The organism is Litoreibacter albidus (genome assembly GCF_900107015.1).
Taxonomy (GTDB): domain Bacteria; phylum Pseudomonadota; class Alphaproteobacteria; order Rhodobacterales; family Rhodobacteraceae; genus Litoreibacter; species Litoreibacter albidus.
Genome location: NZ_FNOI01000009.1, coordinates 114166 through 155743, shown reverse-complemented (window position 1 = coordinate 155743; position 41578 = coordinate 114166). Strand labels below are relative to the sequence as shown.

Below are 41578 nucleotides of genomic sequence, written 5' to 3'. Positions count from 1 at the left end.
CGCGCACCTGCAAAAGGCTGCATCCATCATACCGACCGTGGCAGCCAATATTGCTCACACGATTACCAAAAAATCCTGCGCCAGCATGGCTTCAAAGTATCCATGTCTGGCAAAGGCAATTGCTATGATAATGCCGCCGTCGAAACCTTCTTCAAAACCATCAAGGCAGAATTGATCTGGCGCGATAACTGGGGAACCCGCAGGAAGGCTGAGATGGTGATCTTCGAATACATCAACGGCTTCTACAATCCACGACGACGCCATTCAACATTAGGTTGGAAAAGCCCTGTCGCATTCGAACGAAAGGTGGCCTAAACGAGCACCAGGGGCGGCACGAAAGCGCGACAGGTCCATGCAGATCATGAGTGAAGGTCCCAAACGCGCGCAATGGCGCGTCTGTCACATCGGGATCAACTGCCGCCATGTGTTCGCGTGAGCCGATATCGACGGCGGCAGCGCCAATGTTCACAGTCTCAATCGTAGGGATCTTGCGGCCCTTTGCTTTGCCATTGTCTATCCTCCTATTGGCAACAGAAGGGAGTGGGCTATGCAAAACCGTCATGTTTCTAACCGGGATCACTGACAAAGCAGCGTCACCGCTCTCAAGTTCGCATCGACCCATGGACCACGTTTTTTAACGGGGTTTTGTCCTAAGACAGACCACCAATAAGCGAACGGCCGCTGCCCTTGATAGCGCAACATAGCTCAGGATGCTTCTGCTGCGCACAGGCAGGCCCCAACCCGGAACGGTTGTATAAGATATCGTGTTCCTCGGAAACGCGGGGCAGTTCCTTCTTCGACCGCCTAATCTCGGCGGTTTGTTCCGTAGTCTCGATTATCTGTTTGCGTGGCTGCGAGAACTGGGCCTTCCACGTGTAAAGTGACTTGGTGCTGACACCTGCTTTCGCCGAAACTTCCGCAACCAAATACCCACGATTCACAACCTGTGCGACCGTTTCACGCTTGAATTCATCGATATATCAGATCCCTGACATCACTGTCTCCTTGCTCCAAAGAAAACTAAGCATGGATCCTACAAATCTAGGGCAATTCAAGTCATTGAAAATTCGTGGAGGCAAGTACCGCAATCGAACCGGTGTACACGGGCTTTCAACTCGCAGTCGTCTGCAGGTGCACATAGGTCTCGTTGAACCGCGCTTGCAGGTGATCTGCGGCGCGCACGATTGGGGCGCCGTGTGGCGACACCACCGCGTCGTGATCGGGGTTAAAGAACAGGGGCACGGAGATACGTTCCGCCTTCGGTCCAAGCACGCGGTGTGGGGTCGCTTTGATGCGGCCCTCGGTCCAGATGTCGAGCATTTCGCCGAAGTTGATCACGAACTCCCCGATGGGCGCGGTTATCGGCGTCCAGCCGCCACCGCGATTGCGCACCTCCAGTCCTGGGGAGCCATCGGTGGCGAGCAAAGTCATGCAGCCGTAATCGGTGTGGGTGGCGATGCCGAAGTCTTTCTCCGTGGCCCATGCGGGGCGCTCCGGATAGAAATTACCGCGCAACAGCGCCATCGGGCGGGTGAATTTGTCGCGGAAATAATCACCATCCGCGTCGGCGGCGTCCGCGATGGCGCAGAGCAAATCCAGCGCGAACGCGGTGGTCTCGCGGTAGTAGGCACGCAGTGTGTCGGAGAAGTCCGCGGGCGTTTCGGGCCATTGATTGGGCGCATAGGCGGGCAAGCCCAAGGCGGCCACGGGGTCGCCCTTCGCCAGTTCCAACCCGCAATCGAACACCTGTTTGTAATCGGGGTTGGCGTTCGGGTCGACCTGCTCGGACCCTGCGGCGCCCCAGCCACGGTTGGAGCCAGTTTTGGCCATGTCGTAATCCGCCTTCTGCGCCGCGGGCAGGTGAAAGAAGGCACGGTACTGCGCGATCACATCCGCCACGGTCTGTGCGGTGATCGGGGTGTTGTAGACGGTCAGAAACCCCACTTCGGACGCGCCAATCCGCGTGGCATCACGCGCGGCGTGGTGGCCCGCGTGGGTCGGATCAATCAAGGCGGCGGCGTCAATGCGGGGGATCATGGGGCAGTCCTTATGGGGGCGCGGCCAAGGTCGCGTAATTTGCGCGCAGGGGCAAGCCTTGGCAGCGATGGCAGGGCTTGGCAGAACGCTGTTTCGACGCGCTTGGCTTCGGTGTAGAACACACGGACGGCTTGATTTTAAAATGCACTTTGACGGATGGATCACGATGCGGCTTCTTGTTTCGGCAGACACCCACCTTGGATCGCCAATCCGGTCCGTCGCGCTGCGCAATCCCGATTTGGGCGACCGTCTGAAGCAGGCCAGTCGCGACACGTTCGCAAAGATCATCGACCTCGCCATTGACGAGCAGGTCGACGCATTGATGCTGGCAGGCGACATTTTTGACAACCATTACCCTGATTTGAAATCGCGCGCGTTTTTGGTGACGCAACTGTCGCGGGCCGCGGATGCGGGCGTGCCCACTGTGCTTATTCGCGGGAACCACGATGCGTTGCTGGATCACCGCGCGCATGGAGCGTTGGGGGAGGGCATTCACCTTTTGCACAAGGGCGCACCGACGGTTGTGATTGGCGATACGGCGTTTCACGGGCTGTCTTTCGATGCGGCACATGTGGCGAAAAGTTTTCTGCCAGATTATCCGCAGCGCGTGCCGGACAAGCGTAACGTCGGGCTGATGCATACCTCGCTAGATGGGGCGGCGGGGCATGATCCCTACGCGCCCTGTGCGGAGCGGGACTTGATGGCCCACGGCTACGACCTGTGGTGTCTGGGGCATATCCATGCCCCGTTCGAGCGCGCGGACGGGCCGGTTCTGGCAGTCATGCCGGGCATCCCGCAACCGCGCCATTTTGGGGAACGTCGCGGCGGGTCCGTCACGATGGTGACGCTGGGCGAAGGCGCGCCTGAGTATGAGCGCCGCGCGATCGGGCAACTCGGCTTTGGCGAAGCGTCGGTTGATCTGAGCGATTGCGCCGACCAGCAGCAGGTTTTGCGCAGCCTCAGGGCGGTGTTTCTTGAGGCGCAGGAGGCTGGCCGCGACACGGCGCTGCGTTTGCATGTCACCACGGAGCACCACACGGCGGAGTTGATTACGGAGCTTGCGGCGGAGGTGCTGGAGGGGGTTGAAGGCGTCTTTCTTGATAAGGTCAAGTCAAGCCCGCCGCCGGACCAGCAAAGCGCCGAGTCAGATGATCTGTTGCGATTGATGCGGGAGGAGCTTCACGAGGCCGGGTTCCGGCAGGCGGCCTTGGATGAGTTGGAGGCGTTGCGCCTCGCACTTCCCGCTGACATCGCGGGCGCGTTGGCGGAGGAGGAGTTGGATGCACTGTTGGAGGAGGCCGTTGCCGAAGTCGCATTGACGCTGCACGCGGGGGACACGGCATGAGGCTGAACCGTCTGGACCTGATCCGCTATGGCCGCTTTAGCGACGCGGAGATTATCTTCCCGAAGCCTGCGCAGGGCGCGCCCGATGTGACGGTCGTTTTCGGCCCGAACGAGGCGGGGAAATCCACCACCTTCCACGCGTTTCTGGAACTCTTGTTCGGCTTCAAAAGTGGCCAACACCCCTATGCCTTCCGGTTTGAGCGCAGTGACCTGTTGGTCGGCGCGGAGTTGGAACTGCCGGAGCGTGGCCCTGTGGTTTTGCGCCGCAACAGTAAGCGGACGCAATCGCTGCTGGATGCAAGTGACCGTCCCGTGAGTGAGGGGATGTTGACCAGCGCCCTACACGGTCTGACCCGCGATGCGTTTGAGGAGCGGTTTTCGCTTAACGAAAAGGGATTGCGTGAAGGCGGGGAGCGGATCGCGGGTGCGCAGGGTGACCTTGGGCAGCTTTTGCATGCGGGGCTGTCTGGCCTCACGGGGATGTCGCAAACGCTGGATGCGCTGTCTGCGCGGGCCGACAGGTTTCACAAAAAACGTGGACGAGGCACCGTTCTGAAGGTGGGCAGCGACCGGCTGAAGGTTATCGGGCAAGAGCTGCGTGCGGACCGCCTGACCACTGAGAAAGAGCGCAGGTTGCGCGAGGACCGCGACCAGCGCACGGTGGCATTTGACGCGGCTGACACCGCGTTGCGGCAGGCACATCAGCGACAGGCCGCAGGCCGTGCGGCGCAGGTTTGGTATGATCGCGCAGCCACGATTGAGGAACTTTCACAGGCGCTATCTGACCTACCGGACGGGCCTGATTTGCCTGCGGGAGCCGCCGCGCATGTGGCTGGGTTGATTGAAAAAATCACCGCGCTATCAGTGCGGATCACGGAGAGCGATGCGGAGATCGCCAAGCTTGATGTGGTTATTACCGAGCACCCTGAGGACGTTGCGGTGGTGCCGCTGCGGGCGGAGCTTGACCGTCTTGATCAACTTACGATTGCGGGTGCGCCACTGATGGGACGGGCCAGTACCGCGCAGGCTGATCTGGCGCGACGCGTGGACGAGAAGGCGGAGTTGGCGGCGCAAATCAAAGACGCGCTTTCCCGATTGCGCGTGCCGGACGCTGCCCCCTCCGCGTTGGCGCTGGAGCCGGACGCCTTGGAAGCGCTGGCGGGTGCGGTGCAGCAGTGTTTGACGGCACACCAGTCGTTGGGGGCAGCAGAATCTGCCGCCGATGCTGCGCGTGCGCAGTTGGGCGACGCGCCAGTTGAACCGCAAGACCTGACCGCATTGCGCGCGGCGTTTGATGCATGGCGCGGCGTGGCGGATTTGTCCGCGGCGGAGCAGGCGCAGGAGCGGGCACTGGCTACGCGAACCAAGGCCGTGGCGGGCCTGCCGAGCCATTGGAGCGCCTTGATCGACGCGGGTTTGCCAGCGCGTGAAACTTTGGACGACGTGGCGCGCGAGTGGACAACCTTAACGGCAGACCTTGCCTCCGCGCGCAGTGATCTGGACGTGCGCGCGGCGGAACTGGCTGCAGCGACCGCAGACCACCGTGCGCAGGAGGCCGCACCGGATGTGGTTGATTTGGCGATGACAGAACAAACGCGGCGCAAGCGCGACATGGTGTGGCAGCGTCACCGCGATGGCCTGACCCCTGCGAGCGCCGACGAATTTGAAGACGCGATGACGGCGGACGATGGTGCGCGCGCGCATTACCTGAGTGGTGCGGAGGCGCGGCAACGCCTGCGTGCGGCGCAAAGCCAGTTGCAAACTGCGAAAGCCCGTCATGACACGGCGCAATCGCTGTATGATGGGTTGGCTACACGCCGCGAAGAAGCGCAGATGCGCTGCGGCAAGCTGGCACTGGCATTGGGGCTTGCGGAGGACGCCAGCCCCTCGGCTTTTGTGGGGCGGTTGCAGGCGCTGGAGCATGCCGCTGATGCGGCGGCGGATGTGGTAAATGCGCAAACGGCGTTGAAGGCGCGTGAGGTTGATCAGAACTCAGCGCGCGATGGGCTTGCGCAGGCCGCGGGCTCGCTTGGTTTGGATACGGGCGGGGATATCTCGACTGTCGTTCACCGCGCGCTGACCTTGGAGGACAGCAACCGCAAGGCGTGGGACAAGTGGCAGGATGGCGCGCAAGCCTTGGCCGATTTGGACGACAGGGCTGCGCAATGCGCTGAGAATTATGATTTGGCGCAAGCCCAGCTGGACCGCATGACAGCGGCGCTTCCCTTGGCGGACCGCACGGTTGAGGGGGTTCAGGCGGCGCTTCCAGATCTGCGGCAGCTTCATCAAGTGTATGCGGAGCACGGCAAGTTGAGCACCCGTGTGGAGGCATTGGAGCACGCCATCGATGCGTTGAAGACAGGCGCGCGCCGTCTGGCGCGGATCATGGGCGACGCTGGCGACGGGGATCCTGTTCAGGTGATTGATGATGCCCGCGCACGCTTGATCGCGTCGGAACGCTCGGGTGAGAAACGCGAGGACGCGCTGCGTCGGCGCGAGGATACGGTTGCGGCCAAGCAGCGTGCAGACACGGATTTGGCAAATGCGGAAGCTGAGCTGGCCGCGTGCTTCAAGCGGCAGGCGACGTCTGACCTGCCACCGCGTGAGCGTGTGGCGCTCTTGGAGAAACGCGACGGGCTTCGTGCAGAGAAGCGCGTGGCGGAAAATGAGAGAGACGCGGCACGCGCAGGCGTGGATGCTGATTTGTTCGACGAGGAGTTGACGCGCCTTCCCGATGCCACGCGGATGGCGGAGTTGGCGCAAGCGGTGACAGACGCGCAGGATCTTCGCGATACGGCCCGCGACGCAGAGCGCGAGGCGGCGCGGGTGCACCGCGCGACGTTGGAGGCTGCGGACCGAAGCGATCTGGCGACGGAGCAAGCGACGCTTCAAGAGGAACTGCGCGAGGGCGCGCGTCAGGCGGCGGTGGCGCGGCTGGGCGTCTTGGCGGCGCGGGGTGCCCTTAGGCGGCTGGCGGCCGAGCGGCGCAGTACCATGTTGCGCGACGTTGAGGCTGCGTTCGTTGCCATGACTGCGCCCGCGTGGACTGGCGTAGATGTCTGGAGCCAGTCTGACGGGGAAAAGCTTGTCGGTATTCAACCCAGCGGCAACACAGTTCCGGTGGAGCAGATGTCGACGGGCACGATGGGGCAGCTCTACTTTGCGCTGCGCCTTGCGGGATACCGAAGTTTTGCCCGCGATATGGGGCCGTTGCCGATGGTGTTGGATGATATCATGGAAACCTTCGACGACACCCGTGCGCGGGCGGCGCTGAAGCTATGTGCCGATATCGGTGCGGAGGGTCAGGCGATTTTGTTCACGCACCATGCGCATCTTGTCGACCTTGCCCGCGACACCATTGAAGGTGTCGCGGTCGTTGATATGCCGGATCGCGCGTAGGCGCCGCGCTGGTTAGGCGTAAGCGCGGGTACCGCGGATTGGATAGTTGTTGTCGGGGTTGCGCACAAAGCCGATGCCGCTGAGTACGGACTTGAAGTCAGGGCGCAGGAACGGCGCGTTGGCGATGTTGATGAACTGGGCGTTTCCCTCCGCGTTTACCACAAACAGGGCCGGTTCCGCGAAGGGGTGATCGGTTTCCTGCGGGGAGCGCGGGTCGGAGATGTAGAGCCCCAGCGACTGCATTTGCTCAATGCTCAAGTCGTAGGCAACGTCGTAGTTTGGCTCAATATCGGCAAGTTGGGCTGTGGCTTTTTCCTTGTCGTCGCCCGATACCGCGATGACATCCACGCCTGCCTCTTTGAAGTCGGCGATGTAGTCTTTCAACTCTTTAAGTTGCTTCGTGCAGAGTGGGCAATGCTTGCCACGGTAGACCAGGATGAGCTTCCAGTTGCTGTCGTTCGTGGTTGCGGTGAGGTTGGCGGTGCCGCCGCCCAGAGTTGGCAGGGTGATGTCTGGGAACTTGCCGCCAGCGGTCAGTTTCGGGTTTGTCATGGGTGGGCCTTTCTGTGTTTCGGTGTCGTTTTGAACGTCTTGCAGGGGCAACGTCTGGGCGTAGGCGTGGGTTCCGGCGGGTGGCCGGATTGGCTGATGCCTTGATTTTTTGCCGGTGTTGTACACTGCAATTGGGCGGCTTCGGGGGAAACTACAAGCCGTCCACAGGGCTATTCACTGTTTGTTTACTGGGGGTTACCTCAGGCGAGGACAAGGGCGCAGTGTTTGGCGCATATTCGGTGCTTCCAACGGGCCTTGGTTTGTGTAACCTCTGTCAGCCATGACAACACTCAAAGATATCAGCAAGCACCTTGGCCTGTCGGTGACGCAGGTTAGTCGGGCGCTGAACGGGTATTCCGACGTTAACGAAAAGACCAAAAAGCGGGTGCAGGACGCTGCGGCAGAGCTGGGGTATTCGGCGAACCTATCGGCGCGTTCTTTGGTTACGGGCAAAAGCGGGCTGGTCACGCTGATCCGTGCCGGTGATCTGACGGGGCCTGCGGATGCCTCCAATCTGGAGACCATTTCCGGCCTGTCGAAGGAGTTCTATCAACGCGGCAAGCAATTCGTGCTGCACATGCTGCCGCCTGGGGTGGACCCGTTACCGGCGTACCGCCAAGCGGCGGCAAGCGGCTCTTTCGATGGTTTTGTGCTGATTGATACGCGCCAGAATGACGAACGGGTGGCGTTGCTGTCGAAGTATGACGTGCCTTTTGTGGTCCACGGGCGGGCGGAGGTCGACCCTAGCCACGCCTTCTTCGACATCGACAATATGGCGGTGATCAAGCAGCACGTCGCGCATCTGGCGAAGCTGGGGCACAAGCGGTTTGCGATGCTGAACGGTCCGACCGGATTCGCGTATTCCGAATACCGGATGATGGGGTATCGCGCGGCGTTGGAGGAGGCGGGGCTGGCGTTTAATGCGGCGGCCGTCATTCACGGCCCGATGACGGAGCCGCATGGTATGATTGCCACCGCGCGGTTGTTTGAGGACCACGCCAAGCGCCCGACCGCGCTGATCTGCGGAAACGTGCATCTGGCGAAGGGGGCCTATACTGCGCTGGATGCGATGAACCTGTCGATTCCCGAAGATGTCTCGGTGTCGGCGCATGACGACGTTTTGCACAATCTTCGTGCCTCCGCGTTTTATCCGTCGCTGACCGTGACGCGCTCGGCGTTCAGTGACAGCTGGGTGAAGTTGGCGGAAACCCTGTGTGATATGATCGACGGCAAGCAAGATGTGCCGCATCAAGTCGTTGAGAATTCTGAATTTATCGCACGGGCGTCGACTGCCGCGCCGAAGCTGTAACCCTTTAAAATAAGTTTATTCTTGACAGGGTGGGGCCTTCTCGCCGTATAAATCCGAAACGTTTCGGAAAATGCTTTGACCACGTTCCGAAACGTTTAGGGAGGTGCGGGATAGCCGCACATAAGGAGGAAATGATGAACACCAAAACGAAGACGTTTCTACGCTCGTTGGGCGCTGCGGCTGCAACGGTTGCGGGCACGATGGCGACTGCGGATGATATCACGCTTGCGTCCGGCATCACCGGCGATGCCGCTGAAAACTTCAAACAGATTGTAGCCCCTTGGGAGGAAGCGACGGGTCACACGGTCTCGCTCGTGCCGATGCCGTCGTCCTCCACCGACCAGTTCGGGCAGTACCGCCTGTGGTTGGCCGCGGGTAACGCCGACATCGACCTTTACCAGACAGACGTTATCTGGGCGCCACAACTGGCGGACCAATTCGTTGACCTGTCCGACGTCGCGGGGGAGCTGATGGAAAGCCACTTCCCGTCCATCGTCGAAAGCCAAACAGTTGAGGGGAAGCTGGTTGCTTTGCCGCTCTACACCGATGCGCCGGCCTTGTATTACCGCCGCGACCTGCTGGAAAAGCATGGCGCTGAAGTGCCCAGCACTTGGGAAGAGCTGACCGCGACGGCCAAGTTGGTTCAAGACGCAGAGCGCGCTGAGGGCAATGCCGACATGTGGGGCTTTGTGTGGCAGGGCAACGCGTATGAGGGCCTGACATGCAACGCGCTGGAATGGGTGAAATCCTTTGGCGGTGGCCAGATCGTGGAGCCTGACGGCAGCATCTCCATCAATAACGACGCGGCTATCGCCGCTTTGGAACTGGCGGCGTCCTGGCCTGGCAACATCTCTCCCGAAGGCGTGCTGGCCTATAAAGAGGAAGAAGCGCGCGGCGTTTGGCAGACGGGCAACGCTGTCTTCATGCGCAACTGGCCCTACGCCCATCGCTTGGGTAGCGGCGACGATAGCCCTGTGAAGGGTTTGTTCGATGTGGTGCCATTGCCGACAGGCGGCGACCATGACGAAAGCGCTGCGACGCTTGGCGGATGGAACATCGCGGTGTCCAAATACTCCGAACGTCAAGACGCCGCGATTTCGCTGGCGCTGTATCTGGCAGGACCGGAAGGGCAGAAAACCCGCGCTTTGGTTGGCGGCAGATTGCCAACGATCGTCTCACTCTATGACGACCCAGAGATCGCGGAAGCCGCACCCATTGTACCGCAGTGGAAAGAGGTTTTCTTGCAAGCCGTGCCACGTCCATCGGCACCCACGCAAAGCTCCTACAACGAAGTGTCTTCCAAGTTCTGGTCGGCCGTTCACAACACCTTGTCGGGTGACGGCACAGCCGCCGACAACCTTGAGTTGCTGGAGTTGGACCTGACCGACTTGCGCGGCAACGGCTGGTAACCCCACACCTCCCTGCTGGCCGGGCCTCAGGTCCGGCTGGCATCTATGACTTTTCCCAAAACACCGAGTGTCCGCGATGACTGCTACCCCCACCGTTCCGAAAGGGCGGAGCCTGTCGGCGCAGCGCAAACGCGCCGCCTTTTGGTTCCTTGTGCCGATGCTGGCCGCGCTGTTGTTTGTCGCAGCTTGGCCGCTGTTCAGGACGATCTATTTCTCGTTCACCGATACGTCGCTCACCAGCCTTTACGACGGCAAATGGATCGGGTTCGACAACTATCTAAGCTACCGCCAGCTATCTTCCGGCAAGGTCATCTGGCGCGGGACTTTGGTTGATCCGGCGTGGTGGAATGCTGTGTGGAACACCGTGCGCTTCGCGTTCGTGTCCGTGGCGCTAGAGACGGTTTTAGGGCTGATGGTGGCGTTGGTTCTGCACCGCAACTTTGTTGGCCGTGGCTGGGTGCGTGCGGCGATTTTGATCCCGTGGGCGATCCCCACGATTGTGTCCGCCAAGATGTGGGCCTGGATGCTGAATGACCAGTTCGGCATCATCAATGATATGCTGCTTCGGGTCGGCTTGATTGATGCGAAGATCGCGTGGACGGCCAATATTGAAACCGCGATGATCGCGGTGCTGATTGTCGATGTTTGGAAGACCACGCCCTTTATGGCGCTGCTGTGCCTCGCGGGGTTGCAGATGATCCCCAAGGATATCTATGAGGCCGCGAAGGTCGACGGCATCTCCGCGTTGCGGGTGTTCTGGCGGGTCACGCTGCCGCTCTTGAAGCCTGCGTTGATGGTCGCGGTGATCTTCCGGTCGCTGGATGCGCTGCGGGTGTTTGATCTGGTTTATGTGCTGACTCCGAATTCCAAGGCCACCAAAACCATGTCGGTGATCGCCCGTGAAAACCTGATTGAGTTTGACCGCTTCGCTTATGGTTCCGCGCAGTCCACCTTGCTGTTCGCGCTGATCGCCATTTTCGTATCTCTCTATATCTGGCTCGGAAAAATGGATCTGGGCGGGAAGGCGGACCAATGATGCGCTATCTGAAATCCGTCGCGTTCTATGCGGTCGTCGTTGTCATCGTGGTGGTGTCGGTCTTCCCGTTCTACTACGCGATTATCACCAGTTTCAAAACTGGCACGGCGCTGTTCTCCATTGATTACCTGCCGACGTCGTTTGATCTGTCGAACTACCGCGGCGTGCTGGACAGCCCGAACTTCATCCGGAGCGTCCTGAATTCGGTGCTGATCGCGGGTGCTACGGTCGGCTTTGCCATGTTCCTTGCTGTCACCGCGTCCTACGCTCTGGCGCGGGTGCGGTTTCGCGGCAGGGCGCTGTTGTTGATGTCGATCCTTGCAGTGTCGATGTTTCCGCAGATCGCCGTGCTGGCGGGATTGTTCGAGTTGGTCCGCTTCTTGGGTATCTACAACACCCCTTGGGCGATGATCATGTCCTACACCATTTTCACGCTGCCTTTCACAGTTTGGGTGCTGACGACCTTCATGCGTGACCTGCCGCTGGAGATTGAAGAGGCCGCAATCATAGACGGCGCGACCCCGTGGGACATCGTGTCCAAGGTGTTTTTGCCGCTGATGTGGCCCGCATTGGTCACCACAGGGTTGCTGGCTTTCATTGGTGCGTGGAACGAGTTCCTGTTCGCCCTGACCTTCACCGCATCCGAGAGCCAGCGCACCGTGCCCGTGGCGATCGCTATGTTGTCTGGCAGCAGTGAGTTTGAAATGCCGTGGGGCACACTCATGGCGGCATCGGTATTGGTGACCGTCCCGCTGATTATCTTGGTCCTGATCTTTCAACGCAAAATCGTGGCTGGCTTAACCGCTGGCGGCGTCAAAGGCTAAACTTCGGAGTTACAGACGTGACACAAATTCAACTGAAGAACGTGCGCAAAAAATACGGCGCGCATGACGTGATCAAAGGCGTTGATCTGGATATCCGCGCAGGCGAGTTCATGGTCTTTGTCGGGCCATCAGGCTGTGGAAAGTCCACTTTGCTGCGGTTGATTTCCGGCCTTGAGGAAATAACCGACGGCACGCTGGAGTTCGACGGCGCGCGGGTGAACGAGGTGATCCCCTCGCAGCGCGGCGTGGCGATGGTGTTCCAGTCCTACGCGCTCTACCCGCATATGTCAGTGTTCGACAATATGGCGTTCGGGTTGAAGCTGGCGAAGTCGTCGAAGGACGAAATGCACGCCCGCGTCAGAGCAGCGGCAGAGATGCTGCAAATTGATCACCTGCTCGACCGAAAGCCCAAGCAACTGTCAGGGGGCCAGCGTCAACGCGTGGCCATTGGCCGTGCGATCGTGCGCGACCCCAAGGTGTTTTTGTTCGACGAGCCATTATCCAACCTCGACGCCGCGTTGCGCGTGGCGACGCGTCTGGAAATTGCCAAGCTGCATCACGAGATGACCGACGTGACAATGGTTTACGTCACCCACGATCAGGTTGAGGCCATGACCCTTGCGGACCGGATTTGCGTTCTGCGCGATGGCATGGTGGAGCAAGTGGGCACGCCGGAGGAGCTATACGATGCGCCCAATTCCACCTTCGTTGCGGGGTTTATCGGCTCGCCAAAAATGAACCTCTTGGCGGGTGACATCGCCGCGGCCCATGACTGCGCCACGCTAGGCATCCGCGCGGAACATATCGACATCACAAAGGCTGATGGCCTTTGGGCGGGCAAGGTCATTCACACCGAAAACCTAGGCTCCGATCACTACCTGTTTGTGGAGATCGGAACGGCCGAGCCATTGGTCGTGCGCCAACCCGGAAAGCAGCAAATTGCACTGGGTCAGACCATCAACCTCACACCACAAGCCGCGATGATTCACCGTTTCGACACCGGCGGACGCGCAATTCTTTAACCCAAACCACCACCAGCGCATGACGCGCAACATAGGATACATGAGATGACAAAGATTGTTCTTGTCGGAGCAGGAAGCCTGCAATTTGGCACCGGAATGCTGGGCGACATTTTCCAAAGCGACACGCTTAAAGGCGCGGACATCGTGCTGCATGACATCAACGAAGTGACAGCTAACAAAACGCTGCAAGTGGCACAGGATTTCGTGGACACGAACGGCTTGCAGTTCGCCTTGTCGGCCACAACGGACCTGAAAGCAGCGCTGTCGGGCGCGAAGTTTGTGATCATCTCGATTGAGGTCGGGGACCGCTTCGCGCTGTGGGATCTTGACTGGAAAGTGCCGCAGCAATACGGCATCCCGCAGGTCTACGGCGAAAACGGCGGACCGGGTGGCTTGTTCCACTCTTTGCGGATCATCCCGCCGATTTTGGACATCTGCCAGCAAGTTATGGACGTTGCACCTGACGCGACTGTGTTCAACTTCTCCAATCCGATGAGCCGGATTTGCACGACGGTGAACCGCAAGTTCCCTGATCTGAAGTTTATCGGTATGTGCCACGAGGTTGCATCGCTGGAGCGCCACTTGGCGCCATTGCTGGGTGTTGAGCGGTCCGAGATTTCTTACCGCGCGGGTGGCCTGAACCACTTCTCCGTCATGACGGATGTGACTTACACGAAAGACGGCTCCAGCGCCTACGACGACGTGCGCGCCAAAGCGGAGACCTATTTCGGTAGCAAGCCGGGGTATTCCGAAATTTTGCAAGCGTCCCGCGCCACAGGCACGTCTATCGAGACAGAGGGCTGGATGGACGTGGACCTGAGCAACATCAAAACCATCCGCCCGTGGTCCGACCGCTGGCTGTTTGCCTTTGTGCTGGAAAAGTTTGGCGCGTTGCCGATTACCTACGACAGCCACTTCGGTGAATACATCCAGTGGGCGCATGATCAATCCGACCACCAAGGCATCTTGGATTTCTACACCTACTACCGCAACTTCCTTGGCAAGTCCGAGCCAAAAATCGACACTGCACTAAAGGAACGCGTGGTGCCGATCATGGACGCGTTGATGGGGGCAGGCGCCTATGAGGAAGCCGCGGTGAACATCCCGAATGCGGGCTTTATCAAGAACCTGCCGGACTGGCTGTGTGTGGAAGTGCCAGCCATCATTGATGCGGACGGCATTCACGGGATCTCTGTTGATGTACCCGCAGGGATCAACGGTTTGCTGTGCAACCAGATCGGCGTGCACGACCTGACATCGGAGGCCATCTTGACCAAGAGCCGTGACCTTGTGGTGCAGGCTTTGCTGGTTGATCCGGTGGTCACGACCTCCACGCGGGTTAGTGCACTGGTGGACCACATGATCGAAGAGCAGAGCCCGTGGCTCGACTATCTTACCTAAGGGCGCTCTGCCGTCAGGCGTGAAACCTGTAGCGAAGGCCGTGCGACAGCGGCCTTCGCTTTTCGTTTGCGAGGGGCGCTCTTGCATCGGCCCCACCGGCAGGCGTAATGCTTGGGGTAGAGGCCAGATACAGGTAGTCCAATGATTGTTCGTGAGCACCCAACGTCGCTGCATCTGTTTTTCGTGATGCGCGGGTCAGTCGTGCCGAAGATCATCGGCAAGATTATCAGCATCGCGTTGCTGGCCGTGATTGTGCTGCTGGTCGATCAATACCTGTTTACGCTGCCACATATCTCTATCACCGCGATGGGCGTATTTGGCGTTGCGCTGTCACTGTTCTTGGGCTTTCGGAACAACGCGGCCTACGACCGCTGGTGGGAGGCGCGCAAACTCTGGGGGGCAATGATCGCCGATGTGCGCAATCTTGGGCGGCACATGTGCGTGTTTGTGGGCAAAGGCTCCGACCGCGAACATATCCTGTCTTACGCTATCGCTTTCGCGCATTTGCACCGTGGCTTTTTGCGCGGCGTTGACGTGCGCACGGATATCTCCGGCTGGATCGGGGAAGAGGAGGCCACCGCCTTGATCGCCCGCAAAAACCCCGCCGACGCCGCTTTGCGCTCTATGGCGGATCATCTGGGGCAGCTAGCGGATGCGGGCACGATTAACGGTTTCGGGCAGATGACTATCTCACAAACGCTCTCTTCCCTGGCGGTGGCGCAGGCGGGGTGCGAACGCATCGTGACCACGCCGTTGCCGTTCGTCTATTCATTGTTGGTGCGCCGCACGACGTATCTTTATTGCTGGCTGCTGCCCTTTGCATTGATAGAGTCTACCGGCTGGTTCGCGCCGGTCTTTGCGGCGGTCGTGGCCTATGTGTTCTTTGGCCTGCAAACCGTCACCAATGAAATGGAGCTTCCGTTCCACAACGTACAAAACGGCCTGCCGCTGGATGCCATGTGCCGCACGATGGAGATATCGGTGGCCGAAGCGCTGGACCGCCCCGCGCCGGATAACCTTACGGCTAAAAATCACGTGCTCAGTTAGCGGTTTATGCTGCCTTGGAAGGCCCGCCCGTAAATGCCCCGATTGGACCCAAAATGACTTATGACGTATCTGCGATCATCGCGTCTGACGCCTTCCACAAAGCACAAAATACCCTGCGCGACACCCACGATCTGTTCGTCGATCAGATTATCGAGCTGACGGAAATCCCAGCCCCGCCATTCAAGGAAGACCGGAAGGCCAAGGCCTATGCGCAGATGTTCTCTGATCTTGGGTTGGAAGATCTGCATCTGGATGAGATCGGCAATGTTCTTGGCGTGCGCCGTGGCCGCGGCAACGGCCAGATGATTGCTGTCGCGGCGCATCTGGACACGGTTTTTCCCGAGGGCACAGATTGCACCGTGCGCAGGGAAGGGACGAAGCTGTTCGCCCCTGGCGTTGGTGATGACACGCGCGGGCTGGCAGCGGTACTTGCCTTCATCCGCGCGCTTGACGCGGCGGGTATCGAGACGGAGCAGGATTTTCTGTTCATCGGTGACGTTGGCGAGGAGGGGCTGGGCGATCTGCGCGGCATCCGACATGTGTTTACTGAAGGCAAATACCGCGACCAGATCGCGGGCTTCATTACCATCGACGGGTTGGAGCCGCAGGAGGTAACGACCGTTGCTATTGGCTCACTCAGATACCGCGTCACGTTTACGGGGCCGGGTGGGCATTCGCTTAGCAATTTCGGGCGGGTAAATCCGGCCTACGCATTGGGGACGTTGCTGACGGGAATGGCGTCGTTCGATGTGCCAGACACTCCGCGCACGGCGTTCTGCGCGTCCACCTTTGGTGGCGGCACCTCGGTGAATGCGATCCCAGAGCAGGTTTGGGCCGAGATCGACTTGCGCTCCGAAGATCAGGGCGAGTTGGAGAAGCTTGACGCAGCGCTGCACGCGCTGGCCGAGCAAGCGACGGTTAGGGAAAACGGCCGCGCGGACACATCGGATGGGGCCATCACGGCGAAGATCACCCAGATCGGCAACCGCCCCGCCGGATCAACTGCGTCTGATAGCAAGATCGTTCAAGCGTCCCTCGCTGCATTGGCGCATTTTGGATTTGCACAGACGACTGGGGCCAGCTCCACCGATGCGAACATCCCGATGAGCCTTGGTATTCCGGCGATTTGTCTGGGGTCCGGTGGAACCGGTGGTGGGGCGCATACTTTGGACGAATGGATCGACGTCGAGGCGGAGCAATCCTTGCGCGGGCTCTACGTTGGCTTGGCGACATTGCTGGGCACCGCTGGTGCGGCGAACGTGTAGAGGAGGTATCCACCGCAACAGATGTTGCGGTGGATAAGGCGAGGTTGGTGTTTTAGGTGATGGTGAAGCCGCGCCCGACAGGGTCGGTTTCGTCGATCAGCCATTTGGCGTAGCCGACGACTTTTGCCGTACCTTTAACTGTTGGGATTACCGCGCGCTGGTCGCCCAGCATGGTTTCGCCCAAAAGCTGGCCTTCAAAACGGCCATGGCCCAGAAGGCCTTCGGATTTGATGACTTCGCCGATTTTCAGCAGGCCACGGGCCTCGAACATCGCCATCATCATCGACGTGCCAGTCCCACCGGGGGAGCGGTCCAATTTGCCGTCGCTGAATACGTGCACGTTGCGGTACAGGCTGTCGGCGTGGTCTGGTTCTTGCCAGAAGGTGGTGAAGTTCAGGCCTTGGATGTGCTTTTCGGTCGGGTGCTGGATCTTCATTTTGGCGTTGATCTGGTCTTTGACCAACACACCCATTTCGGACAGCAGCTTGCCGTTTTGTGGGCCGATCGGGCGCTCGCCATCGGGCCATTTGACCACTGCAAAGAAGTTGCCGCCGAATGTGATGTCCGCTGTCAGATCACCGTAGCCGGGCAGGGTGATTGGCACGTCTTGCTCCAGCACGAACGCAGGCACGTTTTGGAATTTGGTCCACGCCACTTGGCCGTTTTCGCGACCGACTTCGGACACAACGTCGCCCGCAGGGGTCTCAAACCGGATACGCGTTACATCGCCGCCCGCGTCGTGGACTAGCCCGTGAGAGACCAACGCCATCGACATCGCAATTGTGCCGTGGCCGCACATTTCCATAAAGTCGTCGCCGTCGCACCACAGCATGCCAGCGTCATAGTCAGGGCTGGAAGGTGGGGTCACGAAGACGCCAACCATGTCGTGGTGGCCGCGCGGTTCGCGCAGCAAAGAGGTGCGGACGAAGTCGTAGTTGTCGCGGATAAACTGGCGCTTCTCGGTGATGCTCAGCCCGTGCGGATAGGGAATGCCACCGTGAATGATGCAGGTGGGTTCGCCGTCGGTGTGGGTGTAGATCACATCGACAAATCTGTTGGTGTTCATCATTGGACAGAGTCCTCCTGTAGGTTTTCTGCAAAAGTTAAAAAAGTGTTAGGTTGTCAAAGGCCTAGCGCTCTGGGGATCAGCAAGACCAATTGGTTGGGGAAGGCGATCACCGCGCCCAGCACCAAGAACATCACCGCGATGAACGGCAGGTTGGCGCGGGTCAGCGACAAGATATCGACCTTGGCAATCACGCTGGTGATGAACAGCGCGGCGCCAACGGGCGGGGTTTGCTGCCCGATACCCCAGCACAAGACCACGACCATGCCAAAGTGGATCGGGTCGATACCCAGCATGTTGATCGCCGGAATGAACAGCGGCACGATGATGAAGATCATGGCGATACCGTCCAGGAAGGTGCCCGCGACAATCATGATTGCACTCAACATGATCAGGAACATCGTCGGGGACATTTCCATTTCAGCCAGTGGCGCAAGGATGCTGTCGGCCAGTTGCTCGAAGGTGAAGGCAAACCCCATCACATGCGCTGTGGCGGTGACCAGCATGACCGCGCCGGACAACACGGCAGCCTCGCAGAATGTCTGATAGAGCACGCGCAGTTTTAGGGTGCGGTAGTAGAACATGCCCACAAGGATGCCGTAGACCACCGCGACGGCGGAAGCTTCTGTTGGGGTAAACACGCCGCCCAAGATGCCGCCCAGAATGATTGCGGGCATCAGCAGCGCGGGCATGGCCTTCGCCAGCGCGCGGAGCATGCGTTTAGTGCTGTAAGGGGCCTCCACCGGATAACCCTCGCGGATGGAAATGATCCACGCCACGACGATCAAGGCGACGCCAAGGATCAGGCCAGCCATGAGGCCAGCGGCGAACAAGGCGCCCGTGGAAATACCGAGGTAGGCGCCCAGAATAACCATGGGCACGCTGGGTGGAATGATGATGCCGATGGTCGACGACGCGGCGGTGACAGCAGCGGTGAACGGACGGCTGTAGCCGCGCTTGATCATCGGATCGATAATCATGCCGCCCACAGCGGCAGTATCGGACATGGATGTCCCGCTCATGCCAGCGAAGAACATGGACGTCACCACATTCACAGCAGCAAGCCCGCCGCGCATTTGGCCCACGATGGTTTTTGCGAATTCGATCAAGTGACCGGAAATACCGCTGCGGCTCATGATCTGACCTGCAAGGATGAACAGCGGCACGGCGAGCAGCGGGAAGCTTTGTACCCCACGGTACAGGCGTTGTGCGACGATCAATTGGTCAACGTCGCCCATCCAGAAAATACCGATAGCAATGCACACCAGTGCGAAGGCGATTGGCAGGCCAATCCCGATCAGCCCCAGAAGAATACAAAGAATGAAAAGCAGTTCCATAAGAGGTCTATCCCGGGGTCAAAGGTCAAATGCGGAGGTTTCCGCGTCGCTGCGGCTGTCGGCGTCTTGCCCGTGCAGGATGCGGGGGATGGCCAGGCCGAACTGCACCACTGCGTCAAGCAGGATCAACGCGCCTGCTATCGGGATCGCGGCGTAAAGCCAGCTGCTGGATATCTCCAACACATTGGTGGTCTGGTCCGCAAAGCGCAGCACTTGCCGCGTGCCGAACCACGCCATGATCGCGCCGACCCCGCCGATAAGGACTTGGTTGGTCAAGAACAGCACGCTTTGTGCCCAAACCGGTAGCATCCTCACAAGTACGTCCACCTTCAGGTGCGCGCCGCGGCGCAGCGCCAGATAGCTGCCAAGGAAGGTGATGTAGGTCAGCAAGGCCAGCGATACTTCAAAGCTCCAGCTTAAGGCGTCATCGAGGAGATAGCGGTAGATCACTGCCAGAAACGCAACGCCCACAGCGCCAAGCAGCATGGCGGCGATGATGGCTTCTAGGATGCGGTTGATCATGGCTATCTCCTCTGGGTCGGGCTTACTTGTCGGCGTCGCGGATCAGGTCGATCAGCTTTTGCGCCTCTGGTCCTTGGTCGACAGCCCAGTCTTCCCAGATTTGCCCTGAGACGGCGGTGAAGGCGGCCACGTCGGCCTCATTCACTTCCATGCCTTCATTCGCAAGAAAGTCGACGATTTCGGAATCGGCCTTGATCCCCAGCTCGACAGAGCGGAGTTCTGCGGCTTCACCCGCTTCCAACACAGCTTCTTGCTGGGCAGGTGTCAGCGCTTGGAACTTGTCCTCCGCCATCAGCAGGTAGGTGACCGTGTAAAGGTGGTTGGTCAGCGACAGGTACTTTTGCACTTCGTAGAACTTGGTGCTTTTCGCCCAGATGACAGGGTTTTCCTGCCCGTCGAACACGCCGGTTTGCAGGGCTGAATACAGCTCGCTAAATGGCAGCGGGGATGCGTTCGCGCCGAAGTGGTTGAAGATGGCGATGCGCAGCGCGCTGCCCGGTGTGCGAATTTTCACGCCGTCCAGATCTTCAGGCGTGCTGATCGGGCGTATATTGTTGGTGATCTGGCGGAAGCCGCCTTCCAGGAAACCGACGACCCGCAGACCTTTGGCAGACAGCATGTCTTCGATCATTTTGCCCGCGTCGCCGTCCATCGCGGCTTTCACGTGCTCGCGGCTGGAGAAGATATAGGGCAGGGCAGTTGCGCCCAACTCGGGGGCGACGGCGGTAATGGGGGTTTCGATCGTTGCCATGTCAAGAATGCCGGATTGCATCGCCTCGATGGAGCTTTCCTGATCGCCGAGGGCGCTGGAGTGAAACAGCTTGATACCCAATGCGCCGTCCGTTTTGTCGGCTAATACGTCGGAGAAATGTTCAGCGGATCGGTAGGCGATGCCGTCTTGATTGCCCGGAACATTGACGCGGAAATTGATGTCTTGCGCTGCCAGCGGCAGTGCGGTTAGTGCGCTAACGGATGTCGCGAGAGCAAGCGCGGCCAGAGTTCTGCGGTTCATGGTAGTTCTCCCTGTTTGTACCCCGTCGTATACGCGGGACTACTAGCAAGGTTAGACAGCTCCTCAATAGCTTGATAGAATATCGCAGACAGATAAATGTATATTTCAGACATATCTGGCGAAAATCGACGCAGTTGGGGAGCGTGGGGAGAAATGCAGCGTAAAGATCAAAAGCTTCGGGTTGGATTCGTCTTGCTCGACAGCTTTACCTTGAATGCATTCTCGGGCTTTGTTGAAGCGATCCGCCTTGCGGCGGACCATGGCGGACGCAGCCGGCAGGTCGCCTGCGGCTGGGAGGTCATGGGCGAGGGCAAAGTGACGGCAAGTTGCGGCTTGGTGGTGACGCCCACGTCTGCGTTGCTGGACCCGTCGGAGATGGATTACATCGCGGTGTGTGGCGGCAATGGCTACGATACCCGCACACAACCCGCTTGGCTGGATGCCTATTTGACCCGCGCAGCGGGGGCGGGGGTGCCATTGATCGGGCTGTGCACAGGCACCTTTAACATCGCGCGCACAGGCTTGATGCAAGGTTTCCCTGCCTGCGTGCATTGGAATGTCGTTGACGAATTCCGCGACCAGTTCCCGACAGTCGACGCCTTAACCGACCGGATTTTTCTAGACGCGGGCGACCGCATCACCTGCGCGGGATCGACCGGCGCGTCGGACTTGGCGCTGCATCTTATTGCGCGCCATTGCGGCAGTGAACTCGCGCAGCAGGCGATCCGGCACATGATGTTGCAGGGTCAAAGGGCGGATACATTTCCGCAAGCGCACTTCACCCAGAACATGCAACAAGTCAGCGATGAGGTGGTGCGGCGTTGCATTCATCTGATGGAGCAAAAGCTGAACACCCCGCCGCAGATTGAAACGTTGGCCACACAGGTCGGGCTAAGCGCGCGGCAGTTGGACCGCCGGTTTATCCGTGCGGTTGGCCAGTCACCGGGGCGGTACTTTCGCGCCATGCGCTTGGAATACGCGGCTTGGCAGCTGACACATACTACCGGGACTGTGGCGCAGATCGCGTCGGACGCGGGGTTCTCTGACGCGTCACATCTGCACCGCGAGTTCCGCAAGGTCTACGACGTGGCCCCGCACCAGTACCGTAGTGCCCATGGAACGGCAGGGGATGCTGCCCATTTGGGCGAACCACGGCCCTGATTTTCTCGCTGTGCAGTAGGAATTCCTGTCGCGTGACTCCCGAAAAAAGAAATATTTATCTCTATAAAATAATTTAAATCAAATACTTAAGAGCTTTTTTGTATTTAGTGCCGGAACTTTCCTCACATCTTGTTGTTATCCCATCAGACGGCTGGAGTGACCCAGCCAGAAACACTTAGGAGACATCATGAAACGCTTTTTGACCTCTACCGCTGCCGCACTTATTCTTAGCACATCTGCCTATGCAGACGGGCACAGCAGTGCTTTTTCCGAGCTGACATTCGACGAGAGCGTTAACCTGAACGCGTCCGAATTGATCGGCGCTCGTGTCTACATCACCGAGACTGAGATTCAGAATGACACCATGATCGAAGCTGACGGCGAAAAAGAATGGGAAGATATCGGCGAGATCAACGAAATCATCCTGAAACGTGACGGTTCCGTACAATCCGTGATTGTTGGCGTTGGTGGTTTCGCTGGCATCGGCGAGAAAGACGTCGCAATCGACATGTCGCAACTTAAGTTCGTGAGCGACGGCGAAGACGCTAACGACTACTTCCTCGTCGTGAACTCAAACGTAGCAGGCGTTGAAGAAGCACCAGCTTATGAATACGAGTATGACAATGACGAAGCCGGTGACATGGACAAGGCCGACACCATGGAAAAAGACGAATCCATGGAAAAAGCTGACAACATGGAAGCAGACGTAACGGCCGACCCGAAGACAGACCGCCCAATGCTGACAGCGCCTGAAATCGAGCGTGACGGCTACGCCGCCGCCGACCGCGACGAGCTGACCACAGAAGACCTGACCGGTGCACGTGTATACGGTCCGGACGACGAAGACGTGGGTGAAATCAGCGAGCTGATCGTGACGGAAGAAGGCAAAATTGATCGCGCAATCATCGACGTGGGTGGTTTCCTTGGTCTGGGCGAGCACTCCGTTGCTGTGACGCTGGACGAGCTGAATATCGTACGTGAAGCTGATGGCGACGACCTGCGCGTCTACATCGACAGCACACAAGAAGCACTGGAACAGCAGCCTGAATACGAAGGCTAACTGATCTGGCGGGGAAGGGTTCCCCTTCCCCGACCTCCTCTCCAATGAGAGAAGAACTGAGGGTCTGGCGCGTTAAGCGGCAGGCCCTTTCTCGTGCGGCTAGTCCAGCGCGATCTTGCGGACGCGTTCGCGCAGAAGCGCCTTTGAGACGGTCACAAGGTGCAGCTCCATCGCCTCTGCGGCCGCGATGCTGTCCTTGTTGGTGATGGCGTTCGCAAGGGTCAGGTGTTGTTGGCCTAAAATGGCCAGTGTTTCGCGCGAATAGTTTTCGCGGCGCTGGTGCGTCCAACTGGCTTCTTTGCGCAAGGAGCGGATCGACTCGTAGACCGTCAGGAACAGGGGGTTTCGGGCGGCTTCGGCGATCTTGTAGTGAAACAGATCGTCGGCGGCCTCGTAGTCGTGCATTTTGTCGACATTCAACGTGGCTTGCACAAGCTGGTTCAGCCGTTTGATGTCCCGCGCGTCGGCACGTTCGGCGGCAAGCGCGGCAAGCGCTGGTTCCACCTCCAAGCGCACTTCCATAACATCGCGGGGGGTGACCTGCCGTGCCAGATTGCGCAGGCTATCAACATTTGTGGCGGGCGGTGGGGCGGCAAAGGTGCCTTGCCCGTGCCTGCGAAAAATAGCGCCGTCGTCTTGAAGCAAGTCCAAGGCGCGGCGCAATCTGGCGCGTGTCACGCTGAAGCGTTCGGCCATCGCGCGCTCAGATGGAAGGCGGCCGTCTTTTATCAGGTCGCCGTCGTTAATCGCACTGAGCAGCTGTTTGGCCAAATCATCTTCAATCAGACCACGCTGCGGTTCAGGCATTGATTAACAGGCTCCTGTATAGGTCAAAAAACATACGCGCAGAGGTTAGCATTAGAAAAGCCCCGAAAGCTAATCGTAAAGCGCGGCGCGGGATGCTGTGTGCCAATTTGACCCCGACATGGGCGAAGCTTGTCGTCAGCGGTATAATCACCGCCGCCGCGACCAAGTTTACATACCCGAAGGAGAAGGGCGGCAGGCCCTCAACGCCCAGACCTGTGAAGATATAAACGACCGCCCCGGGCAGCCCGATAATGAACCCGATGGCCGCGGATGTGCCCACGGCGCGGCGGATGTCGTAGCCCAGAAAGTTCAGCAATGGCACGCCAATGGTGCCGCCGCCGATGCCCATCATCGCGGACAATGCGCCGGTGACCGTGCCTAGCGCGGCCCAGATGAGTTTGGAAAACCCGCGCGGTTCGGGGTCGTCCTTAGTGGTGCGGAGGATCATATCGAGCGCCACAATGGCCGCGACCACCGCAAAAACGGCGATCAGGATATAGCCGGAGACATAGCCCCCCAACGCCGCACCAATGACCACACCCACCAAGAGGGAGGGTGCCCAAAGGCGCAGCAGACCCATATCAATGGCCCCCCGCTTGTAGTGGCCATAGCCCGATGACAGGGAGGTGAACACGATCGTCGCCAGTGACGTGCCGACGGCCACTTGCATGGTGATAGCGGGATCCATCCCCGCCGCCGAGAGGGCAAGATACAAGGCCGGAACGATGACGATCCCGCCACCGACGCCCAGAAGCCCCGCAAGAATGCCGCCAAATACGCCAGCGCCGGCGGCGATGGCCAGCAGCGGCAAGAGTGTTTCAAAATCAGTCATACATGCACATCAATCTATGGAAGTATCAGTTGCGAAGGATTGGCTCGGGCGGCCCTCGGCGATGCGCTTTTGCTCTGCGTCGCGAATGGCGGCGTCAATTGGCGCACGGTCGGTCAGGCCGGAGAAGTTGGCGGCGGTCGGCATGACAGGGGCTAGATGCAGATACCGCTCCCCCGCGACATCCAGAAGGCGCGCCAGCTCTGCCAACGGGTCAGCGTGGTCGTCGACCCGCAGATCAAGGAACGCATGCTCTTGCCCGCGGTGGATGACCAGACCCGCCGCTTGCCGCCCGCGTTTGTCCCCGCCCGCGCGTTCACCGGCCTGCATCGCGTGCAACAACCGTTCTGCCATCGGCATATCGGCGGCAGAGAGATAGGCGTCAAATGTGGCGTCCACGACGTCGGGTCCGGCCAGCATGTTGCCTGCGACGGAGTGGTGCGTGCCGAGCTTGTGCCCGGCCCAATCGACGCAGCCGTTACCGGTGTGAACGGCAAAATGGCCCGCAGCATCCATCATGTGGCACTGGCGAATATCGCGACCTTCGTCGCGCTCTGTGAAATCCGCGATCACGTCCTGTGCTTTCTCGCCCGCTTCCAACCGCTTGCGCCCTTCGGTCCCCCAAACGGGGTTGGCGAAGGCTTGCGTGGCGACGGCGGTGCGTGGCCCGACGTAGGGTACGGCAGCGCCGCAGGCAAAGAACCTGCTGGCCACAGCGATACCGATCTCGTCGGTATCCGGATCATGCGCGATGAGCGAATAGGTCATGGTTACCGCCCGACCGCATAGGCCTGCATCAGGCGCGGGGTTGCGGCAGCTTGTAGCGTGCCATCGGCATTGCGCAGCGCAGCCGTTAGACGGCCAACCGTCCAAGGGGCGGCAACGGTGACGACATGGCCGCGCGCGCGCAAACCCTCGATTGTGCCCTCGGTCACGTTCGGCTCGATCATCATCTCGCCAGGTTTTGCCTCGCGCGGGAAGAAGCTGCCTTGGAAGTGCATGGAGTGGAACAGCGGGGCGTCCATGCCCTCTTGCATGTCCAGCCCGTGGTGCACCATGCGCAGGAACCAGATCAGTTGCCATTGGTCCTGTTGGTCCCCGCCGGGCGTGCCGAAGGCGATACGCGCGCCGTCTTTTTCCGCCAGTGAAGGCGTCAAAGTGGTGCGTGGGCGGCGACCGGGGGCGAGCGAGGTAGGCAGGCCGTCTTCAAGCCAGTACATCTGCGCGCGGGAGTTCAGCGGGAAGCCAAGGCCCGGTACGATCGGGTTGCTTTGCAACCAACCGCCGGACGGCGTGGCAGAGACCAGATTGCCCCAGCGGTCGATGATGTCCAAATGCACGGTATCGCCGCGCTTTTCGGTCAGATGGGCCATTGTCGGTTCTTGCGGGGCGGCATCTTTGACGCCGAAGTCTTGCGCCGCGCGTTTGATGTAAGCGTCTGCAAGATGCTCGAACCCAGCCACACGGCCCGGACGTTGCTCCAGCGAGGCTTTGTCGCTGATCAGTGCTGCACGCTCCGCGTTATACGCGTCGGACAAAAGCGTATCCATCGGGATGTCGTTGTGATCTGGGTCGCCGTAATACGCCTCGCGGTCAGCATAAGCCAGCTTCATCGCCTCGATGACCGTGTGCACGAATTCTTCGCCCATCGGGTCCATCGAAGACAGATCGAAATGCTTCAGGATCGCCAAGGTCTGGAGCAGCACAGGGCCTTGCGACCAAGGGGCGGTTTTGTGAACCGTCCAGCCTTCGTAGTCATAGCTCAATGTGTCTTCATAGGTCGCGGACCAGTTTGCCATGTCGTCACGGCTCAACACGCCGCGGTTTTTCGTCTCGGACACGTCGTGCACTTCGGCCGTCTCTAGGTAGTCGACGATGGCCTCGGCGATAAAACCTTCCGACCATGCTTTGCGTGCGGCATCAATCTGCGCGTCGCGGGCACCGCCAGCGGCTTCGCTGTCGTCGATCAGGCGTTGATACGTCGCGGCCAAATCGGGATTCTTGAACAGTTCGTGTGCCTTGGGGGCTACGCCGTTCGGGGTCCAAACGTCTGCAGACGTTGGCCATTCTTTGGCAAAATAGTCTGACAGGCTGGCGATGGTGTTGGCCACGCGCGGCAACATAGGATGACCGTCGCGGGCGTAGTCCACGGCGGGTTGCAGCACTTCGCGCAGCGACATGGTGCCATGGTCGCGTAGCAGCAAAAGCCAACCGTCAAACGCGCCGGGCACAACGGTCGCCAGCAAGCCGGAGCCGGGGATCAGCGTCAGGCCTTGGGCTTTATAGTGCTCAATCGTGGCGGCGGCGGGGGCCACGCCCTGTGCGCAGATCACCTTGGTCTCGGATTTCTCAGCGTTGTGGTAGATGATCGGCAAATCGCCAGCGGGGCCGTTCAGATGCGGCTCCACGATTTGCAATACGAAGCCTGCGGCGACAGCGGCGTCAAAGGCGTTGCCGCCTTTCTCAAGGATGCCGAAGGCGACGGTGGAGGCCAGCCAATGGGTGGAGGTCGCGACGCCAAATGTGCCGCGGATTTCGGGGCGGGTTGTGAAATCGGTCATGAGGTCTCCAGATGTTTACTGTTCGCGCGGGTCAAGCGCATCGCGCAGCCCGTCGCCAAGAAGGTTGAACCCCAGCACGACAAGGAAGATCGCGATGCCAGGCCAAAGCGCCATCCACGGGGCTTGGGTGAGGAAGTTTTTGGCGGTGTTCAGCATGGAGCCCCAGGATGGTGCGGGGGGTTGCTGTCCAAGGCCAAGGAAGGACAAAGACGCCTCCGCGATGATCGCGGTGGCTACGGTTAACGTCGCTTGCACCAAGACGGGCGGCAGCACGTTGGGGAAGATATAACGGCTGAGGATGCGGTGTGTCGGCAGTCCGATTGCGCGTGCACTGTCGACATAGTCTTCGGCGGCCACGCTAAGCACCTGACCGCGTGTGAGGCGCACAAACACAGGCGTGGCGGAGATGCCGATTGCAATCATCGCATTCGTCAGGCTTGGCCCAAGAAACGCGGCCAAGGCGATCGCAAGGATCAGGAAGGGTGCGGCCAACAAGGCCTCAGTACAGCGGGAGATCACGGCATCTGTCCAGCCGCCAAAGTAGCCGGCCAAAATGCCAAGCGGGACACCAAGACTGACCGCAATCGCCACGGAAACGACGCCCGCCAGAAGGGACGCCTGCGCGCCCCAGATCAGGCGTGACAGCACATCGCGGCCCAAATCATCGGTGCCCAGCCAATGCGCCATAGACGGCGCTTTGCGAACTGCGCCCCAGTCGGTGGCAAGGGGATCGGGGATCGGCAGAAGCGGCGCAAAGACGGCCAACAAGATGAAGAAGGCGACCAGAATACCGCCCAGCATGGCGCTGCGGTGATGACGGAATTTCTTCCACACGCGGTTCTCTGGTTTATGCGACAGGACCGGGTCTTCTGCGCTTTGCGCGTCGATGGTCAGGGGCGTTGCGGGTTGGGCCATTATTGCTTCCTCAGGCGGGGGTTCAGCAAAACGTAAGCGACGTCAGCCAAGAGGTTCATCACAATGAACCCCACGGCGGTCACCAGCACAATGCCCTGAACCACGGCGTAGTCACGGTTGAAGACGGCATCGACCACCAGTTTGCCAAAGCCGGGGATGGTGAAAATCTGCTCGGTCAATACGGCGCCGGCAATCAGCTCGCCAAACAGCAGTGCCGTGAGGGTCACGATGGGGGCCAAAGCGTTGCGAAACGCGTGCTTCAGGATAACGCGGCGTTCCACCAGACCTTTGGCGCGCGCGGTGCGCACGTAGTCGGAGCTTAGCACGCCCAGCATCGCCGATCTGGTGTGCCGCATCAGCGTTGCCGCCAGCGCGGTGCCCAACACGAAGGCAGGCATAAGCATCACGGTGATGGAGCGTATCGGGTCTTCGCTCAGTGGCACGTAGCCAGAGGCGGGCAGCAGTTGCCATTTCACGGACACCAGCAAGATGAGCATGATACCCAGCCAGAAGTTTGGAATAGACAGGCCCGACAGTGCGACGACGTTGGCAACGTAATCCGTCACGCTGCCTTTCTTGACGGCGGACAAAATACCGGCAGGGATGCCAATGACGAGAGCGAAGATCATCGCCATGGTGGCCAGTTGAATGGTGACGGGCAGCTTTTGCCCGATCAGTTCCAGCACGGGCTGGTTGGTGCGCAAGGAGATACCCAGATCGCCGCGCAGGGCGTTGCCGACCCACGTAAAATATTGCACCGGAATAGGGTCGTTCAGGCGGTATTTCTCTCGCAGGTATTCCAGAACCTCTGGGTCACGTTCTTCGCCAGCCATAGCCAGCACCGGATCACCGGGCAGCAGCTTTTGCAGCGCGAACACGAAGATGGAGATCAGAAAGATCGTTGGTATCGCGATCAGCAGACGTCGCATGATAAAGGAAAGCATCCGGAAAAACCCTTGAGCGAGTGGCCGCGCCGCCAGACAAGCCGGCGGCGCGCGTGAGTGGCGTTAGCCTTCGTCTTTGGTCACACCCGCAAGGCGGATCATGCCGTCAGGGTAAGGTGTGAAGCCTTTGATCGCGTCGTCCAGCGCCCAGATCCATGTCTGGTGGTAGACGTACACGATTGGCTGCTCGTCGTTCAGAATGGCACGGGCAGCGTTGTAGCTTTCCTTGCGCACAGCTTGGTCGTTCGACGTCCGCGCACGGTCCAGAAGGGTATCAACTTCCGCGTTGGAGAACTTGGAGTCGTTGATGCCGCCGTCCGTCGTCATGAACTGGTGGATGTTGCCATCTGGATCAACACGACCGGACCAACCGATTTGGCTGGCGGTGTAGTCGCCTGCGGATTGGTCTGCCAACAGTGTCGCGAACTCCTTGGATGTCAAAGACACGCGGATGCCCGCCTCGGACACCATGGATTGCACGACCTGCATCAGTTGTAGTGGCACCGTTGTGTTTGGCACCTGAACTTCTAGGTCGATGCCGTCAGGGTAGCCAGCTTCGGCCAGCAGCGCCTTGGCTTTCTCTATGTCACGGGCAGGAACTGGGAAGTCCGTGCTGTACCAAGGGGAGTTCGGTGGGAAGGATTGGTTGCCCTCGGCGAAGGCACCGTTGAACACAACTTGGTTGATGGCGGCGCGGTCCAGCGCGTAGCTGAACGCTTGACGCAGGCGTTTGTCATTGCCCCATGGGTTGTCGCCTTTTTCGCCGTTGTTGACGTTGAAGGTGATGCCTTGGTAGCCCAGCGACACGGCGCTTTCGACTTGGATGCCAGCGTCAGATTCCGCTTGCTCCAGATCGGTCGCGGCCAGCCGCTCGATCAGGTCGATATCGCCCGATTGCAGGTTGGCAAGGCGCACGGTGGTGTCCGGAATTGGCAGGTAGGTGACTGTGTCGAAGTTGAATTCATCCGCGTTATAGTAGTCGGCGAATTTCTCTAGAACGATGCGGTCCTGCGCCACACGCTCTTTGAATTTGTAGGGGCCGGAGCAGACTGGGTTTAGCCCGAAGTCTGCGCCTGCTTCAGCGGCAGCAGTGGGGGAGACCATCATACCCGCGCGGTCAGCGAGTTGCGCCAGAAGCGTCGCGTCGGCGCTGGCCAGATCAAAGCGGATTTCATGGCTGCCCAAAACTTCGGTGCCCACAATCGAAGACAGCTCCGACTTGCGGCGGGAGGCTTCCATGTTCTGGCTGCGGTCGATGTTGGCGGCTACGGCTTCGGCATCAAACGGCGTGCCGTCATGGAACACCACATCTTCGCGCAGTTTCAATGTCAGCTGTTTGCCGTCCTCGGAGAAGGTCCATTCGGTTGCCAGCTGCGGTGTGAACTCAAGGTCAGGCGTGATGTCGACGAGCTTGTCACACATGGACGTGTAGACAATGCGGCCAACGAATGTGCGCGACTGATCTGGGTCCAGTACGTCCGCGTCGGATTGCAGCGCAATGCGCAGATCGGCGGCTTGCGCGCCCATTGCCGTTGCGCCCATCAGGACGGCGGCCAGTGTTAGTTTATTAAAAGACATTTAATGTACTCCTTGTTGTCCGGTTTATTGTTCATTTTTATTGCTGTTGGCGCACCTTGGGGGTGACCCCGTTGCGCATGGCGTCTTGGTAAAGGTCAAAGCGGGATTGCGCCGCCTCCGTGGCGGGGCGGCTGTCGGCTACCACTGCATCCGGATGGGCTGCGGCGATGTCATCAAAGAAATGGCAGGCGGCAGTGTGGCCTGCGACGGTGGCGGTATCGCGCAAGGCGGGAACGTCGGTCTTGCATTTGTCTTGCGCAAAGGGGCAGCGCGTGTGGAAGCTGCACCCCGATGGCGGGTTGGCAGGGCTGGGCATGTCCCCGTCGAGTGTGATCCGGTCGCGGTCGCGCCCGTGTTCGGCCACTGGGATCGCCGACAGCAAAGCGCGGGTATAGGGATGGCGGGGCTGGCTGAAGATCGTGTCGACCGGACCCTGCTCCACGATTTTACCCAGATACATCACCGCGACGCGGTCGCTCATATGGCGGATGACGGCCAGATCGTGGGCGATGACGATCAGCGTCAGGCCCAAGTCGTCGCGCAGATCGCTCAGCAAGTTGATCACTTGCGCCTGCACCGACACGTCCAGCGCGGAGACGGGTTCGTCACCGATGATCAGTTTGGGCGACGACGCGAGGGCCCGCGCGATGCCGATGCGTTGGCGTTGCCCGCCGGAAAACTCGTGCGGATAGCGTTCCGCATGCTCCGCGCGCAGCCCCACAAGGCCCAGCAACTCCGCAACCTTGGTGCGCCGCTGTTGTTTGCTCATCTCGGGAAAATGCGTCTCCAGAGGTTCGCCCACCAGACTGCCCACAGCCATGCGCGGGTTCAGCGAGGAGAACGGATCTTGGAAAATAAACTGCATGTCACGGCGCAGCGCCTTCAGCTCTTTGCCTTTCAGGTTGCTGACGTCCTGCCCATCAAACGTGACTTGTCCGTCCGTGGGCGACAGCAGCCGCATCAACAGCCGTGCCATGGTGGATTTGCCACAACCGGATTCACCCACAATCGCGAAGGTTTCGCCGCGTGCGATATCCAGCGAGACGTCATCGACGGCCCGAACGGAGGACTTGCCGGTGAAGCTGCTCCCGGTCTCGAAATATTTCTTGAGTGCGGTCGCTTGCAGGATCAGATCTTGGGTCATGCGCAGGCCTCAAAATGGGTATCGAGCGGCGCAAAATGACACGCCGCGACGTGGCCGTTGCCAAAGGATTGCGGCTTGGGGTCTGTTTTGCAGATATCTTGGGCGAAGGGGCAACGCGTGGCGAACCGGCAGCCATCGGGCATGTTCTCGGCGGTTGGCACCATGCCGGGCACGGTGGCCAAACGTCCGCGCGGGCCGGTCAGCTTCGGGATCGAGGACATCAGACCGATTGTGTAGGGGTGCTGCGGGTCGTTGAAGATCTGCTCGGCGGGGCCTGCTTCCACTACGGTGCCCGCGTACATCACGGCCACGGTGTCCGCGATCTCCGCCACGACACCTAAATCATGGGTGATCATGATCGTGCCCATATTTGTCTCGGCTTGCAGGTCGCGGATCAGATCCAGAATTTGCGCTTGAATGGTCACGTCTAGCGCCGTCGTCGGCTCATCCGCGATCAGCAGGGCAGGGTCGTTCACCAAGGCCATCGCGATCATCACCCGCTGGCGCATGCCGCCGGACAGCTGGTGCGGGTACTCGCGCATCCGCTTTTCAGGTGCGGGGATGCCAACGCGAACGAGCATCGCCAAGGCGCGGGCGCGGGCTTCTTCTGCGGTGTGCGCACCGTGGCATTGGACGGCCTCCGCGATCTGGTCCCCGATGCGAAACGACGGGTTCAGCGATGTCATCGGCTCTTGGAAGATCATCGTCATGCGACTGCCGCGAAATTCGCGCAGCGCCTTCTGATCCTTTAGGTCGTAGTGGCGTCCGTCAAACGTGATACCGCCGCCATGGATCTCCGCGGCACCTTCTGGCAGGAGGCCCATCATAGCAAGAGAGGTGACACTTTTCCCGCATCCCGACTCGCCGACGATACAAACAGTCTGGCCCGCTTTGACCGAAAAGCTGACATGGCTGATCAAATCCTTCTGCGCGCCCTTAAAGCGGAGGCTGAAGTCCGAAACTTCCAGCAGCACATCGTTAGGTGAGCTATCCGAGTGTACCAATTTCAACCTCTGCATAAACCACTTTGGAATTGGTTTAATATGAGTATGCAGTCGCCGTGCTGTCAATACGATTGTCGCGAGTCGTTCATATGACTTCTGTTAAACGGCGGTCATCGCCTAAAAGAGAGGCGTTTCTGGTGGCGCGAATGACTCGATTGCGGCGATGCAGAGAACTTGTCGGGAAAGCTTCAAACGCGGTGATACGCGAGTCCACGTCAGATTCAAAAGTAGTGGTCTTACCAATTGAGTGTGCCTCTCAAAACGAAGAGGATGCCAAAAATCGCCATAAATAACTGGTAAATGTAAAAGTTTGGGACTGGGCGGCACCGTCGGTAGGCGTCCGAAAAACCACCATCCAAGAAATGTCTTGCTAATGGTCCCTGTCTTTTCCCACCTTGGCCACAGGAGGACAGTCATGCATCTAGAGGTTGGGCATACGGACGAGAAGGCCGAGAAGGGCGCGGATCGAATCGTGGCGTATTTTATGGCCAAGCTGCGCCATGGAGAGCTGACCCTCGGTGACAAAGTCGCGCCGGAGCGGGAGTTGGCGAGGGAACTGGGCGTCGGGCGGCCCCTGCTGCGTGAAGTTATGCGCTCCCTGTCCATGCTGGGTGTTTTGGATATCCGCCACGGCAGCGGCACCTATATCGGCAAGGTCGACATCGGCCTTATGTCAGACTTCTTCACGTTTTGTTTGTCGCAAGAGCAGGACGTACTCGACGATGTTTTGCAAGCGCGGGTGGCGATTGAATGTCAGGCGATCCGGCTGGCCTGCGACCGTGCCAACGACCGCGATCTGTCACGCATCAGCCAGTGGTTGAATGTGCTGTTGCAAACATTGGACGACTCTGAAAAAGGCGGTCACGCGGATTTCATGTTCCATCAGGCGGTCGTCGCAGCCAGCCACAGCCGGTCGCTAATTGTGCTGCATGGCGCGCTGTCGGACCTGTTGAAACAAAGCCATGTGGAGCGGCGCAAGACCTATCAAAGCGGCCCCATCATGAAGGATTTGGTGGAAGCACACAGGGAAGTGTTTCTGTCAATTGCGGCGAAAGACCCTGAGAAAGCCGACCGACGGCTTAGGGAGCATTTTGCCATTGGCGACGAGTTACGCCGCCAGAGCCTGATTTCGATCTTTGAGCGAAAAGACCGACAGGCTTCATAAGACAACCAACGGAGGAAACTATGTTTATCAATTCTACACGGCAGTTTGTAACTGCCGCAGCCATCGGCCTGTTCGCAGCCCAAGCGCACGCAGCCGACCTGCGCTATGCGCATGTTGGGTCGGAAGGCGACTTCCAAACCCGCTTTGCCGCTGAAGCCGCAGCCGAAATCGGCACCGCGACTGACGGTGAAGTCACCGTGCAAGTCTTCCCCAGCAGCCAGTTGGGCAACGTTGCCGAAATGGTTGACGGTGTGAAGCTGGGCTCCATCCACATGGGCCACCACGACTTCGCATCATTGGCGCGCATCGTGCCGGAAATCGCTGTGTTCAACGCGCCGTTTATCTACCGCGACGGGGCGCATGCGCTGGCCGCAACCAACCCTGCCAGCTCCCCCGCGCTACAGGCGTTGAATGAACGTCTGATCGAAGAGGGCGGCGTGCGCGTTATTGGCCGCATCTACCGTGGGGCGCGCCACATCTCGTCCAACTTCGAGATCAAGTCGCCTACCGACATGGCAGGCAAGCCATTCCGCGCGGTTCCGCTGGATCTGTGGATTTCCATGATCAAAGGCATGGGTGCCACGCCAACACCTGTCGAAGTTGCAGAGCTGCCAACAGCCCTGATGACAGGCTTGGTTGTGGGGCAAGAAAACCCACTGACGATGATCACCGCAAACAACCTGCACGAGGTCCAAAGCCACGTTGCGATGACGGGTCACATGCAATCCGTGCTGGCGATTTTCGTGAACGAAAAAGCATGGCAGAAGCTGCCTGAAGACCAACAAGCCACCATCGTCAAAGTGCTTGATGACAAAGCGCAGCAGTCTTTGCAGTGGGCGCAAGAGTCCGAAGCAACCTTGATTGCAGAGCTGGAAGGCAAAGGCATGACCTTCGCGACGGAAGAAAACGGCCTTGATATGGATGCATTCCGCAACAGCGTGTTGCCACAGATCAAGACGGACTTCCCGGAGTACGAAGACTACATCGCGCAAATTCTTGCGGTAAAATAACTCCCCCCAACTGGGCCGGCGGCAATGCTGTCGGCCCATTTTTGACGTTTCAGGAACTTGTCATGCACCGCCTTCTCCAAGCCATATGTGTTCTGCTTATCGCGGCACTTGTTACGGTCCCCTTTGTCCAAGTCGTTATGCGCAACGTGGTTGGCAGCGCGATCATCGGCGCGGAGGAGCTGACCCGCGTTTTGCTCATCGCGTCCGTGTTCGTGGCCTACCCGCTGGTGGTTGGTGCGCGTGAAAACATCGGCATGTCCGAAATTCGCAACGCTCTGCCGGGGCGGGCGCCTAAGTATCTTTCGGTCATGAACACGCTGTGCGGGCTGATCATCTCCCTCGCGATGGCGGTGATCACGGCCACCAATATTTCCGGCAATATGAACAATGCCACGCCCACGTTGGGCATCCCGTTTTGGGTATTTCTTGGCGCTGCGGCTGTCGGTTTTGCCGGTGCCGCGGTGTTTCACACATTGCGCCTGATGGCGCAGATCACTGACGGGGGGCGTTGAGATGGGTATCGCACTAATAATTTTGTTCCTGGCACTCTTCATGCTGGGCGTGCGCGTGGTTTACGCCATTTTGCTGCCCTCAATCCTCTATGTCCTGCTGGAGGGATTGCCACCCGGCATGCTGGCGCAGCGTGTGACCTATGCGCTCGACAGCTTTCCGCTGGTCGCGGTGCCGGTGTTCATTTTCGTGGGCAACCTGATGAACCTGTCCGGCGTAACCGAGCGGATTTTCAAATTCGCCGACACTTTGGTTGGCCGCATTCCGGGCGGTTTGGCGCAGGTCAACATTTTCTCCAGCCTGATCTTCTCTGGCATGTCGGGGGCTGCTTTGGCGGACATCGGCGGGCTTGGCCGGATCGAGATTGAGGCCATGAAGAAGCGCGGCTTCTCCGCGCCATTCTCGGCGGCAGTTACCGCGTCATCCGCTGTTGTTGGCCCTATCTTTCCACCAAGCATCCCGCTGATCGTTTACGGGTCGGTCACGAGCGTTTCCATCGTGCAGCTTTTGGTGGCAGGGATCGTGCCTGCGTTGATCTGCATTCTGCTGCTTATGATCACCGCCGCCATCATCGCAATCGTCACCAAGATGCCGCGGGCGGAACGTCGCCCGACCGTCAAGGAAGTGGCGTTGAGCCTGCTGCCAGCACTTCCAGCGTTGCTGGCGCCCGTGCTGATGATCGCGGGGATGATGCTGGGTTTCTTTACCCCGACTGAAGCAGCATCCGTGACAGCGGTTTACGTGTTGTTCATCGCAACCGTCGTCTACAGAGAGCTGACATGGCGCCATATGTGGCAAGCCACATTGAACACGGCCCTGTCAACCAGCGCCATTCTGGTGATCGTTGCGGCGGCGTCGATGTTCGGCTGGATCTTGGCCGTGGAGCAAATCCCACAGGACTTCGCCAAGTTCATTTTGCAGTTCGCCCAAAGCCCGATCGTGCTTCTGATCATCGCGAACTTGATCTTCTTTATCGCTGGCATGTTTCTCGACTCGACCACCGCGACGCTGCTGGTAGTGCCGATCATTGCGCCCCCGTTGGTCGCCGCAGGCATCGACCCTGTGCACCTTGGTATCATCGTGATCTTTAACCTGATGCTGGGCTTGCTGACGCCGCCAATGGGGCTGTCACTGTTCCTTGTCTCGACGATTGCGAAGATCAGCCTGCGTCAGCTTTTGGTCGCCTTGCTGCCTTTCTACGTGCCGCTTCTGCTGTGCCTCGGGATCATCACATTTGCCGAAGACCTCGTGCTTTGGCTGCCGCGCATGATGCGCTGAATTCAACACCTTATCTGACTATGGAGACTTCAATGAAAATCGTAATAGGGTCGGACCACGCAGGCTTTCCGATGAAAGCCAGTGTCGTGAAGAAAATCACCGAATTGGGCTATGAGGTGACCGACGTGGGCTCCTTTGACGAGGCTCCGGTCGACTTCCCTGACATCGCCAAAGCGCTCTGCGAAAAAATCCGCAACGGTGAAGCAACGCGCGGTGTGCTGGTTTGCGGCACAGGCGTGGGCGCGGTGATTGCGGCCAACAAAGTACCGGGTATCCGCGCCTCGGTTTGTCACGACATCCACTCCGCCCACCAATGTGTGGAGCACGACGACGTAAACGTCATGTGCATCGGCGCGCAGATTGTCGGCCCGTGGTTGGCGGATGATTTGGTTGCGTCCTACCTGTCGGCCGAATTCTCCACCGATCCCGATTGCCGCCGTCGCGTGGAAAAACTGCACGAAATGGAAAGGGCATTCAAATGACCCAGTCACCGCGCATTTTGGTGTTGGGTGCGCTGAACGCTGATCTGGTGTGCCACCTTCCGCATATCGTGGCCCCTGGTGAAACGATCATGGCGGCGGAGCCGCAGGTTTTCTTTGGCGGCAAGGGTGGTAACCAAGCCGTCGCGGCTGCGCGAATGGGCGCGTCCGTCGGGATGATCGGCGCCGTTGGCGACGACGATCACGGTGCGGCCATGCTTGCGAATTTGCAGCAAAACGGCGTGGCCACGGATTTGGTGCAAAAGATGCCCTGCGCCAGCGGTCAGGCTTGGATACAAATCGCAGCCGACGGGGAAAACGCCATCATCGTGCTGCCAGGTGCGAACGATCAGTTTGACGCAAAGGCAGCCCAACCGTGCGACGTGTTTGTCAGCCAGATGGAGCTGGGCTTGCCACGCGTCGCCCCAAAGCTGCGCGAGTTCCACGCCCAAGGGGCGGTGACCGTTTTGAACATGGCCCCGATGCCGCAAGACGCCAGTGTGGAAGAGGTCGTGGACTGCTTGCTCCACACCGCCCATTTGGTGGTGAACGAGCTGGAATGGGCGGCGCTTCAACAGCTTATGCAGGTCGAGGATTCCGCCGATCTCGCGCGTACATTCGACACTGCCGTCATCGTCACCCGCGGCGGTGACGGCGCCGAGATGACGTCGCCAGACGGCACCGTGACCCGCAGCACGGCCACGGCGGTGGAGGTGGTTGATACAACAGGTGCGGGCGATACGTTCGTGGGCGTTTACGCGGCGATGCTGGCCAAAGGCCAGCCCCCCGCCGCAGCCCTCAACCATGCAACGCGCGCCGCCTCAATGGCCTGCCGCGCCTTGGGCGCGCAGTCTGGAATGCCCCGCGAAGAAGATTTGGACATGATGGGGGCCGCTTAGCGAAAGCGGCCCCGTGACGCGCTGTCTTGATACACAATCGCGACAAGGTTTTTGCTGAAAATATTCCAGAAAATTGCCAAACTTACCCTGTTGTAACCTGATAGGTGGCAACAGAAAGCCGCCGATAGGTCGACGGTATTCGGGGGGATAAATATGCTTCATTCACGGGCTGTCCAAAGCTGGAGTCTGATCTCCGACATTGGGGGAAGCAGCACCCGTTTGGCCCGCGTTTTGGATGGCGAGATTGGCGACGTGGAGACGTTTTCAACGCAAAACGCTCGCAGTATTCCCGAACTCGTGTCCGACTACGTATCTCGGTTTCCCGTGCTGCCGAACCGTGCGGTAATTGCGGTAGCAGCCCCTATATCGAAGGGGGCTGTGCAGATGACAAACGCACAAAGCAACTTCGATGTCGCCGATATAGAGCCTTTGACATGCGACCAATCTGCGAGATTTATCAATGACTTCGAGGCTGCAGCATGGGCGTTGTCGACAGTTGAGAGCGACGATGTCGACCACCTTTCCGGCCCGACACGGATCCCCTACGGCAACCGCGTGATCCTCGGGCCGGGCACGGGGCTTGGCGTGGGTATCTTGGTGCAAACGCCATATGGCCCTATGGCCGTGCCCGGGGAGGGTGGCCACATCGGCATCTCTCCGCAAACGGACTTTGAGGTAGAGGTTTTCAAAGCCTTCCGCACCGTCTGGCCGGATGTGTTCTTCGGCCAACGTCTCTGCGTTGAGGCCGAAGCATTTTTAAGTGGCCGTGGCCTTCCGCACCTGCATCAGGCCGTCAGTCAAACTCTTGGAATGACGACCCCAGACCTGACGCCCCAAGACCTGCTTGCAAACCCGAAGGTGACGTGCCCGGCGATTGTCAAAACACGCGAGATATTCCGCACGCATCTTGGCCAAATTTGTGCAGATTTGGCACTGACGACCATGTCTCGTGGCGGCGTATTTATCGCGGGTGGGGTGGCGGTTAAGAACCCGTGGTTGTTTGATGAAACCTTTATTGGCGCGTTTCGTGACGGCGGCAGGTTCAGTGCGTTGCGGTCAGGTTTCCCACTCTATTTGATGAAAAGCACAGATTTCGGCCTCGTCGGAGCGCGCAACGCGCTTATGTCGGCCGGGTGACTTCATAAAGCTCAATGGGCAAGCCGTCGGGGTCCGCGAAGAACGCAAATCTTGCGCCGGTAAATTCGTCAACTCGGACTTCTTCTGGTGCGACACCTGATTGTTGCAATCCTCGGATCGCGGCATCTATGTCGCCGACGGTGAAAGCAAGGTGGCGCAGGCCTTGGGCCTCTGGAAACGACGGTCTCTGCGGTGCATCGGGGAAGGAAAACAGCTCTAGTTGCCCGCCATCTGGTAAGGCTAGATCCAGTTTCCACGACTGCCGGTCGGCACGGTAATTTTCCGCCAGAACCTTCAGCCCCAAGGTTTCGCAATAAAACTGTTTGGACGTGGTGTAGTCGCTGCAAATGATGGCGACATGGTGGATCGCGCGTAGGTGAACCATCAACATTCTCCCGTTCTGGCCATTTTGGCAAACCCTACGCGAAACGCGCGCGAAGGATGCAGATAAATCGCGATGAGATGTCAAATTATCCTCTATTTCTTAGGGATTTATGCTAGATAGGGTTTCATGGACCATATTTTGGTAATCGACGACGATCCTGAGATTTTGGAGCTTCTACAGCAGTTCCTCCAACGGCAAGGCTTGCAGGTTTCAACGGGTGCGTCCGGTGATGATCTATGGGCCGCACTTGAGGACAATTGCTACGATCTGGTGATCCTTGATGTGCTACTGCCCGGCGTTGACGGGTTGACCTTGTGCCGCGAATTGCGCGCGAAATCCGACGTGCCCATCGTCATATTGACGGCCCTTGATGAGGAAACCGACCGTATCGTCGGGCTGGAGGTCGGGGCCGATGATTATCTGGTGAAACCGTTCAGCCCGCGAGAGCTATTGGCGCGCATACGGGCCATATTTCGTCGCGCCGCCTTGGGGTCGCGGAATGGGGTCCAAAACGAGCCGAAGGTTTTCACCTTCGAGCAGTTCCGCTTCGATGTGACCAAACACGAACTCCGTGCCCCGAACGACGTGGTGATCCACTTGAGCCGTACGGAATTCGACCTCTTGCGGTTGTTCGTAAAGCGATCGCATGAGGCGATTGATCGAAACGACATTTCCGAACATCTGCGTGGCCATGAACTGGGGGCGTTTGACCGGAGCGTGGACCTTCACGTGAGCCGCCTTCGTACGAAGCTTGCGCCGCTTTTGGGTGTCGAAGACTTCATCAGAACGATCCGTGGGACAGGGTATATGTTCACGCTTGATGTCGACGTTCTGAAATGAGCCGCCCTCAAGGTCGCGTCGCCCTGTCGCTGTCACAGGTCATGTTCGCCTCAAGCACGATGGTCGCGATCACGATTGGCGCGCTTGGATATGGGACGCATAAGTCGCTGCAAGCCGCTGCTGTGAGCGAAGCAGTCGCGGCAGGATTTGGTACGCAGATGGTCGGCGTTCTTGCACAGCTTGAAGATGGCAGATCCGCCGCGCTGCGCGGTACGACGGACGGATTGCGTTGGCAACTTCAGACAGGCAACACGTTCTCCGCTGCGACAAGGCGCGGCTGGACGGAGACTGTTTTCCGCCTGCCAGAGACACCTGATCGGGCGCGGCTGGCGCGGGCAAGCCTGAAGGCCACGGCGCTTGATTCCAATGAGATACCGTCGGGCAAGTCTTTGGCGGCGCAACTGTCGGTCCTGTCCTCGCGCATTGCGGCCCTGCGCACGGATGCCGTTCTTCGGTTACAGTTGATTGATGGGCGGTGGGTGGAATTCAGCAGCCCCTCCCACTGGCGCGGGCGGATTACCAACGTACAAATAGGGCTTATCTGGTGTTTAGGAATCGCGAGCTTTCTGGGTCTGAATTCCGTGCTGTCAGGCTATTTGAAGCGTAAATTCAAGTTCCTGGTCGACTACGCGTATCTGCTATTGGGTCAGCGAAAACCGAATGAAATTGCGCTTGCCGGCCCGACGGAGCTGCGTGAATTGGCAACGGCATTGAACGCGATCAACAAAGACATTGGTCGCCAGATTACGGAGCGCACGCGCTTTCTAGCCGCGATCTCGCACGACCTGAGGACGCCCGCCACGCGAATGCAACTCAGGGCAGAGATGATCGACGACGATGCCCTTCGCAACAAACTCTTGTCGGATCTGGCCGAGATTTCACAAATGGTGAATGCCGCTGTCGACTTCTTGAAAGACGGTCTTCATCAGGAAAAGGCAGATAAAATCCTGTTCGTTACGTTAATGCAAAGCATCTGCGACGACTATGTGGATGTTGGCAAAAACGTGGTTCTGAACTTGCCGGAGCCCCTGACTGTTTCAGCCTCAGGCACGGTCTTTGATCCGCGTCGCAACAGTTTTGACGTCGATATGGACCGTCAGATCACCTTGATCTGCCAAGCCTGTCGCCTGCGTCGTGCGTTCAATAATATCATTGATAACGCGTTAAAATACGGCGGGTGGGCGCGCGTTGATATCGAGGCAAACGCGCAGGAGATCGTGGTTCGCGTGATCGACGGTGGTGACGGCATCGCGACCGACCAAACTGCACTGGTGTTTGAGCCGTTTTACC

39 protein-coding genes (1 of these 39 cut by a window edge) are annotated in these 41578 nt (G+C 59.2%); 22 read left to right on the top strand and 17 right to left on the bottom strand.

All coding sequences use genetic code 11. From position 1 onward, the window contains the following. Positions 1–315 (top strand): integrase core domain-containing protein (locus BLW66_RS16690; RefSeq protein WP_139254579.1); only part of this gene is annotated, 315 nt, incomplete at its 5' end. A 335-nt stretch (positions 316–650) separates the two neighbouring features. Here BLW66_RS16690 and BLW66_RS18290 read toward each other — a convergent pair. Both BLW66_RS18290 and BLW66_RS16675 read right to left on the bottom strand, forming a co-directional pair. Continuing rightward, positions 651–977, bottom strand: coding sequence for a transposase (locus BLW66_RS18290; protein WP_089948665.1), 327 nt, complete (start codon positions 975–977; stop codon positions 651–653). A gap of 133 nt (positions 978–1110) precedes the next feature. Beyond that, the gene (locus tag BLW66_RS16675; RefSeq protein ID WP_089948662.1) at positions 1111–2037 is read right to left on the bottom strand and encodes an isopenicillin N synthase family dioxygenase; all 927 of its coding nucleotides are present in this window, start codon (positions 2035–2037) and stop codon (positions 1111–1113) included. A 166-nt stretch (positions 2038–2203) separates the two neighbouring features. Here BLW66_RS16675 and BLW66_RS16670 point away from each other — a divergent pair, with 166 nt between their 5' ends. Together BLW66_RS16670 and BLW66_RS16665 are read left to right on the top strand one after the other, a co-directional pair. Continuing rightward, positions 2204–3382 (top strand): metallophosphoesterase family protein, encoded by a 1179-nt coding sequence (locus BLW66_RS16670; RefSeq protein ID WP_170833511.1) that lies wholly within the window; start codon positions 2204–2206, stop codon positions 3380–3382. Beyond that, complete coding sequence (locus BLW66_RS16665) at positions 3379–6780, top strand: AAA family ATPase (protein WP_089948656.1); 3402 nt, start codon at positions 3379–3381, stop codon at positions 6778–6780. Before BLW66_RS16670 ends, BLW66_RS16665 begins: the two co-directional genes overlap by 4 nt. A 12-nt stretch (positions 6781–6792) precedes the next feature. Here BLW66_RS16665 and BLW66_RS16660 read toward each other — a convergent pair whose 3' ends face one another. Continuing rightward, entirely contained in the window at positions 6793–7332 is a 540-nt protein-coding gene (locus BLW66_RS16660) for a peroxiredoxin-like family protein (RefSeq protein ID WP_089948653.1), read from the bottom strand. Positions 7333–7612: 280 nt separating this feature from the next. On the opposite strand from BLW66_RS16660, the gene BLW66_RS16655 reads away from it, so the two are divergent. The 8 genes from BLW66_RS16655 (at position 7613) to BLW66_RS16620 (ending at position 16645) form a co-directional block, all read left to right on the top strand. After that, entirely contained in the window at positions 7613–8641 is a 1029-nt protein-coding gene (locus BLW66_RS16655) for a substrate-binding domain-containing protein (protein ID WP_089948651.1), read from the top strand. 134 nt (positions 8642–8775) lie between these two features. Next, positions 8776–10050: an ABC transporter substrate-binding protein gene (locus BLW66_RS16650; RefSeq protein ID WP_089948646.1), complete on the top strand. Its 1275-nt coding sequence runs from the start codon at positions 8776–8778 to the stop codon at positions 10048–10050. 76 nt (positions 10051–10126) lie between these two features. Continuing rightward, a complete protein-coding gene (locus BLW66_RS16645) occupies positions 10127–11086 on the top strand; it encodes a carbohydrate ABC transporter permease (protein WP_089948643.1) in 960 nt (319 codons plus the stop codon). Continuing rightward, on the top strand, positions 11083–11910 hold the full coding sequence (locus BLW66_RS16640) for a carbohydrate ABC transporter permease (protein WP_089948641.1): 828 nt from the start codon (positions 11083–11085) through the stop codon (positions 11908–11910). The genes BLW66_RS16645 and BLW66_RS16640 overlap by 4 nt, the downstream gene beginning before the upstream one ends. Positions 11911–11927: 17 nt before the next feature. Further along, positions 11928–12932, top strand: a complete 1005-nt coding sequence (locus tag BLW66_RS16635; protein ID WP_089948638.1) for an ABC transporter ATP-binding protein — start codon at positions 11928–11930, stop codon at positions 12930–12932. Positions 12933–12977: 45 nt separating this feature from the next. Further along, the gene (locus BLW66_RS16630; RefSeq protein WP_089948636.1) at positions 12978–14333 is read left to right on the top strand and encodes a family 4 glycosyl hydrolase; all 1356 of its coding nucleotides are present in this window, start codon (positions 12978–12980) and stop codon (positions 14331–14333) included. Between the two features lie 141 nt (positions 14334–14474). Continuing rightward, positions 14475–15380 carry a bestrophin family protein gene (locus BLW66_RS16625; RefSeq protein ID WP_089948633.1) on the top strand — a complete coding sequence of 302 codons (906 nt, stop codon included), beginning with the start codon at positions 14475–14477 and terminating at the stop codon, positions 15378–15380. A 53-nt stretch (positions 15381–15433) separates the two neighbouring features. After that, positions 15434–16645: a M20/M25/M40 family metallo-hydrolase gene (locus BLW66_RS16620; protein ID WP_089948629.1), complete on the top strand. Its 1212-nt coding sequence runs from the start codon at positions 15434–15436 to the stop codon at positions 16643–16645. Between the two features lie 52 nt (positions 16646–16697). Here BLW66_RS16620 and BLW66_RS16615 read toward each other — a convergent pair whose 3' ends face one another. From BLW66_RS16615 to BLW66_RS16600, 4 genes are read right to left on the bottom strand one after another with little or no spacing between them, the layout of a single operon-like run. Then, positions 16698–17711 carry a proline racemase family protein gene (locus tag BLW66_RS16615; protein WP_211664291.1) on the bottom strand — a complete coding sequence of 338 codons (1014 nt, stop codon included), beginning with the start codon at positions 17709–17711 and terminating at the stop codon, positions 16698–16700. Positions 17712–17767: 56 nt separating this feature from the next. Beyond that, positions 17768–19048 carry a TRAP transporter large permease gene (locus BLW66_RS16610; protein ID WP_089948624.1) on the bottom strand — a complete coding sequence of 427 codons (1281 nt, stop codon included), beginning with the start codon at positions 19046–19048 and terminating at the stop codon, positions 17768–17770. Between the two features lie 18 nt (positions 19049–19066). After that, positions 19067–19570 (bottom strand): TRAP transporter small permease, encoded by a 504-nt coding sequence (locus BLW66_RS16605; protein WP_089948621.1) that lies wholly within the window; start codon positions 19568–19570, stop codon positions 19067–19069. A 22-nt stretch (positions 19571–19592) separates the two neighbouring features. Then, entirely contained in the window at positions 19593–20582 is a 990-nt protein-coding gene (locus tag BLW66_RS16600; RefSeq protein WP_089948618.1) for a TRAP transporter substrate-binding protein, read from the bottom strand. Positions 20583–20735: 153 nt separating this feature from the next. Between BLW66_RS16600 and BLW66_RS16595 the strand changes: the two genes are divergently transcribed. After that, on the top strand, positions 20736–21743 hold the full coding sequence (locus BLW66_RS16595) for a GlxA family transcriptional regulator (RefSeq protein ID WP_089948614.1): 1008 nt from the start codon (positions 20736–20738) through the stop codon (positions 21741–21743). A gap of 187 nt (positions 21744–21930) precedes the next feature. Next, positions 21931–22803 (top strand): PRC-barrel domain-containing protein, encoded by an 873-nt coding sequence (locus tag BLW66_RS16590; protein ID WP_089948611.1) that lies wholly within the window; start codon positions 21931–21933, stop codon positions 22801–22803. A 99-nt stretch (positions 22804–22902) separates the two neighbouring features. On the opposite strand, the gene BLW66_RS16585 is transcribed toward BLW66_RS16590, so the two are convergent. The 9 genes from BLW66_RS16585 to BLW66_RS16545 form a co-directional block, all read right to left on the bottom strand. Continuing rightward, a complete protein-coding gene (locus BLW66_RS16585; protein WP_089948608.1) occupies positions 22903–23610 on the bottom strand; it encodes a FadR/GntR family transcriptional regulator in 708 nt (235 codons plus the stop codon). Beyond that, entirely contained in the window at positions 23603–24442 is an 840-nt protein-coding gene (locus BLW66_RS16580) for a sulfite exporter TauE/SafE family protein (RefSeq protein WP_089948605.1), read from the bottom strand. The genes BLW66_RS16585 and BLW66_RS16580 overlap by 8 nt, the downstream gene beginning before the upstream one ends. A 9-nt stretch (positions 24443–24451) precedes the next feature. Then, positions 24452–25207, bottom strand: a complete 756-nt coding sequence (locus BLW66_RS16575; protein WP_089948603.1) for a DUF1028 domain-containing protein — start codon at positions 25205–25207, stop codon at positions 24452–24454. Positions 25208–25209: 2 nt separating this feature from the next. After that, the gene (locus tag BLW66_RS16570) at positions 25210–27000 is read right to left on the bottom strand and encodes a gamma-glutamyltransferase family protein (protein WP_089948599.1); all 1791 of its coding nucleotides are present in this window, start codon (positions 26998–27000) and stop codon (positions 25210–25212) included. 15 nt (positions 27001–27015) lie between these two features. Beyond that, on the bottom strand, positions 27016–27915 hold the full coding sequence (locus BLW66_RS16565) for an ABC transporter permease (protein ID WP_211664290.1): 900 nt from the start codon (positions 27913–27915) through the stop codon (positions 27016–27018). Then, positions 27915–28859 carry an ABC transporter permease gene (locus BLW66_RS16560; RefSeq protein ID WP_089948597.1) on the bottom strand — a complete coding sequence of 315 codons (945 nt, stop codon included), beginning with the start codon at positions 28857–28859 and terminating at the stop codon, positions 27915–27917. The genes BLW66_RS16565 and BLW66_RS16560 overlap by 1 nt, the downstream gene beginning before the upstream one ends. A 63-nt stretch (positions 28860–28922) precedes the next feature. Beyond that, positions 28923–30437: an ABC transporter substrate-binding protein gene (locus tag BLW66_RS16555; RefSeq protein WP_089948594.1), complete on the bottom strand. Its 1515-nt coding sequence runs from the start codon at positions 30435–30437 to the stop codon at positions 28923–28925. 37 nt (positions 30438–30474) lie between these two features. Continuing rightward, complete coding sequence (locus BLW66_RS16550) at positions 30475–31581, bottom strand: ABC transporter ATP-binding protein (protein WP_089948591.1); 1107 nt, start codon at positions 31579–31581, stop codon at positions 30475–30477. Further along, positions 31578–32555, bottom strand: coding sequence for an ABC transporter ATP-binding protein (locus tag BLW66_RS16545; RefSeq protein WP_244508680.1), 978 nt, complete (start codon positions 32553–32555; stop codon positions 31578–31580). The genes BLW66_RS16550 and BLW66_RS16545 overlap by 4 nt, the downstream gene beginning before the upstream one ends. Positions 32556–33000: 445 nt before the next feature. Between BLW66_RS16545 and BLW66_RS16540 the strand changes: the two genes are divergently transcribed. From BLW66_RS16540 to BLW66_RS16510, 7 genes are all read left to right on the top strand, one after another. Further along, positions 33001–33750, top strand: coding sequence for a FadR/GntR family transcriptional regulator (locus BLW66_RS16540; protein WP_089948585.1), 750 nt, complete (start codon positions 33001–33003; stop codon positions 33748–33750). A 20-nt stretch (positions 33751–33770) separates the two neighbouring features. Continuing rightward, on the top strand, positions 33771–34760 hold the full coding sequence (locus tag BLW66_RS16535; protein ID WP_089948582.1) for a TRAP transporter substrate-binding protein: 990 nt from the start codon (positions 33771–33773) through the stop codon (positions 34758–34760). 62 nt (positions 34761–34822) lie between these two features. After that, the gene (locus BLW66_RS16530) at positions 34823–35272 is read left to right on the top strand and encodes a TRAP transporter small permease (RefSeq protein WP_089948580.1); all 450 of its coding nucleotides are present in this window, start codon (positions 34823–34825) and stop codon (positions 35270–35272) included. 1 nt (position 35273) lies between these two features. After that, positions 35274–36548, top strand: a complete 1275-nt coding sequence (locus tag BLW66_RS16525; protein WP_089948578.1) for a TRAP transporter large permease — start codon at positions 35274–35276, stop codon at positions 36546–36548. A gap of 32 nt (positions 36549–36580) precedes the next feature. After that, complete coding sequence (locus tag BLW66_RS16520) at positions 36581–37030, top strand: RpiB/LacA/LacB family sugar-phosphate isomerase (RefSeq protein ID WP_089948575.1); 450 nt, start codon at positions 36581–36583, stop codon at positions 37028–37030. Further along, the gene (locus BLW66_RS16515; protein WP_089948573.1) at positions 37027–37926 is read left to right on the top strand and encodes a ribokinase; all 900 of its coding nucleotides are present in this window, start codon (positions 37027–37029) and stop codon (positions 37924–37926) included. The genes BLW66_RS16520 and BLW66_RS16515 overlap by 4 nt, the downstream gene beginning before the upstream one ends. A gap of 153 nt (positions 37927–38079) precedes the next feature. Next, a complete protein-coding gene (locus tag BLW66_RS16510) occupies positions 38080–39063 on the top strand; it encodes a glucokinase (protein WP_089948570.1) in 984 nt (327 codons plus the stop codon). On the opposite strand, the gene gloA2 is transcribed toward BLW66_RS16510, so the two are convergent. Next, the gene (gene gloA2 / locus BLW66_RS16505; protein ID WP_089948567.1) at positions 39047–39448 is read right to left on the bottom strand and encodes an SMU1112c/YaeR family gloxylase I-like metalloprotein; all 402 of its coding nucleotides are present in this window, start codon (positions 39446–39448) and stop codon (positions 39047–39049) included. The two genes, BLW66_RS16510 and gloA2, sit on opposite strands and share 17 nt — an antisense overlap. A 126-nt stretch (positions 39449–39574) precedes the next feature. Here gloA2 and BLW66_RS16500 point away from each other — a divergent pair, with 126 nt between their 5' ends. After that, positions 39575–40288: a response regulator gene (locus BLW66_RS16500; RefSeq protein WP_089948564.1), complete on the top strand. Its 714-nt coding sequence runs from the start codon at positions 39575–39577 to the stop codon at positions 40286–40288. Beyond that, positions 40285–41578, top strand: the 5' portion of a protein-coding gene (locus BLW66_RS16495) for a sensor histidine kinase (RefSeq protein ID WP_089948562.1). The gene runs 155 nt beyond the window's last position; the window shows 1294 of its 1449 coding nt (coding positions 1–1294); it begins with the start codon at positions 40285–40287; its stop codon lies off the right edge, out of view. The genes BLW66_RS16500 and BLW66_RS16495 overlap by 4 nt, the downstream gene beginning before the upstream one ends.

Bases quoted from the DNA above. Each gene is read 5' to 3' on its own strand.
- BLW66_RS16675 (WP_089948662.1), bottom strand. From the start codon at position 2,037: ATGATCCCCCGCATTGACGCCGCCGCCTTGATTGATCCGACCCACGCG.
- BLW66_RS16670 (WP_170833511.1), top strand. From the start codon at position 2,204: ATGCGGCTTCTTGTTTCGGCAGACACCCACCTTGGATCGCCAATCCGG.
- BLW66_RS16665 (WP_089948656.1), top strand. From the start codon at position 3,379: ATGAGGCTGAACCGTCTGGACCTGATCCGCTATGGCCGCTTTAGCGAC.
- BLW66_RS16660 (WP_089948653.1), bottom strand. From the start codon at position 7,332: ATGACAAACCCGAAACTGACCGCTGGCGGCAAGTTCCCAGACATCACC.
- BLW66_RS16655 (WP_089948651.1), top strand. From the start codon at position 7,613: ATGACAACACTCAAAGATATCAGCAAGCACCTTGGCCTGTCGGTGACG.
- BLW66_RS16650 (WP_089948646.1), top strand. From the start codon at position 8,776: ATGAACACCAAAACGAAGACGTTTCTACGCTCGTTGGGCGCTGCGGCT.
- BLW66_RS16645 (WP_089948643.1), top strand. From the start codon at position 10,127: ATGACTGCTACCCCCACCGTTCCGAAAGGGCGGAGCCTGTCGGCGCAG.
- BLW66_RS16640 (WP_089948641.1), top strand. From the start codon at position 11,083: ATGATGCGCTATCTGAAATCCGTCGCGTTCTATGCGGTCGTCGTTGTC.
- BLW66_RS16630 (WP_089948636.1), top strand. From the start codon at position 12,978: ATGACAAAGATTGTTCTTGTCGGAGCAGGAAGCCTGCAATTTGGCACC.
- BLW66_RS16625 (WP_089948633.1), top strand. From the start codon at position 14,475: ATGATTGTTCGTGAGCACCCAACGTCGCTGCATCTGTTTTTCGTGATG.
- BLW66_RS16620 (WP_089948629.1), top strand. From the start codon at position 15,434: ATGACTTATGACGTATCTGCGATCATCGCGTCTGACGCCTTCCACAAA.
- BLW66_RS16615 (WP_211664291.1), bottom strand. From the start codon at position 17,711: ATGAACACCAACAGATTTGTCGATGTGATCTACACCCACACCGACGGC.
- BLW66_RS16610 (WP_089948624.1), bottom strand. From the start codon at position 19,048: ATGGAACTGCTTTTCATTCTTTGTATTCTTCTGGGGCTGATCGGGATT.
- BLW66_RS16605 (WP_089948621.1), bottom strand. From the start codon at position 19,570: ATGATCAACCGCATCCTAGAAGCCATCATCGCCGCCATGCTGCTTGGC.
- BLW66_RS16600 (WP_089948618.1), bottom strand. From the start codon at position 20,582: ATGAACCGCAGAACTCTGGCCGCGCTTGCTCTCGCGACATCCGTTAGC.
- BLW66_RS16595 (WP_089948614.1), top strand. From the start codon at position 20,736: ATGCAGCGTAAAGATCAAAAGCTTCGGGTTGGATTCGTCTTGCTCGAC.
- BLW66_RS16590 (WP_089948611.1), top strand. From the start codon at position 21,931: ATGAAACGCTTTTTGACCTCTACCGCTGCCGCACTTATTCTTAGCACA.
- BLW66_RS16585 (WP_089948608.1), bottom strand. From the start codon at position 23,610: ATGCCTGAACCGCAGCGTGGTCTGATTGAAGATGATTTGGCCAAACAG.
- BLW66_RS16580 (WP_089948605.1), bottom strand. From the start codon at position 24,442: ATGACTGATTTTGAAACACTCTTGCCGCTGCTGGCCATCGCCGCCGGC.
- BLW66_RS16575 (WP_089948603.1), bottom strand. From the start codon at position 25,207: ATGACCTATTCGCTCATCGCGCATGATCCGGATACCGACGAGATCGGT.
- BLW66_RS16570 (WP_089948599.1), bottom strand. From the start codon at position 27,000: ATGACCGATTTCACAACCCGCCCCGAAATCCGCGGCACATTTGGCGTC.
- BLW66_RS16565 (WP_211664290.1), bottom strand. From the start codon at position 27,915: ATGGCCCAACCCGCAACGCCCCTGACCATCGACGCGCAAAGCGCAGAA.
- BLW66_RS16560 (WP_089948597.1), bottom strand. From the start codon at position 28,859: ATGCTTTCCTTTATCATGCGACGTCTGCTGATCGCGATACCAACGATC.
- BLW66_RS16555 (WP_089948594.1), bottom strand. From the start codon at position 30,437: ATGTCTTTTAATAAACTAACACTGGCCGCCGTCCTGATGGGCGCAACG.
- BLW66_RS16550 (WP_089948591.1), bottom strand. From the start codon at position 31,581: ATGACCCAAGATCTGATCCTGCAAGCGACCGCACTCAAGAAATATTTC.
- BLW66_RS16540 (WP_089948585.1), top strand. From the start codon at position 33,001: ATGCATCTAGAGGTTGGGCATACGGACGAGAAGGCCGAGAAGGGCGCG.
- BLW66_RS16535 (WP_089948582.1), top strand. From the start codon at position 33,771: ATGTTTATCAATTCTACACGGCAGTTTGTAACTGCCGCAGCCATCGGC.
- BLW66_RS16530 (WP_089948580.1), top strand. From the start codon at position 34,823: ATGCACCGCCTTCTCCAAGCCATATGTGTTCTGCTTATCGCGGCACTT.
- BLW66_RS16525 (WP_089948578.1), top strand. From the start codon at position 35,274: ATGGGTATCGCACTAATAATTTTGTTCCTGGCACTCTTCATGCTGGGC.
- BLW66_RS16520 (WP_089948575.1), top strand. From the start codon at position 36,581: ATGAAAATCGTAATAGGGTCGGACCACGCAGGCTTTCCGATGAAAGCC.
- BLW66_RS16515 (WP_089948573.1), top strand. From the start codon at position 37,027: ATGACCCAGTCACCGCGCATTTTGGTGTTGGGTGCGCTGAACGCTGAT.
- BLW66_RS16510 (WP_089948570.1), top strand. From the start codon at position 38,080: ATGCTTCATTCACGGGCTGTCCAAAGCTGGAGTCTGATCTCCGACATT.
- gloA2 (WP_089948567.1), bottom strand. From the start codon at position 39,448: ATGGTTCACCTACGCGCGATCCACCATGTCGCCATCATTTGCAGCGAC.
- BLW66_RS16500 (WP_089948564.1), top strand. From the start codon at position 39,575: ATGGACCATATTTTGGTAATCGACGACGATCCTGAGATTTTGGAGCTT.